The 57671-nt window shown below is 41.7% G+C and carries 50 protein-coding genes and 1 tRNA gene (1 of these 51 cut by a window edge); 25 read left to right on the top strand and 26 right to left on the bottom strand.

From position 1 onward, the window contains the following. From VSQ32_17315 to VSQ32_17255, 13 genes are all read right to left on the bottom strand, one after another. Positions 1 to 611, bottom strand: the 5' portion of a protein-coding gene (locus VSQ32_17315) for a hypothetical protein (protein MEH2944562.1). 58 nt of this gene lie to the left of the window's left edge; only the first 611 of its 669 coding nucleotides appear in the window; the start codon lies at positions 609 to 611; its stop codon lies off the left edge, out of view. Next, positions 608 to 2176: a hypothetical protein gene (locus VSQ32_17310; protein MEH2944561.1), complete on the bottom strand. Its 1569-nt coding sequence runs from the start codon at positions 2174 to 2176 to the stop codon at positions 608 to 610. The genes VSQ32_17315 and VSQ32_17310 overlap by 4 nt, the downstream gene beginning before the upstream one ends. Continuing rightward, positions 2173 to 2811, bottom strand: coding sequence for an ATP-binding cassette domain-containing protein (locus tag VSQ32_17305; protein MEH2944560.1), 639 nt, complete (start codon positions 2809 to 2811; stop codon positions 2173 to 2175). Before VSQ32_17305 ends, VSQ32_17310 begins: the two co-directional genes overlap by 4 nt. Positions 2812 to 2888: 77 nt before the next feature. Continuing rightward, positions 2889 to 3605: a hypothetical protein gene (locus VSQ32_17300; GenBank protein ID MEH2944559.1), complete on the bottom strand. Its 717-nt coding sequence runs from the start codon at positions 3603 to 3605 to the stop codon at positions 2889 to 2891. A gap of 3 nt (positions 3606 to 3608) precedes the next feature. Beyond that, positions 3609 to 4502: a hypothetical protein gene (locus VSQ32_17295; protein ID MEH2944558.1), complete on the bottom strand. Its 894-nt coding sequence runs from the start codon at positions 4500 to 4502 to the stop codon at positions 3609 to 3611. Between the two features lie 30 nt (positions 4503 to 4532). After that, complete coding sequence (locus VSQ32_17290; protein ID MEH2944557.1) at positions 4533 to 6131, bottom strand: DUF6034 family protein; 1599 nt, start codon at positions 6129 to 6131, stop codon at positions 4533 to 4535. Between the two features lie 35 nt (positions 6132 to 6166). Further along, a complete protein-coding gene (locus VSQ32_17285) occupies positions 6167 to 7657 on the bottom strand; it encodes a DUF6034 family protein (GenBank protein ID MEH2944556.1) in 1491 nt (496 codons plus the stop codon). A gap of 224 nt (positions 7658 to 7881) precedes the next feature. After that, positions 7882 to 8094 carry a hypothetical protein gene (locus VSQ32_17280; GenBank protein ID MEH2944555.1) on the bottom strand — a complete coding sequence of 71 codons (213 nt, stop codon included), beginning with the start codon at positions 8092 to 8094 and terminating at the stop codon, positions 7882 to 7884. 154 nt (positions 8095 to 8248) lie between these two features. Next, positions 8249 to 9502, bottom strand: a complete 1254-nt coding sequence (locus VSQ32_17275; GenBank protein ID MEH2944554.1) for a HAMP domain-containing sensor histidine kinase — start codon at positions 9500 to 9502, stop codon at positions 8249 to 8251. Then, complete coding sequence (locus tag VSQ32_17270; protein ID MEH2944553.1) at positions 9502 to 10167, bottom strand: response regulator transcription factor; 666 nt, start codon at positions 10165 to 10167, stop codon at positions 9502 to 9504. The genes VSQ32_17275 and VSQ32_17270 overlap by 1 nt, the downstream gene beginning before the upstream one ends. A gap of 16 nt (positions 10168 to 10183) precedes the next feature. After that, the gene (locus VSQ32_17265) at positions 10184 to 10990 is read right to left on the bottom strand and encodes a putative ABC transporter permease (protein ID MEH2944552.1); all 807 of its coding nucleotides are present in this window, start codon (positions 10988 to 10990) and stop codon (positions 10184 to 10186) included. Between the two features lie 22 nt (positions 10991 to 11012). Beyond that, entirely contained in the window at positions 11013 to 12143 is a 1131-nt protein-coding gene (locus VSQ32_17260) for a toxic anion resistance protein (protein MEH2944551.1), read from the bottom strand. A gap of 80 nt (positions 12144 to 12223) precedes the next feature. Next, on the bottom strand, positions 12224 to 13426 hold the full coding sequence (locus tag VSQ32_17255) for a 5-bromo-4-chloroindolyl phosphate hydrolysis family protein (GenBank protein ID MEH2944550.1): 1203 nt from the start codon (positions 13424 to 13426) through the stop codon (positions 12224 to 12226). 142 nt (positions 13427 to 13568) lie between these two features. Here VSQ32_17255 and VSQ32_17250 point away from each other — a divergent pair, with 142 nt between their 5' ends. Beyond that, positions 13569 to 15269 carry an ABC-ATPase domain-containing protein gene (locus VSQ32_17250; protein ID MEH2944549.1) on the top strand — a complete coding sequence of 567 codons (1701 nt, stop codon included), beginning with the start codon at positions 13569 to 13571 and terminating at the stop codon, positions 15267 to 15269. A gap of 120 nt (positions 15270 to 15389) precedes the next feature. Here VSQ32_17250 and VSQ32_17245 read toward each other — a convergent pair whose 3' ends face one another. The 3 genes from VSQ32_17245 to VSQ32_17235 form a co-directional block, all read right to left on the bottom strand. Further along, the gene (locus VSQ32_17245) at positions 15390 to 17411 is read right to left on the bottom strand and encodes a methyl-accepting chemotaxis protein (protein ID MEH2944548.1); all 2022 of its coding nucleotides are present in this window, start codon (positions 17409 to 17411) and stop codon (positions 15390 to 15392) included. A 79-nt stretch (positions 17412 to 17490) separates the two neighbouring features. Next, entirely contained in the window at positions 17491 to 18264 is a 774-nt protein-coding gene (gene srtB / locus VSQ32_17240) for a class B sortase (GenBank protein MEH2944547.1), read from the bottom strand. Further along, positions 18228 to 22862 (bottom strand): InlB B-repeat-containing protein, encoded by a 4635-nt coding sequence (locus tag VSQ32_17235; GenBank protein MEH2944546.1) that lies wholly within the window; start codon positions 22860 to 22862, stop codon positions 18228 to 18230. Before VSQ32_17235 ends, srtB begins: the two co-directional genes overlap by 37 nt. 406 nt (positions 22863 to 23268) lie before the next feature. On the opposite strand from VSQ32_17235, the gene VSQ32_17230 reads away from it, so the two are divergent. After that, positions 23269 to 23481: a hypothetical protein gene (locus VSQ32_17230; GenBank protein MEH2944545.1), complete on the top strand. Its 213-nt coding sequence runs from the start codon at positions 23269 to 23271 to the stop codon at positions 23479 to 23481. After that, on the top strand, positions 23468 to 23890 hold the full coding sequence (locus VSQ32_17225) for a PIN domain-containing protein (protein MEH2944544.1): 423 nt from the start codon (positions 23468 to 23470) through the stop codon (positions 23888 to 23890). The genes VSQ32_17230 and VSQ32_17225 overlap by 14 nt, the downstream gene beginning before the upstream one ends. Before the next feature lie 101 nt (positions 23891 to 23991). On the opposite strand, the gene VSQ32_17220 is transcribed toward VSQ32_17225, so the two are convergent. After that, entirely contained in the window at positions 23992 to 28557 is a 4566-nt protein-coding gene (locus tag VSQ32_17220) for an InlB B-repeat-containing protein (GenBank protein ID MEH2944543.1), read from the bottom strand. A 132-nt stretch (positions 28558 to 28689) separates the two neighbouring features. Further along, positions 28690 to 28842, bottom strand: a complete 153-nt coding sequence (locus tag VSQ32_17215) for a hypothetical protein (GenBank protein ID MEH2944542.1) — start codon at positions 28840 to 28842, stop codon at positions 28690 to 28692. Positions 28843 to 28969: 127 nt separating this feature from the next. Between VSQ32_17215 and VSQ32_17210 the strand changes: the two genes are divergently transcribed. Both VSQ32_17210 and VSQ32_17205 read left to right on the top strand, forming a co-directional pair. Further along, positions 28970 to 29536 carry a Uma2 family endonuclease gene (locus VSQ32_17210; protein MEH2944541.1) on the top strand — a complete coding sequence of 189 codons (567 nt, stop codon included), beginning with the start codon at positions 28970 to 28972 and terminating at the stop codon, positions 29534 to 29536. Between the two features lie 26 nt (positions 29537 to 29562). Then, a complete protein-coding gene (locus VSQ32_17205) occupies positions 29563 to 30105 on the top strand; it encodes a Uma2 family endonuclease (GenBank protein ID MEH2944540.1) in 543 nt (180 codons plus the stop codon). Positions 30106 to 30120: 15 nt separating this feature from the next. Here the strand turns inward: VSQ32_17205 and VSQ32_17200 are convergent, their stop codons facing one another. The 7 genes from VSQ32_17200 to dnaA form a co-directional block, all read right to left on the bottom strand. After that, positions 30121 to 30675 (bottom strand): Uma2 family endonuclease, encoded by a 555-nt coding sequence (locus VSQ32_17200; protein MEH2944539.1) that lies wholly within the window; start codon positions 30673 to 30675, stop codon positions 30121 to 30123. A gap of 76 nt (positions 30676 to 30751) precedes the next feature. Beyond that, entirely contained in the window at positions 30752 to 33382 is a 2631-nt protein-coding gene (gyrA, locus tag VSQ32_17195) for a DNA gyrase subunit A (protein MEH2944538.1), read from the bottom strand. A gap of 35 nt (positions 33383 to 33417) precedes the next feature. After that, positions 33418 to 35352 carry a DNA topoisomerase (ATP-hydrolyzing) subunit B gene (gyrB, locus tag VSQ32_17190; GenBank protein ID MEH2944537.1) on the bottom strand — a complete coding sequence of 645 codons (1935 nt, stop codon included), beginning with the start codon at positions 35350 to 35352 and terminating at the stop codon, positions 33418 to 33420. 26 nt (positions 35353 to 35378) lie between these two features. Continuing rightward, positions 35379 to 36470, bottom strand: a complete 1092-nt coding sequence (gene recF, locus VSQ32_17185; GenBank protein ID MEH2944536.1) for a DNA replication/repair protein RecF — start codon at positions 36468 to 36470, stop codon at positions 35379 to 35381. Then, positions 36467 to 36676, bottom strand: coding sequence for an RNA-binding S4 domain-containing protein (locus VSQ32_17180; protein ID MEH2944535.1), 210 nt, complete (start codon positions 36674 to 36676; stop codon positions 36467 to 36469). The genes recF and VSQ32_17180 overlap by 4 nt, the downstream gene beginning before the upstream one ends. A 58-nt stretch (positions 36677 to 36734) precedes the next feature. After that, on the bottom strand, positions 36735 to 37847 hold the full coding sequence (gene dnaN, locus VSQ32_17175; GenBank protein ID MEH2944534.1) for a DNA polymerase III subunit beta: 1113 nt from the start codon (positions 37845 to 37847) through the stop codon (positions 36735 to 36737). Between the two features lie 304 nt (positions 37848 to 38151). Then, positions 38152 to 39501, bottom strand: a complete 1350-nt coding sequence (gene dnaA, locus VSQ32_17170; GenBank protein ID MEH2944533.1) for a chromosomal replication initiator protein DnaA — start codon at positions 39499 to 39501, stop codon at positions 38152 to 38154. A 608-nt stretch (positions 39502 to 40109) separates the two neighbouring features. On the opposite strand from dnaA, the gene rpmH reads away from it, so the two are divergent. The 8 genes from rpmH (at position 40110) to rsmG (ending at position 46976) form a co-directional block, all read left to right on the top strand. After that, on the top strand, positions 40110 to 40244 hold the full coding sequence (gene rpmH, locus VSQ32_17165) for a 50S ribosomal protein L34 (GenBank protein MEH2944532.1): 135 nt from the start codon (positions 40110 to 40112) through the stop codon (positions 40242 to 40244). 78 nt (positions 40245 to 40322) lie between these two features. Next, a complete protein-coding gene (gene rnpA / locus VSQ32_17160; GenBank protein MEH2944531.1) occupies positions 40323 to 40676 on the top strand; it encodes a ribonuclease P protein component in 354 nt (117 codons plus the stop codon). Next, positions 40673 to 40882 carry a membrane protein insertion efficiency factor YidD gene (yidD, locus tag VSQ32_17155; protein MEH2944530.1) on the top strand — a complete coding sequence of 70 codons (210 nt, stop codon included), beginning with the start codon at positions 40673 to 40675 and terminating at the stop codon, positions 40880 to 40882. The genes rnpA and yidD overlap by 4 nt, the downstream gene beginning before the upstream one ends. 18 nt (positions 40883 to 40900) lie before the next feature. After that, entirely contained in the window at positions 40901 to 42163 is a 1263-nt protein-coding gene (locus VSQ32_17150; protein MEH2944529.1) for a YidC/Oxa1 family membrane protein insertase, read from the top strand. A 20-nt stretch (positions 42164 to 42183) separates the two neighbouring features. After that, positions 42184 to 42819, top strand: a complete 636-nt coding sequence (gene jag, locus VSQ32_17145) for an RNA-binding cell elongation regulator Jag/EloR (GenBank protein ID MEH2944528.1) — start codon at positions 42184 to 42186, stop codon at positions 42817 to 42819. Positions 42820 to 42946: 127 nt separating this feature from the next. Further along, positions 42947 to 44338, top strand: coding sequence for a tRNA uridine-5-carboxymethylaminomethyl(34) synthesis GTPase MnmE (gene mnmE / locus VSQ32_17140; GenBank protein MEH2944527.1), 1392 nt, complete (start codon positions 42947 to 42949; stop codon positions 44336 to 44338). 24 nt (positions 44339 to 44362) lie between these two features. After that, positions 44363 to 46279, top strand: a complete 1917-nt coding sequence (mnmG, locus tag VSQ32_17135) for a tRNA uridine-5-carboxymethylaminomethyl(34) synthesis enzyme MnmG (protein ID MEH2944526.1) — start codon at positions 44363 to 44365, stop codon at positions 46277 to 46279. Further along, on the top strand, positions 46254 to 46976 hold the full coding sequence (gene rsmG, locus VSQ32_17130; GenBank protein MEH2944525.1) for a 16S rRNA (guanine(527)-N(7))-methyltransferase RsmG: 723 nt from the start codon (positions 46254 to 46256) through the stop codon (positions 46974 to 46976). Before mnmG ends, rsmG begins: the two co-directional genes overlap by 26 nt. Positions 46977 to 47023: 47 nt before the next feature. Here rsmG and VSQ32_17125 read toward each other — a convergent pair whose 3' ends face one another. Further along, entirely contained in the window at positions 47024 to 47980 is a 957-nt protein-coding gene (locus tag VSQ32_17125; protein ID MEH2944524.1) for an alpha/beta fold hydrolase, read from the bottom strand. Positions 47981 to 48373: 393 nt separating this feature from the next. On the opposite strand from VSQ32_17125, the gene VSQ32_17120 reads away from it, so the two are divergent. The 12 genes from VSQ32_17120 (at position 48374) to VSQ32_17065 (ending at position 57630) form a co-directional block, all read left to right on the top strand. Then, positions 48374 to 49387, top strand: coding sequence for an ATP-binding protein (locus VSQ32_17120; GenBank protein ID MEH2944523.1), 1014 nt, complete (start codon positions 48374 to 48376; stop codon positions 49385 to 49387). Between the two features lie 15 nt (positions 49388 to 49402). Then, entirely contained in the window at positions 49403 to 50047 is a 645-nt protein-coding gene (locus tag VSQ32_17115) for a response regulator transcription factor (GenBank protein MEH2944522.1), read from the top strand. A gap of 187 nt (positions 50048 to 50234) precedes the next feature. Then, positions 50235 to 51002: an AAA family ATPase gene (locus VSQ32_17110; protein ID MEH2944521.1), complete on the top strand. Its 768-nt coding sequence runs from the start codon at positions 50235 to 50237 to the stop codon at positions 51000 to 51002. Further along, positions 51003 to 51914, top strand: coding sequence for a ParB/RepB/Spo0J family partition protein (locus VSQ32_17105; GenBank protein MEH2944520.1), 912 nt, complete (start codon positions 51003 to 51005; stop codon positions 51912 to 51914). A gap of 82 nt (positions 51915 to 51996) precedes the next feature. Further along, positions 51997 to 52530 carry a DUF4446 family protein gene (locus VSQ32_17100; GenBank protein MEH2944519.1) on the top strand — a complete coding sequence of 178 codons (534 nt, stop codon included), beginning with the start codon at positions 51997 to 51999 and terminating at the stop codon, positions 52528 to 52530. 78 nt (positions 52531 to 52608) lie between these two features. Beyond that, positions 52609 to 53655 carry an HD domain-containing protein gene (locus VSQ32_17095; protein ID MEH2944518.1) on the top strand — a complete coding sequence of 349 codons (1047 nt, stop codon included), beginning with the start codon at positions 52609 to 52611 and terminating at the stop codon, positions 53653 to 53655. Positions 53656 to 53755: 100 nt separating this feature from the next. After that, the gene (locus tag VSQ32_17090; GenBank protein ID MEH2944517.1) at positions 53756 to 54634 is read left to right on the top strand and encodes a DUF3881 family protein; all 879 of its coding nucleotides are present in this window, start codon (positions 53756 to 53758) and stop codon (positions 54632 to 54634) included. A gap of 167 nt (positions 54635 to 54801) precedes the next feature. After that, positions 54802 to 54875, top strand: a tRNA-Arg gene (locus VSQ32_17085). A gap of 372 nt (positions 54876 to 55247) precedes the next feature. After that, positions 55248 to 55445, top strand: coding sequence for a hypothetical protein (locus tag VSQ32_17080; protein ID MEH2944516.1), 198 nt, complete (start codon positions 55248 to 55250; stop codon positions 55443 to 55445). Beyond that, positions 55435 to 55770 (top strand): hypothetical protein, encoded by a 336-nt coding sequence (locus tag VSQ32_17075; protein ID MEH2944515.1) that lies wholly within the window; start codon positions 55435 to 55437, stop codon positions 55768 to 55770. The genes VSQ32_17080 and VSQ32_17075 overlap by 11 nt, the downstream gene beginning before the upstream one ends. A gap of 143 nt (positions 55771 to 55913) precedes the next feature. Further along, positions 55914 to 56741 (top strand): AAA family ATPase, encoded by an 828-nt coding sequence (locus tag VSQ32_17070; protein MEH2944514.1) that lies wholly within the window; start codon positions 55914 to 55916, stop codon positions 56739 to 56741. Beyond that, positions 56695 to 57630: a ParB/RepB/Spo0J family partition protein gene (locus VSQ32_17065; GenBank protein ID MEH2944513.1), complete on the top strand. Its 936-nt coding sequence runs from the start codon at positions 56695 to 56697 to the stop codon at positions 57628 to 57630. The genes VSQ32_17070 and VSQ32_17065 overlap by 47 nt, the downstream gene beginning before the upstream one ends. Positions 57631 to 57671: the final 41 nt, after the last annotated feature.

Here is a 57671-nt window from a genome sequence, read left to right as displayed (position 1 = left end):
TTTTTCATATTCTGAAGCCCATAAACCTCCATATACCCTCCCGTCACCTGACAGGATTCCTTAAAAATTTCCTCCATCTGACCTCTATCCATGTAAATTTCGTTTCCCGGACTTTTCAGAATACCGGCAACATATCCCTTTCTTACATGACCTCCTTCATCCGTTATGGACAGAGAAAGACTCTGATACTCATCCGTCCAGCTTTTTATCTGTTTTTTATCAGGACTGTATCCGTGTTTGTCAGAAAACATCTGAAATGCATCTTCACCGAAAAACAGCGCCGCTGTATTTCCCAGAACAAGATTCCCCTCTGTTTCCTTAAAGTTCAGCGGATACTCTTCCAGACTGACTCCCACCAGGCTGGTTTCCAGGGTATATTCTTCCAGCCCCACTGTCACCATAGTGGAAGCAGATGGTTCAAACCTGCAGAGACCGGAAATATTCTGTAACTGTTCTGCAGTTTTCTCTGTCAGTTCCAGGTCAGACTGGATGTAAAAACCATAGATTTTCTGCTCTTTCTGATAATTTTTCCACAGATTTGAACAGAAAACCATCAGAAAAATAACTGCTGCACCGATAACAATATCTTTATACAGATTACGTCTTTTCATGATTTTTCCTTTCCTGACCAGGAATTTTTATGCATTTCGGAAACTCTCCAATAATGCTTCATCCGCAGATAAAGCCATATGATAATCAAAATCAGCACCAGAAAAATACCTGCCAGAATAGTTATCCACCACTGATTGGTTTTCGGAGCTTCCTTTTCCACTTTCAGTTTCACAACCTGCGGTTTTTTAATGGCGGTGTGAAGTTCCTGACTGGTTTCCACCGGTTCCCCCTGTTCATTTTCATAGGAAAACACCACTGTACCGGTGGTATCGCCATATTTTTTTCCACCTTCATCAATCACATTTCCCTCATTATCCATGGTCAGGTTGCCGGCAAATACGGAAATCTCTCCGTCTGCAGAAGAACCTGCCTCCATGGTTCCAAGAAACAGTTCCTTCTCCGGAAACAGCCCTTTGCCTTCCAGACGTATTCTGACATTATAAATGACCGCAAGGCCTGTGTTCTGAATCTGAAAAGTCAGCAAATCCGTATCTGCCTCATAAATACTGTCCGGAAAAGAAAGATTCGTAAGCTCCGCCTGAGGAATCTGCACCACAGACAGAGTCACTGTCTCCGTGGAAGTACAGGCAGTCCCCTGTTTATCCTCATAGTCAAACTGAAACTGTACTGCTACGGACTCTGCCGCCGCTTTTTTTCCCACAGTCACATGCTGAGACAAATCCATGGAACCTCCGGCCCCCGCCCGGTCAAAATACCAGGAAGTCTTTTCAAAAATAATATCTCTGTTTTCACAGGTCATGGTCACCTTTACATTTTCCATGGCATAACTTCGGCTGCAGTTTCTGGCAGAAAGGGACCAGAGTGCCTGTGTTCCGGCTTCCAGAGAAGCCGTCTGCAGACTGTTATCTGTTATCATAACTCTGGGCTGATGGATAATCTGTTCTCCGCTGCCTGAACCTCCTGCTGGCTGGCCTGATTCTTCTCCTGCATCCGGCAAAACAGAATCCGGCACCTGATTTTCCATGGTAAAATCTGAATTTTCCTCCGGCGGATTTTCTTCGGAAACTTTTGGGATTCCGTCTGTAATTTCCACATAAATGTTAAATTCCTGCTGCAGCCGTTCCTCTGACGTCTCAGCCTGCACCCACAGGCGCAGGGGATACTGACCGTTTACCCGGTCTTCCTTTAACTGAATTCTGCACCGGTACAGATAAATTCCATCTTCTGACTTCTTTACTTTTTTCTGATAGTTTTTATAGTAAAAAGGGCTGTTTTCCTCACGCTCAAAAGAAATACCCACAACGATTCTGTCCTGCTCCGTTTCCTGTTTCATCATAAAAGGAACCACCAGCGTCATGGTATTTTTCTCAACAGAAGGTTCATATCCTTTGGAAAAAGGAGCGTTCATACCCTCGTACTTTTTATTGGCGTCAATGGTGATAAATCCGCCTTTTTTCTGACTGTCATCCGAAATTATCAGACCCTCCGCCCTGACCGTGACAGACACAGCCAGAACAAAACACAGAATGATACTTATCAGAAAAAAACCCTGTACCCGATTTTTCCCACACAATTTTCTGCATCTCTTTTTTCTGCATCTCATACTTCCTGTATCCTCCCTCCGTCCATCTCATAAACTCTGTCGCATAAAATTCGGATATCTTCGCTGTTGTGACTGGCCAGAATAATGGTTTTTCCATTCTTTTTCAAATCCAGAAGAAGATTTCGAATATCTTCCACTCCATGTTTATCCAGTCCGTTAAAAGGCTCATCCAGAATCAGAAATTCCGGATCTTCCATAATTGCCTGGGCTATTCCGAGACGCTGGCGCATCCCCAGAGAATATTTTGCCACAGATTTTTTTAATCCTGGATCCAGTCCCGCTTTTCTTATGGTCTGGCGGATTTCCTCTGGGGAAATTTTTCCTTTAAGCCCGGCCAGAATTTCCAGATTCCGCATACCTGTCAGATTTGTCAGAAATCCAGGTGTTTCTATAATTACGCCGATACTTTCCGGAAAATCAATCTCTGTTCCGATGATTTTCCCCCCAACCCGTATAAATCCTGCTGTTACCGGAAGAAATCCACAGATACATTTCATCAGAACCGTTTTTCCGGAACCATTATTACCGGAAATTCCGTAGACTTTTCCCTGTTCCATACTGATATTAATGTCATTTAAAATCACGTCGTCCCCGAATTTTTTCGTCACATGACTGATTTCAATATAAACGTCCATGTTATTTTCTCCATAAATTCCTGTTTCAGGCCAGTACCCCCGTTGCTGCCATATCTGCACATCTCCTGGCTGTGGAACTAAATTTCCCGCAGCCTCCGATATAAAATCAGGCTGTGTATCAGCATTACTGCCAGAGAAATCACCAGGAAAAATATCCAGATTCCCATCTGGTCTGTTCCCCAGTCTTCCTGGCATACAACCCATTCTCCCGGATACCAGGCATACAGTTTCGGCAGATACCTTTCTTTTAATATAATCATCATATAATAAATGACGAAGGGCAGCCCGTAAGCCATATAATAATTCCGAAAAACCACTGCAAAAATACCGGAAAATTCTGCCAGGATTCCTCCTGTAAAGCTGATGCGCAGAAGAATTTCCAGAACACTGAGGATTTCTTTCCAGGAAATACTTCCTTTCAGTTCCAGAGGATAGAGAAAGAAAAAGCAGAGCAGAAATCCTCCGGTCCCCGCCAGAAAAAAGGGCAGAAATCCTCCGGCGTAAATCCTCCAGGTTTTTGTTCTGATATACTCCATCCGGCTGGTTCTGGTAAGATACAGTTTTAAAAATCCACTGGAGGATTCCCGCACATAGGCAGCTCCCGGCGAAAGCACTGCTGCAACAGGTATCAGAAACAACATGGTCTGAGCTTCCAGTGCAGTCTGATAAAATTCAAGAAAACTTCCCGGATTTAACGGAATTTTTGCCTGATAGAAAGGAAATCCCAGCGCCATGGCCAGAAAACTTACCAGCATGGCAGCCTGAAATCCTCTGTCCCGTAATAATTCTTTCATACGTCAATCTCCTGTAAAAGAACTAAAATTGTATTTTTTCAGTGTATAAAAGGAAAGAAAGGACAAAAACAGCAGCAGTACAAGAAATATCATACAGGACTGGCCAATAGACGGAAGCACATCATACCCAAAATCATGCATTCCGTAAGTGGCATGGTTCAGGGGGCTGACCCACCCGGTAATCCTCCGTACCAGAAACATTTCGTATTCTTCTTTGCGGAGTATTTTCGCCAGAATATCGGGATTCAGAAGGAACCCGAACAGACTGTAAAACAGCCCGGCGCCGATGGCAGCCTTTCTTCCTGATTTCATCTGAAAAAGCAGCATCAGAAAACTTAAAGTTAAGGCATAACAGATTAAGAGAACCATAATCTGAAAGCTGCAGGACACCGGAGTGGTACTTTCCATCACCTTTACTGTGGATGGAACGGATAAATCCCTCCCCATACCGGAATAGGCCAGAAGGGCCGCTGTCTTGCTCCAGATATTTCCAGGATAAGTTTTCTGCATACAGAGAATTCCGGTCACCAGAAGCACATATGTCATATACAGCACGGTTACCAAAAAAATATAAAAAAACTGTGCCAGCAGCCACCGGCTCTTTTTCATGCGAAGAAGCATATAAGGGGTAAAAGGACTTAATTTCGGCAAATCCAGAAACAGCAGAATCAGCAGCAGAGAACAGAGCAGAATGGAATCGGCGTCTCCAAAAGTCCAGATAAAAGGCTCCAGTGCCTGCATGGAGGAATCATAATAATCTGCCACCATCATGCCCCGGTCGCTCAGGAAAAAACAGAGAATAAAGGAAAACAGAAAGGTGATGATTACCCTCGGATTTTTAAAAAATCCAAGGAAATTCCATCTGACTGCCGCTGTTACCTGTCTTGCCCCTTCCATCTTCCTGTTCCCCTTTCTTCCTGTGATAAATCAGTATCCAAGCCCCCGGTCAATAATCGTTCCGTCCAGAGCGTTGATGGTCAGCATACTCTGTCTGGAATGTTCTCCCGTATTTATTTCCGTATGGTCTTCATACTCTGTCTGAGAACCTCCGAATACGTCCCACACCGGTACCATAATCCCTGTGGTACTTTCCACGGTGGGATCATAGATTCTGGTATAGCCCAGCTGAATTTTATTCACATGATATGTCATATTTTCTGCATACTGCAGAATGTCTGCATTGGATATTTCCATCATCTGCTCATATATCTGCATAACGCTGTCAAAATCCATCAGTTTTACATTTTCCGTCTCAATCCCTTCCACATGATAAGGATTGTAAATTTCCACTTTCTGAATACCGTCATCTCCCACAATCACTTCACATCGCTCATAGCTCCAGGGAACCAGCGTACTGTCCGCATCTTCCCAGGCTCCTCCATAAGAATCTGTAAAGGTTACAGGTATTCCATCCAGCACTCTGCCGAAATAAAAAACATATCCCGCATCCAGTAAAGTCTCTTCTGTAAGGTTATCGTATCCGCTTTTCAGAAGGGAATAGTCCCAGTCTGTGATTTCCCAGTCCCAGCCCAGTCTGTCTATTTTTTCTCTGGCTGTTTTTTCTGCATCTTCATAGGAAATATTCAACATGTTCTGAATGGTTTCTTCTGATATGGAAGGCTGTTTTCCCTCTTCTTTGGATATATATTCATTGTCCAATTCAATCCTTCCATCCCACCAGTTCTTCGGCACCCGGAAATCTGCCATATCTTCTCTGGTTTTCTGAATCAGCACCCGCACATCTGCAGTATATCCGTCGCTTCCGGAAATGGTATAAGTGTAAACCCCGTTGTCAGTCTCCACTGCACCGCTGAACCTGTTATCATCCACCCGCTTTGTGGCTTCCTCTCCATATCCTTCCACCCATTCCAGTCCAAAAGAAGGCGTTACTTCGATTTTTTCTATTTCATCCGGCGCAGTTTTCATATTTTCCTCATCGTATTCAATTACACTGTCAATATCAAAAATTTTGCTTCCGTCTTCATAGGTTCCCAGATTATAAGGGTCCAGATTTCCTTCTGCCTTAAACTTTTTCAGCATTGTAATATCCTGCTGATACTGTTCTTTGGTCCACTGAAAATAACCATACTCCTGATAAATCTTATCCCCTTCAAAAAATGCCTGAGTTATTTTATCAATCAGTTCCTGATTCATTTCCTGTGCTGTTACTTTATAAGTGTTCATATGATCGCCTTCCGGTACCAGAATTTCCGCATCCGTATCAATCACCAGATTTCCGTTCTGGTAGGAAGCCTTATTCTTATAGCGTTCCGGCGTCTCCAGCACTCTTTTTACATTTTCTTTCTTTTCTTCCGGATTTCCCTGTTTCTCCTCTGTTTCCTGTTTTTCTTCCGGATGTTCTTCATTACTTTCATACTTTTTGATATTGTCTGACTTTTTCTGCCGTACAATGGTGTCCTCTGGTGTCTCCTGACAGCCTGCCAGCAGACCCATGCAGAGTATGGATATAAAAACTGTCCCCCATCTCTTTCTGAAACCTGTTTTCCTTTGTTTTACCTCTCCCATTTTTTCTCCTTCCCGTTTCTTTATGAAATATATGTTCAGTAACCAAGCTCCCTGTCAATCACAGTTCCGTCCAGAGCATTGATGGTCATAAAACTCCGTTTGGAATGCTCTCCGGAATCTTTTCTGGAATATTCGTCCATTTCAGAATCAAATCCGCCGAAAAAATCCCAGACCGGTACCAGAATTCCTGCTGTATTATCTACTGTGGGATTATAAATTCTGGCGTAACCCAATTTAATTTTTCTGATATGGTAAGTCCTCTGTTTTTCAAAGGACGTCACATCCGCATTGGATACTTCCATCATCTGTTCATATATTTTTATAATGCTGTCGAAATCCATCAGTTTTACATTTTCTGTCTGTATTCCTTCCACTTCATAGGGGTTATATATTTCCACTTTCTGAATCCCGTCATCTCCCACAATTATCTCACATCGTTCATAACTCCAGGGAATCAGCGTACTGTCCATATCTTCTAACGCTCCGCCATAAGAATCTGTAAAAGTAACAGGAATTTCATCCACTACTCTGGTAAAATAAAAGATATATCCGCTGTCCATTATATTATCTTCAGACGTCATTTCTTCTCCATATTTAAACACTGCATAATCCCAGTCTGTCAGCTCCCAGTCCCAGTCAAGCTGACTTATTTTATCTTTTGCAGCTTTTTCTGCATCTTCATAGGAAATATTCAGAAATTTTTTTATGGTATCTTCCGATAAAGGTTCATATCCATCTCCCTCAGAATCCATCAGATATCTTGTCTCCTGCCATATGGAAAACATTCTTTCATCCGGTAAATCCTCTCTCTTTTTTTCAATATCAAACTTTAAATCTCTGGTATTGGTTCCACTTATGATATCATAACTGTAAATTCCATGATCTGTTTCCACCATACCCCGGAACTCTGTCTCATCCACTACTTTCTGTGCTTCTTCTCCTTTGCCATCTACCCATTCCATTCCAAAACATGGCTTAACTTCTTCTTTTATCACCTCATCTGGAGCTTCTGCCATAAATTCTTCCTCTCTGGCAATCACCTCATCAATGTTAAAATGTAATTCCCCGTTTTCATCTTTTCCGTATTCGTATGGATCTGTATTTCCTTCTGCCTTATACTGTTTCAGTCTTGTAATATCTGCCTGATACCAGTCTTTTGTCAGCACATTATAAGTATAGGAATGGTAAATCTTATCTCCTTTAAAAAAAATATCAGTCACTTTGTCAATCATTTCCTGATCTGCTTCCTGGGCAGAAACATTATAAGTATTTATAGAGGCCACTTCCGGCAGAATTACTTCTGCATCTGTGTCTATAACAAGGGCCCCGTTTTCATAGGAAGACAGATTTTTGTATGTTTCCGGCGCCTTAACCATATCATGAATGGAACCTTCAGAACTTTCATATTCTTTGATGTTATCTGAACCCTTCTGCTTTACAATAGAATTTTCCGGTGTTTCCTGACAGCCTGCCAGAATGCTGATACAAAGCAGAGCTGCAGGAACTGTTATATATTTTCTCTTCATAAGCTCCTCCTGTCATGTTGATAAATTAATGATAACAGCTTATGTTCCGGGAATATTCACTCATTTGTAAAGGATTTGTAAAGATTGCCTCAGAAGCCGATTGTACCACTGAATGCTTACAGTATTTCTTATCAGATAGAATAATAAATAAATCCGGCAGTTTTCTTTTTCTGCCGGATTTTTCCGTTTTTCCTGTTTTCCACAGATCCATATGAACTCCCTGGCTATTTCACTGTCTGTTTTTCTTTCTCATAATCAGACATTTCAATATTCAATGCACGACAGGCTTCTTCCTGCGATAAACCGAGAGTTCTCATTAAACTTGTAACACTTTCCCTCATCTGTTTTGCTTTCCCACGTTCTATTCCCTGTTTCATTCCACGCTCAATACCCTGTTCTATTCCTTCTTCCAGAATACTCATTCCAAGACCATCCATATGATACAACTCCTTATTCTGAGAAAAATCTATATTTTTTTGTATTGTGACCAGAAAATCTTTTTTCTGTGGATAAAAAATTGCACTTAAAAATTCCATCAAATCATCTTCTGTGGGACATTGAGGACTTCCCAGTCGAATAAAATTGTTTCATTCACGGATTCAGTATTACAGCAATCCTGGTCCCCTCCCCCACCTTACTCTCGATTTCCATATTTCCATGGTGTACTGCTGCAATCTGCTCACAGAGAGCGAGCCCAAGCCCCATATTTCCGCTTTTTCTGGAACGGGATTTATCCACACGATAGAAAGCCTTACGGACTTTATCCACTTCCTCTGCAGGAATTCCACATCCTTCGTCCCGAACCCACAGAGATTTGTCATCTGCACCCAGATAAATACGACTCCCCGGCGTTGAAGCCATGATACTGTTATTAATCAGATTTATCAGGAAACTGGTCATCAGATCTGAATCCAGTTTTTTGATTTTCCCCTGATAATTTCCTTCCCGCACAAGAATTATTCCTGTTTCCTGAAGCCTGTGCTTCATGCTTTCCTCCACTCCGTCAAACAGATCCTCTACTGAAATATCCTGCTGAGAAATCTTACACTCCGGTTCATATAATCTTGTCAGCTCCATCATTTTTTCTGAAAGACGGGACAGTCTCCCGCTTTCCTGATATATATAGTTAAGGGATTTTTTCTCCTGCTCCGGAGACAGATTTACATTCAGAAGAGTTTCTGAATAACCCCTGATGGCTGTCAGAGGGGTTTTTAATTCATGGGACATACTTCCAATCAACTGTCGCTGAACCTCATTAACTGCCTGAAGAGGCTTTGTAATTTTCTTAATAAGAAATACAAGAAGCAGCGCCATTCCAAAAGATGCTGTAAAAGAAATCACCAGTTCCTGAATCACCAGATTTCGGCTTTTTTCATAGAGATAGGTTATGTCAATCCCGTAGAAAAAAGTATATGTCTCCTGGCCGTTGAGACGATATCCTCCATTAAATTTCTCATATATAACAAGAATATGCCTGCCATTCATCCGTTCCTTCCTGAAATTATAAGAATACCCGTCTTTTTGCGCATTTGCCTGTTCCACATTGAACTCATAGGGACTGCTGTTATACAACTCCTGCTCTCCTTTGTATAATGCGGAATGTTCCGGCATATTTTCCCGAAAATGATAAACCATAACATAATCCGGTATCCCATTATTATACTTTGATATGAAAAGTTTTTTATTCAACTCCATAACAGCATTTTCAAAAATCCTGATTTCTTTCTCTTTCAGAAGGTCAATTTTTTCCTGCCGGCTGGTAAAAATCACATAAAATGAAAAAACCTGCGCCAACACAAACAACATGGTTGACGCAGTAAACGCAATTTTTTTTATCATATCCATCAGGGCACCTCCATCCGGTAACCTACTCTCGGCACCGTAATAATCACATCGGAAAAGTCCAGCTTCTTCCGGATATTTCCCACATGTACGTCCACGGTCCTGCTTTCTCCCTCAAAATCCACGCCCCATAGAATATTCAGAATCTGCTCTCTGGTAATCACCCGGTTTCTGTATTTCCAGAATACCAGCAGGCAGTCAAATTCCATGGGCTGCATGGAAACCTCCGCCCCGTTTTTGTGTACCGTTCTCTTTTTCTCATTAATGACGACGTCCCGGATATGAATTTCCTCTGCAGTTTCGCTTTTTCCGCAGCGCTTCAGGATATTATCCATACGAACCAGAAGCTCCAGCATTTCAAAGGGCTTTACAAGATAATCTTCCGCCCCGTTCCTCAAACCCTTCACCTTACTTGGCAAATCGCCTTTGGCAGTCAGATAAATCACCGGAATATCATGCTCTTTCAGTTCTTCCAGCAGTTCAAATCCGTCTTTTCCCGGCAACATAATATCCAGCAGCGCCAGTACATAATCGTCCTTCTCTTTCAGATGACGGCTGAATTCCATTCCGTCAAAAAAGGGAACAGGCTGATAGCCCGCAATTTCCAGATTCATGCAAATTAAATCGTTAATGGCTGTTTCGTCTTCAATTACCAGTACTTTTTTCATAAAATCACCAGTTCTGTTATAATTTTCTTTCATTCCGATAATTTTTCCACCGGGTCAGAACCTCCTGATAAGACCGGGACTTCATATGGGGAAAAGCCTTCATAAGGCGCTTCATACCGGAAGTTTTATAATTCATCAGTTTCTCATATTCCTGCTGAAGCCTGATTTGTTCTGCCTTTTTCTCAATATTTTCCTTTACTTCCCCGCTCTTTTCCATGGCCACGATTACGCCTTCATAAATATTCTCTCCAATTTCATCGGAAACAGTTTTTATTTTCGAGGAGGCTTCATCCAGGAGCTTCAGATGTCTGTTGAAGCTCAGAATAGTGCTGACTGTCAGAATCAGATCTGTCACAAAAACCAGAAGAAGCAGAACCAGTACTGCAAATCCTGGAATTTTGGGAATAAATCTTATAAATCTGAAAATATTAGGATGAATCACATCCATAATCAGGGTACAGCCCAGTCCCCACAGAATAGAGAATTTCAGACAGACATATCCGCAGATATTAAAGTTTTCTTCTGAGTAATCCCACCATTGATTATGAAATATTTTCTCCAGCAGAAATCCTGTAATAAATTCAATGGCAGACGTGAGAAAAAAGGAACCTGCAAACAGAAGCAGAAAACTTCCTTTCAGGGGCGTCAGCACAAAAACCACCAGCAATACGCCGCAGCCGTAAATGGGACATACCGGGCCGTTTAAAAATCCCCTGTTTACAAATTGTTTCAGCTCCAGCGCCGCATAGGCCACTTCCATACACCAGCCCAGAAATGCGTAGATTAAAAAAATCCAGGCTGCTTCATATAATGATACCGGCATAAATTAAATGCTCCTTTAATTTTTAAATCTCCAGAAGTTTTTTCTTCAGTTCACCTTCCAGACGGTTCATTTCCTGTTCTGCCTCCCGACGTTTTTCTTTTCCCTCTTTCTGAATGCGCATTACTTCATCCAGAGTGGAAATCAGAGATTCATTCGTCACCCGTAATGTTTCCATATCCACAATTCCGCGCTCGGATTCCCTGGCGGTCTCCACTGTGGCAACCTTTAACCGTTCCGCGTTCTTTTTCAGCAGCTCATTGGTCAAATCCGTCACTTCCCGCTGGGCCTGAGCCGCCTGAGTGGAATGTTCCACCCCCATGGCCAGAACCATCTGACTTTTCCACAGAGGAATGGTATTTACAATCGTGGACTGAATCTTTTCCACCATAATGGTGTCGTTATTCTGTACCAGGCGAATCTGGGGTGCGGTCTGAATGGAAATCATTCTGGTCAGCTCCAGATCGTGTATTTTCTTCTCAAACCGGGTACACAGAGCTTCCAGATCCTTTGCCTCCTGCGCATCCTCCGGCAACCCGGAGCGGTTTGCCTTATCAATCAAAGCAGACAGTTCTTCTCTGCGCACCTGTTCCAGCTTCTTCTTTCCGGCCAGAATATACATGGAAAGTTCTTTGAAATACACCTTATTCTGTTCATACATTTTGTCCAGAACAGCAGCGTCTTTCATTAATTGTACCTGATGGCCTTCCAGAATTTTGCAGATTTTATTAACATTTACCTCTGCCTTATCATATTTTGCTTTCAGAGCAGTTAATTTACTGGAAGATTTTTTGAAAATTCCCAGAAAACCTCTTTCTTCTTCCGCATCAAACCCTTTCAGTTCCGTTACCACACCGGTAAGCAAATCCCCGATTTCACCAAGATCTTTAGTCTGTACATTTTCCAGAGCCTTTTCTGAAAAATCCGCCATTTTCTTCTGAGTTCCAGCCCCATACTGGAGTACAATATTTGAGTTGTGCAAATCTATCTGGCTGGTAAACTGATCCACCATATGCCTTTCTTCTTCTGTCAGTATGCTGTCATCCCAGGCAGGTTCTACAGCCTGTTCTTCCTGTACTTCCACAATTTCTTCTTTTTCCGGAAACGGCTCCAAAGTCAGCACCGGCGCATCCGCAAATTCCAATCCTTCGCTCATGGTTCTCCTCCAATCCTGTTTCTGCTCGCATTTTCTTATATTACCGTATATTTTTCAAAAATTATATCCTGTTTTTATTTTTAAGTATGCTTTTTAAAATCATCTCTTGTCAGACCTTCCTGTGCCAGCATGGTATGAAGCACGGAAATGTCGGAAGACACATCCCAGGCCACATCCTCAAACAGGCTGTCCAGTAATTTTTCAAAAGCAATATTCAGAGTATCCAGTGTCTGCTCAATCTCTGTTTTGGAATTTCTGATATTTTCTCCCTGTACCGGCTGTTCTTCCAGTTGCTGATAAGCCTCCAGCAGCTTCACGGTAGTAGGCAGATAATACTCCATGAGCTTCTGAATATCATCCAGAGAATCGGGATCTTCCTTTACCCGGTCAAAAATCTTCTCTATCAGCATTTCCATATGAGAAATTTTACGGGAAATTTCCTCTCCGGGAATATTTCTGTTGCATTCCTGTATTTTCCGTATATATTCTTTTCCTTCGGAAATCACCTTCCGTACTTCCGGATTCAGAGAATCATCCCCGGCAGAGGAAGCCGGACGTTTTTCCGGTTCTGCCTGCTGCATACGCTGTTTCTGAATATTCTCGTATTCCTGGTAAGTATCATGGCTGACAATCAGACAGGTATTGTCATGGTCCAGATGTCCCTGCCGAAACCATCCCCTGTCAATCATTTTCTTTATATCTTTCAGAATAAAATGAGATGATTTTCCGCGTTTGTCCGCCAGTTCTCTGATATTACAATAGGTCCTTCCATGCAAATCCGCAATATATCCACGATATCGCTTTAAGGAAGAAAGGATACTGGTTCCTTTCCAGGCCATAATTCCGCTTCCCACCAGAAAGGGAACCAGTATGGAAAGGGCAATCCTGATGCCTATATTAAAACTCCCCAGAATCATACCAATCAGAATCAGGATAATCACAGCCGTCCCGATTCCGATACTGAAGATATAACCGCAGACGGTCAGAGCCATGCCTCCGGCCTTCAGAGATGTATTTCTTTTAAAAAGCTCCTGCTTCGTATTTTCTTCCGGCACTTTCAGATTTTCATATTTATTTTTCTGATTCCGATTTTCCGGAAAAGACTGGGACACCGCCTGATTCACTGCCTCTCCCGCTGTTTTCAATCCGTTCTGAATACTGTTTACCGCTTCATTCACCGTATTTGTAATGGTTCGGTTCAACTGATGAAAATCCTGGGAATTTACAGCATCTTCTACAATATTACGAATCTCTCTTCCAAATTTTTCCCATTCATTATCCATAGATTCCTCCAAAAGTGAAACTGACTTTTACACCTATCTTATTATGTACCATCATCTTTCCAAAATCAACACTTTAATTGCTATTGTATTATTTTTTGCAGAATGGTAGAATAAATTACCAAATCTGAAAGTGAGAAAACATATGAAAACATATCATGACTTAAGAGAGCTGTTAAACCGGATTGACCACAAAGGCTATCCGGCCTACAAAGATACCAGGGGCAGTTATCAGTTTGAATCTTATATCCTGTCCATCGACCATGTACAGGGAGACCCCTTTGCCGCGCCTTCCAGAGTAAGTATTCATGTACCTGGAAAAAACGCCGGTTTTCCGTCAGATTTATTCCAGGAAAAACACAAACGGATTGCTCTGCAGGATTATCTGATTCGAAAATTTGCAAAAGAAACAGAAACCTTTACTTTTAAGGCCAAAGGTTCCGGCAAAAGCGGCCTTATGTCTGTCAGCCGCTGCGGACAGGAAATTCTGGAACGGACTGCCTGTGAAATCCAGCCGAACGGAGGAGTAACTGTCCGGATGGAAATCGGATTTCCCGCCAACGGCAGAACTGTCAACAGCCGGGAATTAATTAAAATCCTGTTTGAATTTCTTCCGGAATGTGTGAAAAAATCACTGTTTTATCAGTCCCTGAATCAAAATTCTGTTCAGAAAAACGCAGAACTGGCAGAAGATCAGCAGTTTATCCGCCTGCAGCTTCCCAAACTGGGACTGGCTGCTTTTGTGGCCAATGAATCCATTCTGCCCAGAGAATCCGGCGTATCTGACCGTCCCATGAAACGGGCCGTTCCTTTCCGGTCACCCAAATCCATGGAAGTTACGCTGCAGCTTCCCAATTACGGAGCAATCACAGGCATGGGTATCCGTAAAGGCATTACTCTGGTGGTAGGCGGAGGATATCATGGAAAATCCACGCTGCTGAAAGCACTGGAACTGGGTGTATACAATCATATAGCCGGAGATGGCAGGGAATATGTGATTACTGATGATACTGCCGTGAAAATCCGGGCAGAAGACGGAAGAAGTATTAAACGGACAGATATTTCCATGTTTATCAACAATCTTCCCAACAAAAAAGATACTGTACACTTTTGTACGGAGGACGCCAGCGGAAGCACCTCCCAGGCAGCCAATGTGGTGGAAGCCATGGAAGCGGGAACAAAAACTCTGCTGATTGACGAGGATACCAGCGCAACTAATTTTATGATACGGGATGAACTGATGCAGCGGGTGGTAAACCGTGATTCCGAGCCCATCACTCCTTTTATCGACCGGGTGCGGGAACTTTCAGAACAGTACGGTATTTCCACCATACTGGTTGCCGGAAGCTCCGGTTCTTATTTCCATAAGGCGGACCAGATTATTCAGATGGACCATTATCTTCCAAAAGATATTACGGAATTTGCCAGAACGGAAGCGGAATCATTTCCCGTTCCCAATGAGCAGGCGCCTGCCTGTCCCCCGCCTTCTTTTCACAGAATTGTGGAACCAGACCAGAGTTTCCGCAAAAATGACAGAATTAAAATGAAAACTCAGGGAAAAGATTCCATTCTCATGAACCGGGATACCATAGATTTGAGGTATGTGGAACAACTGACGGATACGGAACAGCTTACGTCGCTGGGATATCTGGTAAAATATGCTCAGCTTCACCTGTTTGACGGAAAGAAAAGCCTCTCAGAAACAGTAGAAGAATTCTGTAAACTTCTGGATAAAAAAGGGCTGGCTGCTGTCTGTGAAGGAAGTTACGTACCCGGAGGTCTGGCCATGGTACGTAGACAGGAAATTTTTGCCTGTCTGAACCGATATCGTTCATTGAGAATATGAAACAGAAAACCGCCCCTGAATTTTTCCCGCCAAAATTCAGGGACGGCTTTCTTATGTATGATTACTTACAAAACGCAAAAACAAAGGTAAGCAATACCAAAAGGAAAAGACCAAAGTTCATCAAACCCGGAACCGCTTCATCTCATCCGCCAGTTTCTCCGCATTGACTGCCACACTCTGGGCAGACTGGGCCACATTTCCGCTGTTATCCGTCACATTGACAGCTTCAAGGGCCAGATTTTCCGATGTGGCCAGTATTTCTTCTGCACAGGCAGACTGCTGTTCTGTAATTGCAGCCACAGAAGACGCAACTTCATCTACTTTATCCACATTTTCAATAATTTTCTGAACTATCTCGTTGGCAACTCCCACCGTTTCATAAATCTTCTGGAATGTTCCTGAAGCATTCAGAATCAAATCGCTGCTGGCATTGATATTTCCTGTACTGATTTTTGTTTTTTCCACCGCATCTTCCACCAGACTGTTAATCTCAGATGTAATATCTGAAATATGATTTACAGAATTTGCACTGGTTTCCGCAAGGTTACGGATTTCCTCTGCCACTACTGCAAATCCTTTTCCTGCCTCTCCCGCTCTGGCTGCTTCAATCGCCGCATTCAGGGACAGCAGATTTGTCTGGGAAGCAATATCCCCGATAATATCCACAAATTTCCGGATTTCTTCTGTGGAACCTCCTACCTTTCCCACTGATTCTTCCAGTTGTCTGACAGAATACTGTATCACTTCCATGGCCTGTGTTACCTGCCCCATATCGTCCCTTCCCTTTTTGGATATACGGACAGTCTCTTCCATTTTCGTTCTGGCACTGGCTCCGTTTTCTCCGGTCTTTGACACCACTACTGCCAGAGAAGTTGCATTTTCTGCCACTTCTGTGACGGATTTTGCCAGTTCTTCTACGGTATTTTTCAGTTCCTGCATGGAATCAGACTGAGTAGCTGCCGAATCATAGAGGATTTCCGAAGCGGCACTGCTCATTTCCGCCTGTTCATTTAACTGTCCGGAAATACTGAAAATTTCCCCGATGGTTTTTCGCATGGCTTCTGTAAAATTCTTCATACCATGTCCCATTTTTGAAATCTCATCCTGTCCTTTTGATTCAATTTCCACCGTAAAATCTCCGTCTGTAATTTTACCGATATGTTCAGTCAGATTTCTAACAGGCAGAATGATTACATGCACGATTCGAATCACAACCAGAGTAATAATCAAAACTGTCAGAATCATAATTAAAATCATTCTTTCCTGAAGGCTGTACAAATCTCCTAAAATATCACTTTCTTTAATGGCGGATATTAAAATCCAGTCTGTTCCGCCCACAGGCTCCGCCACCACAAAGTAATTATCTTTATCCACTTTAATCCGTTCTGCATCCGGATGGTTGCCGTCTATTTTTTCCGCCACTTTTTTCAGAAAATCATTTGCCTGTTCTGTAATAACACTTCCAATCAAATCCTTATTCTGATGGGCAAGAATTACCTTGCTGTTCTTTTCCACCAGAAAAGAGGAACCTTTCCCCATCACTTTAATTTCTGAAATTATTTCTGAGACACTGTTGAGAAATACGTCTGCCGCCGCAACCGTTTTCACTCCTTCGGTTCCTGACAGAAGTGTGGTGACACTGACGATATATTCTCCGGTTTCTGCGTCGGGATAAGGTCTTCCATATGTAAATTCTTCGTGTTCCAGCCCTTCCCGATACCAGTCTCTTTCTGTTACCACAAAATCCTCTCCCGGTTCCCAGCCCGACAAATCCAGATAATTGCCCTGGTCATCTCCTATATATACACCTGTAGGAAAATTCTCATTCATTCCTACCAGAGACTGAAGGTACGCTTTCTTTGTTTCTTCGTCCATATTCATGGTATCCAGATTGTGATGAATCATGTTCAATGTGGAAAGAATTTCTGCAGACCAGGTTTCGATTTCTCCTGTTTCTGTCCTGGATTCTGCCGTAATCTGCTCTTTTGCCCTGTCGGTGATTATCTTTTTCGAAAAACTGTAAGAAAATATGATAATCAGAATAATTGCGAGAGTTACACATGGAATAATTGCAAGAAGCAGTTTTCCCTTTACTCCTCTGAAAGTCTTCACTCTTTCACTGTTTCTGCTGTTTTCACCCATCTTCTGTACCTTCCTTAATTTTTTGTTTCCACATTATATCATAAATTTAATTGCAAACAAATGAATAATTTTCAGGTCTTTATCTGATTTCACCAATTTTTTTCGCAATCACTACAAATCTTTCATCTTCTGCAGAACCAAAACAGGTAGACAAGGTAAGAAAGGTATCTCCAAATTCTGCTGTCACTCCGGTGTCATAAAGAGACAGTTTTTTAATATTTTCATAGAAATCCAGAAATTCCTGTTCAGTGTTTGCCTGATAAAATTCATAATACTTAAATTCACTTTCTTCCTGAATACGGGTAGAAAATACGGACAGGATTTCATATGTCCGTCCCTCGTACAGGGTGTCAAAGGAAATTCTGGCATGTTCCCGGTAAAAATCTTCACTGGCATATTCATCCAGGTTTCCAAACATGGAACCATCCCGCATATTATGACCGTAAATAATAAAATTTGTTCCTGGTGTATTCAAATCCGCCATATTTCTCACATACAGACAGCCATATTTATCTTTTTCCTTCTGAAAATTATGGTGGAGATAATATTCGTCATCTTCACACTGCATCACCGGATAATCAATATCTGTGCCATCAATGGCAAGCCATCCGGCCAAATCCTGATTTCTGCTTTTAAGCTCTTTAAATTTACTCTGTATTTCTCCTGAATTATTCTGGTATTTTTCTGTTTCCTGCTGTTCTTCCATTTCCAGCAAACTTCTTAATTCTTCCTGCTGTTTTTCATGACTGAAAGACAGATAGTATGCCTGCCCCACCGGGATCAGACATACTATCATAATCAGAAGAAGCAGTATTCTCAGAAACCGGAATTTCTTCCTGTTTTTTCCACGCATACTTCTCTCCATTCTACAGTTACACTCTTTCCGATACTGTGGTAATAAGCCAGGAACAGGAAAATGACTGCCACTCCAAGAAGCCTGCGGATTCTTCCTCCCTGTTTTGCCCATTCCACCAGACGGTAGATAATCTCCTCTTTCTCCTGCTCTGTGATTCCGTTCTCTCCTTCAAAGTACAGCAAAAGATACCCGAATCCTGCTATCATGGCCAGGGTGGCACAGATCTGTATCTGTGTGCTGTCCCCCGTTTTCGGTTCTCCTCCCGGGGGCCTTCCCGTTCTTCCGGCGCTGTCTGTTCCGGAGTCTCCCGGTTCTCCCGCAGGCGTGTCCTTTTTCCCGTTAATCTTAAGGGAAATCTCTGCTTTGCTTTTATTCCCCGCATGGTCCTCCGCTTCCACCTGAAGGCTATGTTTTCCTTCCCCGGAAATCTTTACGGTAAACTCACAGGTTTCTGTTATATCCTGATTGAATTTCCTGTCAGAAACCTCTGTTTTCCTGTCTTTGTCCACCTGGTAGCGGATACCCGATATTCCTCCCGCCACATGTTCTCCGTCGTCGTCTTTTACCTCTACCTTCACTTCCAGGGGCTTCCCGTCCATGCTCTCCTTCGTTCCGGAAAAGCTGATTTCCGGTGCATTGTCCTCAAGGATTATGCCTCCTTCTGCTGTCAGCACCTTCCCTGCCGACACATTCCCCGCATAATCCGTACAGGTCAGCAGGACTTTCCCCTTAAACTCCTCCTCTATCACAATCCTGGCTTCATAGCTCCCGCGTTCCGCCTCTGACTGTACTGCACGAATGACAGATGCGGAACTTCCATATGCTGTCATCTGTCCGGAAAGTCCGTTTTTCTCTGCAATATCTGCTGTCCCGTCACGTTCCGTTCCGTCTTCCGCCATCAGCAGGTATTCCGCTCTGGCAAGGCCGCTGCCTTCTTCTGTAACCGGAACTGTTATCTCAATGCCTTTTTTCTGTATGATCCAGTCCTGAAAGTTCTTATGGCCTGACCCAAAGGACGCCTCCCCCATTACCGGGGCCGCCTCATCCGCCCATCTGGCATACAGGGTGGTTTTTAAAGTTCCCGTATTGTTTTCCACCGGGCTTTCAAAATCCCACAGGCCTCCGTTCAGGCCGTCGTCATCCACGTACCAGCCCTTAAAGTTATATCCTGACTGGACAGGGTCGGATACCGGTTCCAGCAGCCCGCCGTAACGAACTTTCTGTGTATCGGGCCCGGTCCCGTACCCTCCGTTCAGGTTAAAGTCCACTTCATAGATGTTTCTGTCATAGTAGAGCTTTAACACAAGGCTTCCGTCACCTTCCACTTTTCCCTTCGGCTTCCCGGAAGGGTGGTTCAGGTTCACGGTGAATCCCGTATATTTCCTCTGTCTGGCTTCCACTTCCGTCCCGGTCACATTGGCCAGCAGCTTTGTGTCTGCGTCCATCCTGGTGTATTCCTCTCCTGTCAGGTTCTGGCAGTAGTATTCCACACGGTAATCCGCCACTTCAGGGTCTTCCTCCCAGACCGCATACAGGGTCAGGTTCTCCTGCGGCCTCAGCACGTCTCCCTTCCCGCAGCTTTCCCCTTTCCCGTCCGCCCTGGTATTCCAGCATACAAACCGGTATCCTCCACGGGTGGATACTGCTTCCGGGATAAACTCCGCTTCCTGATAAGTGACTTCCCCGTGGACGTTGGCATACCGGGATTTTGTCTCCGCCTCCGGCACATCCGTGCTCCCGTTCCCGTCATAGGTCAGGGTAATATCTTTCCTGTATACACCATACAGGGATATATGTTCTTTTATTTTAATGTCCGTATCTGCCCCCACGGTTCCCCTATATTCAGAATCTGAATAGCTCCAGCCCAGGGGCGTCCAGCCTGCCATTTCCTGCAGCTTCGGCGCATGGATGGTTCCTTCCTGCCCGGAACCGTCCACTTCCACTGTCCTGCTTTCCTTTCCCCCGCCGCTTCCGGAATAGAAGTCTGCAATCAGGGTTTCTGTCCCGCTGCCTTCTCTTTCATAACAGGCATATAAGGTTATGTTTTTCTCTGTCGTCAGAGGTTCCTTCTCCTGATAAAAGGTCCCTTTCCCGTCCGCCCGTGTATTCCATCCCAGGAACTTATATCCCTTCCGGACAGGCCCCGCCTTCACGGTAAAGGCCGCGCCTTTTACTTTTATTTCGTTATGTACGCTGGCATAGCAGGTTTTCTCTTCCGGCCCCGGCATTTCTTCCTTCCCGTCCGTCTCACAGGTCAGGGTAACTTTTTTCTGATACACCCCGTAAAATTCCGTCAGAGCTTCCGTCAGGATAATGGTATCCCCTGGGGCAATGCTGTTTTTCTCAAAATCATCCTGGTTCCGGTTCCAGCCCAGAATCATCCACCCGTCCCCCAGCGCTTCCGGCTCCGGGGCCGCAAGAGTTCTGTCCGCAGATTCCTGATCCGTATACCTCTTTGCCTCTCCGGAATAAAAGCGGGCAGTGAAAGTATCCTTTGCTTTTTCTTCAAAGATAGCGTACAGTGTGATATCTTCTTCTCCCACAGTGATTTCAGCCCCTGGTGCATAGGAGGTTCCTTTCCCGTCTGCCTGTGTATTCCACTCTTTGAAGGTCTGTCCTGTAATGCTCAGGCCTGTGGGTTCCTTTACGGTAATTATTGCACCGGTATGGTAATCTGTTTCATCGGTAACGGGCGTGCCCTGGGCCCCGTTGCTGTCGTAGAAGATGTTGTAAAGGCCGGGGTTGGTCAGGGTGATATATACATAATTATTTCTCAGTTCATTGTACCATTTTCTTTCTGTCTTCATATCATAGACATGAATATTTTCCACATCTTCCTTTTGTATCTGATATTCTCCTTCTCCTTTAAAAATAGCGCCTCTTTTTTCTGCATCACCCACAAAAACCTTAACAGGATGAAGCCATTTTTCTCTGCTGTATATAATGGAATTCAGATAATACGAATATACACTGTCCGTATAGGAAGTGGGGGAACTGTCAATTCCCTGAAATTCCACATCCCCTTCCAGATAAAATTTTCCTTTATTTCCGTCAGAGTAAATGGCTCCGCCTGCTTTTTCTGTAATATTATTATTAAAAATTCCTCCTGTTACTTCTAAATTGTTGTCAGAATAGATGGCTCCCCCTTCTTCTGCTGAATTATCGGTAAAGGCTCCTCCTGTTATGGCTGCTGCGGTACTGTCCGTATAAATGCAGCCTCCCTCTCTGGCTGTATTGTCAGAAAAATTTCCACCTGTTACCGTTAAATCTCCTTCTGTATAAATGCAGCCTCCCATGGTAAGTACATTCTCATTACTGCTTTCCGCTTTATTATCGGTAAAGGTTCCTCCATTTATTATTAAATTACTATATTTGATTGCATAAATACAGCCCCCATTTCCTTCTTCTGCTCTGTTACTTCTAAAAGTTCCCCCATTTATCGTTACTGTTCCTCTGTCACTATAGATACAACCTCCACGTTCCGTTGCTGTATTATTTTCATAAACTCCTCCATTTATAATTATACTGCCATTACGATTTCCAATTGCTCCGCCATAATAAGGTACTGAACAGTTTTTAATTGTCACATTATTCAAAACAGCCGAACCATCAATAACATAAACAGGAGAAATAATATAAGTACGTTCTGTATTTACTGTTACATTTTGAATCACACATTCTCCGTCCACTGTTAATTTTCCAGTAACCATAATAAAAGGACAGGCACCTGCTATTGATTTACCATCCATAATAATATTTCCATTTATAGTCAGATTATCATCTGAATCTACATTAAAATGGCCTATATGTTTTCCTTTTTCAATAGTCCCCTCTCCAACTATATTCACTGTTCCACTTATATTTACCTGTCCATTTATAGTCAACGTTGCATTATTTTCTAAAGTAACCGTACCGTTTTCCAGATTTCCTTCTTTCCACACTGTATCCTGTGTAATTGTCTTGCATTCTGGTTCTTCTCCCACTTCTTCCGTTTCTTCCCCTTCGGCAACCACGGCAATTCTTTCTTCCGGTATCTTATCCATCTGCAAATCCATATCTTCCGCAAAATCCCGGTCTGATTTGCTTCCTTCCATCAGAATTTCTTCCGGTTCCTGCACGGTCTGAACTGTTTCTTTTTCCGGAAACATATCACCGGCGTTCATCACTGTTACGCTTATTTCAGGAAGACCTGTCCCTTCTGCCAGTACGAAAGATTCCGGCAGCACAGGCGTAAAAACATAAGTACCTTCCGTATCTTTATCATATACCGGAGCGCTTTGCCATGTAATATGTTCTAACATCACCGGTTCTGATTCTGCAAATACACAGACTGCCCACAGGGTATCCGGAAGGCTCAGGCTCTCCTGGGCTGTTCCCGTATCTGTCGTCTGCTGCAGCACTTCTTCCGGCAATTCTGAAAAAGACATGATTTCCTGTACCATTTCTTCCGCCTGAACTTCAGAACCGTAAAATTCCACCGGAAGGGAAACCAGCAGCAGACACACAGATAACAGACATGACAGCAGTTTCTGCCGGACCGGGTGTCGTTTGGGCTTCAGGGATTTATCCGGGAAATCTTCCTTTGTCTTTTTCATCTCATAACACGCTCCTTTTCTCCATAATAAAAATGATTAACTTAATTATAACCGAAAAACAGGATATTTGCCAGAAATAAATACTATTTATTTTACAGGAGGTAACAGTTCAGCCACAGCCTGTATTATGGGTGAATCATGCTCGCATGAATGAGCGCAGAATACAGGCTGTGAGCGGAGCGCCCCTTAAGCCTCAGACAGGAGCTGCGACAGCAGCGGCGCCCGCCCGGCAGGCGGTCTGCGGCCTGTTTAAGGGGCGCGGGCTGAACTGTTACTGCAGGAGTGAAAAAAAAGAAAAACAGAAAAAATTTTTACTATTCACAGATATTATAGTATAAATACTTGAAATACAGAAAATTTTTATATATAATAAAAAAAAGTTTCCATACAGAACCGGGAGGTATATATGACCATATTAAGACAAACTGCAATAGCTGAACTGGAAAAGGTTCCTGAAGATAAATTAAACCTGATTCTTCAATTTATAACTACATTATCAAAAGAATCAGAAAATAAAAAAATGACATGTAATATAGAAAAATTTATCATGCCTCCTACTGAAAGAGGACAAAATGCAGACAGTTATATCAGGGAGTTAAGAGATAATGACAGATTTTAAAAGAATATTTATCGATACTTCACCTTTTATATACTACCTTGAAAACAACTATGTATATATGAAACCCATGAAAAAATTTTTTGAAACATGTCTTAACAATAATATTCAAATTGTTACATCGGCAATTACGATAGAAGAATATCTTGTTTATCCATACGCTATTGGTAAAATAGAATTAATTAATAATTTTAAACAATTTACAGAGTATATGAATATTGAAATCATTGATATAAATAGTGAAATAGCAGAATATGCAGCAAGAATCAGAAGCCGATTTAAGTATTTTAAAGCTATGGATTCTTTACAGATTGCAACTGCAGTAATCAGTAAATGCGATATATTTTTTACCAATGATAAACAGCTAAAACAGGAAAAAGAATTGCCATGCATGACTATGGATGATTTATAAATCTTCAGATATTCATCCGGAAAATTTTCCTTTTTCCTTAATAAAGTTGATAAAAAACGAATTCCCCGGCTGTACTGCAATACAGCCGGGGAATATATATTCTAACTTTCCTTCACATACACTTCTTTCCACTCCACAGTTACACTCTTTCCGATACTGTGGTAATAAGCCAGGAACAGGAAAATCACCGCCACTCCAAGAAGCCTGCGGATTCTTCCTCCCTGTTTCGCCCATTCCACCAGACGGTAGATTATCTCCTCTTTCTCCTGCTCCGTAATTCCGTTCTCTCCTTCAAAGTACAGCAAAAGATACCCGAATCCTGCTATCATGGCCAGGGTGGCGCAGATCTGTATCTGTGTGCTGTCCCCCGTTTTCGGTTCTCCTCCCAGGGGCCTTCCCGTTCTTCCGGCGCTGTCTGTTCCGGAGTCTCCCGGTGCTCCCGCAGGCGTGTCCTTTTTCCCGTTAATCTTAAGGGATATCTCTGCTTCGCTTTTATTCCCCGCATGGTCCTCCGCTTCCACCTGAAGGGTATGTTTTCCTTCCCCGGAAATCTTTACGGTAAATTCATAAGATTCCACAAATTCTTCCGTAAATTTTTCTTCCGGCAGATTAATTTTCTTCCCTTTATCTATCTGATAACAGATACCGGAAATTCCTCCCGTCACATTATCATCTATACTATCTTTCACCTGTACTTCTATGTTCAGGGGAGCTCCGTCCGCAGTTTCCTTTGTACCGGAAAAGCTGATTTCCGGCGCGTTATCTTCCAGTATGATTCCTCCGCCTTTCGCTGTCAGGGTTTTCTGTGAAGATATGTTTCCTGCATAATCCGTGCAGGTCAGCATAACTTTTCCTTTAAATTCTTCTTCTATTGCAATTCTGGCCTCATAACTGCCGCGTTCCGCCTCTGACTGTACTGTACGGAGAATGGAAGCGGAACTTCCGTATGCTGTCATCTGGCCGGAAAGTTCGCCCGTCTCTGTAATATCTGCCGCTCCGTCCTGCTCTGTCCCGTCTTCCGCCATCAGCAGGTATTCCGCTCTGGCAAGGCCGCTGCCTTCTTCTGTAACCGGGACTGTAATCACAAGGCTCTTTTTCTGAATCAGCCATTCCATCAGATTTTTGTGTGTTTTGCTAAAAGAGGCTTCTCCCATGGCGGGAGCTGTTTCATCCGCCCATTTTGCATACAGGGTGGTTTTTAAAGTTCCCGTATTATTTTCCACCGGACTTCCAAAATCCCACAGGCCTCCATCCAACCCTGCATTATCCATGTACCAGCCCTTGAAATTATATCCTGATTTAACAGGGTCGGATACCAGTTTCAACAGGCCTCCGTACCGGATTTTCTGTGTATCGGGCCCTGTTCCGTACCCTCCGTTCAGGTTAAAGTCCACTTCATAGATGTTTCTGTCATAGTAGAGCTTTAACACAAGGCTTCCGTCACCTTCCACTTTTCCCTTCGGCTTCCCGGAAGGGTGGCTGAGATTCAGGGTAAACCCGGTATATTTCTTCTGTCTGGCTTCCACTTCCGTCCCTGTCACATTGGCCAGCAGCTTTGTGTCTGCGTCCATCCTGGTGTATTCCTCTCCTGTCAGATTCTGGCAGTAGTATTCCACACGGTAATCTGCCACATCCGGCGTTTCCGAAACATCTTTCCAGATTGCATAAAGATTCGTATTCCCGTCCAGAATGCGGCTGGTTCCGGGCTGAAACATTTCTCCTGTTCCATCTGCCCTGGTATTCCAGCCCATGAACAGATATCCCTGACGGTCACTGATATCCCCAATGACAAATTCAAGCGCCTGATATGTGATTTCTTCATGAACATTTGCATAACATAATTTTTCTGCCGAATCAGGTGCAGTGCCTCCTCCGTTGGCGTCATAGGATAATTTCACATTTTTCTGATAAATACCATAATATGAGGTATGTTCCTGTTCCAGTGTCAGATTGGAATCAGGTTCAATATCTCCGGTAAATGAAAAAATATCTGCAGTCCATCCCACAGGACTCCAGCCATTCATATCCTGCAGAGCCGGAGTATTTATATTAACAGATAAAATATGTTCCTCCACGGTTTTCGGTATGGTTACTTTCTGACCTGCACCGCCGGAATAGAAATCTGCAAGAAACTGCTTCTTTCCATTTTCCAGAAAAATGGGATATAGTACGGTATCTTCCTCAAAAGTTTCCAGGCTTCCCGCTCCGTAACCGTTTCCTGACCTGTCCGGCTTCGTATTCCATTCTACAAAGGTATATCCTTCTTTCTTTACAGCCGGCTCCAGGGTAAACTGCGGATCCTGATATGTAATTTCACCGTGCACATTGGCATATCGTTTCCCCTTTTCTGATTTCAGCGTATTGCCTCCTTCTTCATCCTTATAGGAGACCGTAATATTTTTCTCATAAATACCATAATATTCCGTTTCTGCTTTTGTCAGGGTACACACAGCATTTTCATCAATAGTTTTATTATATAACTTTGTATCTTCACTCCAGCCCAGAACTGTCCATCCTGACATGGGTTTCAGGAACGGTGTGATAACAGTTCCGCCTTTGTCATATCCGCCCACTTCCACCTCAACTGTTTTTTTCTGGTCTGCACCGCCGGAATAGAAATCTGCAGTCAGGGTTTTATTTTCTCTTTCTTTGTACACAGCATACAGGTGGATGTTATCCTGAATATTTGTAATTGTTTCACCACCGTTATAACGAGGTTCTGAGCCATCTTCATGGGCAGACCAGTACAGAAAGTTATCTTTATCCGGAATTGGATAGTCATCCGGTGATTTAACGGTAACATCAGCTCCAGGGTCATATTCCTTATCATCTGTTATCAGTCCGTCCACACCGTAATAAAATACCATAAATTTATCCTCAGGTTTTTCATTTGTCAGATAAATCTGGTTTTTCTCCTCATTCAGCTTACTGTACCATGTTCCTCCGGCTGTATCCACAAACAATATTTTCTTCAAATCTCTTTTTGTAAGGGTATAATCACCCTTCCCATGTGCAATCACGTAATTGTTTTCAGCTTTCAGATAAACAGTTGCCGGATATGTCAGTTCTGAACTGACATACACCTTCTGAGGCGGATACAGATAAATTCCGTCTGTTCCGGAACCTTTCGTATCTCCTGTGAATTTCACATTACCGGATAAAGTGAGGCTGCTGTCGGACAAATAAGACCAGTTTCCCACTGCGCCGCTGCCTTTATATTCCTCTTTGCTGCATGTATTTCCGGAAAAAACTCCTCCATAAATGTTAGTATGGGAATCTACTCCACTGTGTTGAATACATCCTCCTTTACCGGCAGCGCTGTTTCCGGAAAAAGTTCCTCCATAAATATTTACTGTGGATTCATCATTATAAAGAAATCCGCCTCCTGTAGGAGAAGGAGGAAGATCTTTTTCAGAAGTTGCATGATTATTTTGAAATGTACCGCTGTAAATATTCAGGGTGCATCCCTCTACCGCAATGGCGCCGTTATATACTCCGTAACATCCTTCAATTACCGTATCTCTGATATTGATAACTTTATTATGATTGGTGGCACCATACATGGTGGAAATTGCAGCGCCGGTACCGTTTGAGGAACAGTCTGCAATGGTACTGTTATTGATATTCAGTTTACCTTCACACATATAAATGGTGCCGCTGCGGTCTTTACCGCTTACAGAACAGCCTGTTATGCTGGAACCATTAATTTCCACATCACTTTTATCAATATAAATTATACCGCTGTTCATATTAGATGCAGAACAATCTGTTATGCTGGAACCATTGAATTCTGCATAACTGCTTTCATTTAAACTGACCGGTTTTTCACAGTTTTTTATCGAAGTATGATCAGAAATTAATGTTCCTCCTGTCACATTCAGAAAACTTTTACTGAAATTCTGAATGGTACATCCATCCAGTATAACAGTCCCTTCTCTGACAGATACCATAACGTCCGCAGAATTTTCTATTCTCTGTTCCATGGTAATGTTCCGTATCGTCAGACTATGTGCAGCGCTCAATACATGAAAACTTCCCAGCCCCGACGTACCTCCGGTAACAATTGTTCCGCCGCCTTCTATTACCACATTCCCATTAATATTTACTTCTTCTGTCAGAGTCAGAGTTTTTCCCTCGTTTATGGTAATGGTGCCTTCACTTAAAGTACCTCCCGTCCATGTGGTGTCTTCACTGATTGTAATATCTGAGGAAGGTACGGAGGAATCACGGAATAATTCCGTATTTTCTCCCGCAATCATCCTGACGTCTTTCCGGTTTAACACATCCTCTCTCAATCCATCCTCTTTTAATTCATCCTTTGTTATATCATCCTTTCTTATCTCATCTTTGCTTCTTCCAACATCAGATATTTCACTGTCCGATATTTTCCCGGCCATATTTTCCGCTGTATTTTCATCTGCTGCACTTTTATCCTCTTTCTGCTCCTCCGGTAAATCAGCAGACTGTATCATATCAGGCTTTCGTACTGCTTCCTGAATTTCCGGAAGTTCCGCTTCTTCCGCCTGCACTTCAGAACCATAATATTCCACAGGCAGAGATACCAGCAGCAGACAGGCACAGAGCAGAACCGATAACAGCTTCTGCCGAACCGGATGTCGTTTGGATTGTAGTAATTTTTTCGAAAAAAATTCTTTTGTCCTTTTCATTTCATCATACACCCCACTTATGTTAATATTCTGAAATTCAGCCCTTTTCCAGGAAATTTGAATTGTCTGGCCTTCTATTTCCATGGAGTTCTGAATAGTTATGAAAATTATACCATACAGTCATTTTTTGCCTTATATACTTCCTTCCACTCCACATCCACACTCTTCCCAATGCTGTGGTAGTATGCAAGGAACAGGAAAAGAATCTTTTTCAGAAGCAAGCATATAATTCTGCAGCCTGGAAAATTCCTCTACCGATACTTTTATCATTTCTTTTTCCGGCATAAAATCACCGCCTTTGATATCTGTCTATTATCTGCCACATTACAATATGATTATAACAACTTTTCATGGATAATTCAAATTCATTATGGTAAACTGTTTATAATAAATCAAAAAGGAAGTGTTATCCATGCCGGCATTACAATCCAACCTTTCCACTGTTACGCTGGAAGAATATGAATCTCTTCCGGAAAATATACGGGCGGAAGTCTTCGACGGACAGATTTACTACATGGAAGGCCCCTCCCAGGAACATCAGGCAATTTCCACGGAACTGACAACCATACTGAATTCCTATATTAAAAGTAAAAAAAGCCCCTGCAGGGTATTTCATGCTCCATTTGACGTAAAACTGTCCGACAGTCCTCTCACCATTGTTCAGCCAGACCTTATGATTATATGTGATAAAAATAAGCTGGACGGAAAACGCTGCAATGGAGCCCCTGATTTTATCATTGAAATTGTTTCTCCCGGTAATCCGGCAGATGATTACATCCGTAAGCTGTATTATTACAAAAATGCCGGCGTCCGGGAATACTGGATTGCAGACCCGCGCCGCAAAACAGTAACCGTCAATTATTTTGAAGAAAACATACTCAATGTCCAGTATTCTTTTGATTCCACAATCAAAGTCAATATTTTTGATGATTTACTTATCAACTTCTCTGAAATTTCAGATTTGATGAATTTTTCATAAAAAGTGACAGGAAAGGAAGTGATTTTATGCCATTCCCTCAAAAACAGATCTATACATCCGAAGACTACTGGAACCTGCCGGAAGGACAGAAGGCAGAACTGATTGACGGGCAGCTTTTCGATATGGCCCCGCCTAACTTTATCCACCAGAAACTGGTAAGTGTACTCCATTATGCCATTTTTCATCACATTAAAACCAACAATGGCTCCTGTGAAGTGATTCCGGCCCCCTTTGCCGTAAACTTAAATTCAGATGACAAAACCTGGGTGGAACCGGATCTTTCTGTTATATGTGACAGGAATAAAATATCCAGCCGAGGCTGTGAAGGAGCCCCCGACTGGATTATTGAAATTGTATCACCAGGCAGTACCCGCACAGATTACCTGATAAAACTTTTCAAATACCGTACAGCAGGCGTCCGGGAATACTGGATTGTAAATCCTGTAAAACGTATGGTGCAGGTTTATTATTTTGGCTTAGAAGAAAATTCTGAACTGTTTTCTTTTGAAGACGAAATACCTGTGGGAATATTCCCAAATCTGAAGCTCAGAATATCGGATTTACTGTAAAATGCTGAACTGCTGCTAATCCATTCCTTCAAAAATCTCCCCAAGGGTCATTTTTATCTGAGGAAAGGCCTTCAGACAGATTTCCGTATCTCCGTTATAATCTTCCTCTTCTTTATCATTCTGGAGCATATAATTCTGCTCCAGAATATAGTTTCCTGATTCCAGATAATAGATTTCCACGGAACCCTGTGGAGATACTATCCAGTACTCCTCTACCCCCGCTTTTTCGTAAATGTCTTTTTTCTCTGTCCTGTCTCTTTTTGCTGTTGCATTACTTAAGGTTTCAGCAATAAATCGGGGAGTTCCGCTGTATGCACTGCCTTTTAAATTTTTTCGGTCGCAGACAATCATGATGTCCGGGCACACATAATCGTCGTTTTCTTCCGGATGATATTTAAAATCCAGATTTTCCATGGATGCAAAACACATGCTGTTTTTCAGACCGTTTCCTATGATTCTGTATATATTGCCATTCACAATACAATGTCTGTATCCGGGCGACGGCGACATGTCATAAATAACGCCGTTTATTTTTTCATCTTTTTTACGTTCGGATTCTGCCAGACCCATATTATCTTTCCTTTCCTGTTATATAATCACCAGGCAATTGCCTGTATATAATCATTCAGCCAGCGCAATATGTTCTCTATTCTTCCATATCTTCTTCCTTATCAGCCTCCGCCCGTTCCAGCAGTTCCTGCAACAGCTCTTCATCTGTCTCCGTATTTTCTGCCGGAGAAGTCATTTTCCGGGCAGCTTCCTCTGCTCTGGCAGCGCTGAGCTGTTCTTCTTCCTCTGTGAGAAGTTCGTCCGTTTCGGTATTTTCCATCAAAGACTGATCCTCCCGGACTTTTGCAATACTTGCAACGGTAATATCTTCCGACAGGTTCATCAGTTTCACACCGGAAGTTACACGGCCGAGAACAGAAATACCTTCCACCTTCATGCGAATAATAATGCCTTCTGTGGTAATCATCAGAATTTCATTTTCCTGGTTGACAGCCTTCACGCCTACGATATTTCCGGTTTTTTCCGTAATTTTATAACATTTTACTCCTTTGCCGCCCCGATTCTGAGGTGTAAATTCTTCCATTCTGGTGAGTTTTCCAAGACCTTTTTCCGAAGCAATCAGCAGGTACTCACCCTGAGTATTCATCTGCATACCCACCACTTCGTCCCGGTCGGACAGGTTCATGCCAATCACGCCCATGGAAGTCCTTCCGGTACTTCTCACATCCGTTTCATGGAACCGGATACACTGGCCGTATCTGGTAACCAGTATCATATCTTTGGTATTATCCGTCATTTTTACTTCAATCAGTTCATCTTCTTCCCGCAGATTAATAGCCGCAAGGCCTTTTTTACGCACATTGGCATAATCGGTAACAGGAGTTTTCTTCACAATTCCGTTTTTGGTGGCCATAAACAGAAAATGGTCGTTCTTATATTCCCGGATGGGAATAACCGCCGTAATCTTTTCTCCCGGCTGAAGCTGCAGAAGATTGATAATGGCCGTCCCCCTGGCTGTCCTTCCTGCCTCCGGTATCTCGTAAGCCTTCATGCGGTATACTTTTCCGGTATTGGTAAAAAACATCAGGTAATGGTGGGTGGTGGTCATCAGCAGTTCTTCTATGTAATCGTCTTCAATGGTCTCCATGCCCTTAATCCCTTTGCCGCCCCGGTTCTGGCTGCGGAAGTTATCCACGCTCATGCGCTTGATGTAACCAAGTTTCGTCATGGTAATCACCGTATTGGACACAGGAATCAAATCCTCCATGGAAATATCATACTCATCGAATCCAATGGACGTTCTTCTGTCATCACCGAATTTATCGGAAATGGCTGTAATTTCTTTCCGGATAACACCCAGGAGCTTTTTCTCGTCTGCAAGAATTGCTTTTAACTCCTGAATCAAATCCATTAACTGGTTATATTCTGCTTCCAGTTTGCCCCGTTCCAGACCGGTCAGAGCCCGCAGACGCATGTCTACGATTGCCTGAGCCTGCGCGTCGGAAAAAGCAAATCTCTCAATCAGCCGTGCTTTTGCAAGCTGTACATTTTCACTGTTACGAATAATACTGATAACTTCGTCTATATGATCCAGTGCAGTCAGCAGACCCTGTAAAATATGGGCCCGTTCTTCCGCTTTGTTCAGCTCATATCTGGTCCTTCTGGTCACTACCTCTTCCTGGTGTTTCAGATAGTAGCCCAGCATATCGCTTAAATTCAGAACTTTCGGCTGATTGTCCACCAGCGCAAGCATAATTACGCCAAAAGTATCCTGAAGCTGAGTATGCTTGTAAAGCTGATTTAACACTACATTTGGGTTCACATCCCGGCGCAGTTCAATGCAAATCCGCATACCTTCCCGGTTGGACTCATCCCGCAAATCTGTAATACCGTCCACTTTTTTATCACGGACCAGATCCGCAATTTTCTCAATCAGCCTGGCTTTATTTACCATATAGGGCAATTCCGTCACCACAATGCGGTTTTTACCGTTGGCCATGGCTTCAATATCGGAAACAGCCCGTACCTTTATCTTGCCCCGGCCGGTCCGGTAAGCCTGGTCTATACCGGAAGTTCCAAGGATCATACCGCCGGTAGGAAAATCCGGCCCTTTTACAATTTTCAGAATTTCTTCTATTTCCGTTTCCCGGTCTTCCTCAATCCGGTTGTCAATGATTTTAACCACCGCCCCAATCACTTCCCGCAGGTTGTGGGGAGGAATATTAGTGGCCATTCCCACTGCAATTCCCGTAGTTCCGTTTACTAACAGATTGGGATAACGGGAAGGAAGTACAAGGGGTTCCTTTTCTGTCTCATCAAAGTTCGGCCCGAAATCAACGGTATCTTTATTGATATCTGCCAGCATCTCCATGGAGATTTTACTTAAGCGGGCTTCCGTATAACGCATGGCAGCCGCCCCGTCTCCGTCTACAGAGCCGAAATTACCATGTCCGTCCACCAGCATATAGCGGGTAGACCATTCCTGGGCCATATTTACCAGTGCGCCGTAAATGGAGCTGTCGCCGTGGGGATGGTATTTACCCATGGTATCACCTACGATACGGGCACATTTCCGGTGAGGCTTGTCAGGGCCGTTATTCAGTTCAATCATGGAATACAGAATACGCCGCTGCACCGGTTTCAGTCCGTCTCTTACATCCGGAAGTGCACGGGATGCAATAACGCTCATGGCATAATCTATATAAGATTTTTCCATGGTTTTTTTCAGGTCAATCTCATCAATCCGGTCGAATATTTTATCATCCATCTGTTTTCCTCCATTATGCATCCACAACACATTCCCTATACATCCAGATTCTGTACATATTTTGCATTGGCCTCAATAAATTCACGTCTCGGCTCTACTTTATCCCCCATCAGGGTAGTAAAAGTCAGATCTATTTCCGAAGCGGTCTCGTCATTAATCATAACCCGCTCCAGAATTCTGGTCTCCGGGTCCATGGTTGTTTCCCAGAGCTGATCCGCATCCATCTCTCCCAGACCTTTGTATCGCTGAATCTTGTTATTTCCGTCTCTGCCGATTTCCTGTAAAATCTCATCCAGCTCCGCGTCGTCGTAGGCATACCAGATTTTTTTATTTTTTTCAACTTTAAATAAAGGCGGTTTTGCCAGATATACATAGCCCTGTCGTATTAATTCCGGCATAAAACGGTACATAAACGTAAGCATTAAGGTACTGATATGGGCGCCGTCCACATCCGCATCCGTCATAATAATAATTTTATGATATCTGAGCTTTTCAATATCAAAATCATCATGAATTCCCGTTCCAAAAGCCGTAATCATGGCTTTGATTTCCGCATTGCCGTAAATTTTATCCAGCCTTGCCTTTTCCACATTCAGAATCTTGCCCCGGAGAGGCAGAATGGCCTGTGTAGCACGGCTTCTGGCTGTTTTGGCGGAACCTCCTGCAGAATCTCCCTCCACAATAAAAATTTCACAGTTTCTGGGGTCTTTATCGGAACAGTCTGCCAGTTTTCCCGGCAGGGATGTATTTTCCAGCGCTGTTTTCCTTCTGGTCAGATCCCTGGCTTTCCGGGCGGCTTCCCTTGCCCGCTGCGCCAGCAGTGATTTTTCGCAGATAATTTTCGCCACCATGGGATTCTGCTCCAGAAAATAAGTGAGCTGTTCGCTGACCACTCCGTCTACGGCCCCGCGGGCTTCACTGTTTCCCAGCTTCTGTTTTGTCTGTCCCTCAAACTGAGGCTCCTGAATTTTAACGCTGATAATGGCTGTAAGACCTTCCCGGATATCATCACCGGAAAGGGCCGTTTCATTTTCTTTTAAAATCTTATTGGCCTTTGCATAAGAATTAAAGGTCTTTGTCAGTGCATTCCGAAAACCGGCCAGATGGGTACCTCCCTCCGGCGTTGTGATATTATTCACAAAGCTGTATGTGGCGTCGTTATAGGAATCGTTGTGCTGCATGGCAACTTCCACGTAGACGCCGTCCCGTTCTCCTTCACAGTAAATTACATTCTCATAAAGGGCTTCCTTGCTGTGGTTTAAGTAAGTGACAAATTCCTTAATCCCGCCTTCGTAATGGAATTCTTTTTCCTGTTCCTGACCTTCCCTCTCATCCGTCAGACGGATTCTGATTCCTTTCGTGAGAAATGCCATTTCACGCAGACGCTGCTTTAACGTATCGTAATCAAAAACCGTATCTTCGAAAATACTGCCGTCAGGAGAAAAGGTAACCTGTGTTCCGGTTTTTTCCAAATCACATTCTCCCACAACTTTCAGAGGATACATGCTCTTTCCCTTTTCATACCGCTGCCTGTAGATTTTACCTTCTGAAAAAATCTCCACCTCCAGCCAGTTGGACAGAGCGTTTACCACAGAAGCTCCCACTCCGTGCAGACCTCCGGATACCTTATATCCTCCTCCGCCGAATTTTCCTCCGGCATGAAGCACCGTAAATACAACTTCCACAGCAGGAAGCCCTGCTTTATGGTTGATGCCCACAGGAATTCCGCGGCCGTTGTCCGTCACCCGCACACAGTTATCTTTCAAAATCCTTACATCTATGGTATCACAATAGCCTGCCAGTGCTTCATCCACAGAATTGTCTACAATTTCATAAACGAGATGATGAAGCCCGCGCAGGGATGTACTTCCGATATACATTCCAGGTCTTTTGCGGACTGCTTCCAGCCCTTCCAGAATCTGAATCTGATCTGCTCCATATTCCGCATTGGTATTTGTACTTGTACTCATCCGATTCCTCCAATTTCTTCCAGTTTCTAAAAACTGTTTTCAGCTTTTACAGTCCCATTTACCACTTTAAAAACTTTATTGATTTCAAATCTGTTTTTCACAAACTCATCAAGCCCCGTACATGTAATAATTGTCTGAATATCATGAATACTGTTTAACAGAAAATTCTGCCGGCTGCTGTCCAGCTCCGACAGCACATCATCCAGAATCAGAACAGGTGTTTCTCCAATAGCTGATTTTACCAGTTCTATTTCCGAAAGTTTTAAAGAAAGTGCACAGCTCCGCTGCTGTCCCTGTGAACCAAATCTGCGGATGTCAATATCACGGATCAGAAAACACATATCATCTCTGTGAGGCCCCACAGAAGTCATGCCGAATTTCAAATCCCTTTCCCTGTTTTTCAGTAATTCCTCCTCAAAGTATTCTTCTTCCACGTCCGGTTCATAGTTCAGGATAAGTTCTTCCTTTTCACCGGAAATTTTCTTATGTATCTCATAAACAATTTCATTTAACCGCTTCACAAAAGCTGTTCGCGAAGCGATGATTTTCTTCCCGTAATCAACGAACTGCAAATCCCAGACCGGAAGGGTATCCTTAAGTTCCGGCCGGAAACTGATATCTTTTAAAAGTTTATTTCTCTGATTTAAAATTTTATTATAATTTGTAAGATGATACAGATAAATTCTGTCAAGCTGACATAATTCAAAATCCAGAAATCTTCTCCGCTCCGAAGGGCCATTTTTAATAATATTCAAATCCTCCGGAGAAAAAAACACCATATTCAGAATCCCGAATAATTCCGCCGCCTTCTTAATTGGTATCTTATTGATGGCAATCCCTTTGGAACGGTTCTTTTTGATATGCATGTCAATCTGATACTCTTTTTCTTTCCGTTCCACAACTGTGCGGATATGAGCCTCTTCCTCACCGAACTGTATCAGTTCCCGGTCTTTGCTCCCTTTATGGGACCTGCTGGTTCCGCTCACATAGACAGATTCCAGAATATTTGTTTTGCCCTGGGCGTTATCTCCATACAGGATATTGGTTCCTCTGTCAAATTCCATATACAAATCGCTGTAATTGCGAAAATGGCTTAAAGCAACAGACTTTAAAATCATGTTACGATTCTGATTGTCTCCCCTTCAAAGGAAACAATATCTCCGTCCACCAGTTTTTTTCCGCGCTGAACTTCCACTTCTCCGTTTACCGTCACAAGGCCGTCCTGTATGACCAGCTTGGCCACCACACCGGAATCCACCAGATTTGCCGCTTTCAGCGCCTGTCCCAACTTTATATAATCACCCTTTAACTTTATGACTTCCATGCATAATTCCTTTCTCTGTGCCCCGGACCTTCCGGTCAGCCGAAACATGATAAACGTTCTAACTGGTGGCCGCGTTGAAATTCACCGGAAGAATCAGATAAATAAAAGTCTCATTGTCATCCTTGATAAAACATGGAGCTTTTGGATTTACCATATACAGAGTAACTTCCTCCTCGTCAATGACACGCAGGGCGTCAATGAAAAATCTGGGATTAAATCCAATCAGGATGTCTTTTCCGCTTTTCTGAATATCAATATTCTCATTCATGGAACCGATAAAGGAATTAATTTTCAACTCCATAGTCTCATCGGTAACATTCATAATAATGGGCTTCTTATCTCCTTCTTTTACCAGAAGGGTGGCCCTGTCGATACAGTCCAGAAGCTCCCGCTTATTAATTTTTATTTTTGTCTCATAGTCAGAAGACAGCATCTGGTCTATCTTAAAATATTCCCCTTCAATCAGCCTGGACACCACAGTGGTATTGTCAAACTCAAAAACAATATGATTTTCCGTAAAGAAAATACTGACGAATTCATTAGCGTCTCCCGGAACAATTTTACTTACTTCCTGAAGTGTCTTACCAGGAACAATTACTTTACAGTCCGGATATGCTTCCTTCAATTCGATTCTGCGGATAGAAATGCGGTGGCCGTCCAGTGATACCACCTTTAACTGATTTTCTTTCATCTCAAACAGTTCTCCGGTCATCAGCTTATTATTGTCGCTGTCTGAAATGGAAAAAATAGTCTGGCGTATAACCTCTTTCAGGGTAAACTGGGAAAGCAGTACAGGCTGATTTCTTTCTATGTAAGGAAGATAGGAAAAATCTTCTCCTGATTTTCCGATAATATTAAACTTTGCCTTTTCACAGGTGATGACTGTTTTAAAAGAAGCGTCTGTTTCAATCGTCACATCACTGTCAGGAAGTTTCCGTACGATTTCCAGAAAGATTCTGGCGTCCAGTGCAATTACGCCGCGTTCTGCAATTTCCCCTTCTATTCTGGTCTCAATTCCCAGCTCCATATCATTTGCCGTCAATTTTATTTCATTGGTAGATGCGTCAATCAAAATGCATTCCAGAATCGCCATGGTGGTTCTGGAAGGAACGGCTTTTGATACGATATTTACGCCGTGTAAAAGATTTGTTCTGGAACATATAATTTTCATATTGTGTGTAACTCCTTCCTGAGCTTAAAGATAAATTTATAATAAGAGATTCGTCTTAATCGTCATAGGGCCTGTTTATAAGTGTATAATTATGTAAAGGCTGAATTTCAGGAGCCTGGCGCCGTTTTTCCGGATGGATAAGCCTGTGAATTTTACCTTGAAGAAACATGGACAGGCTGTGCATAAATTTCAGGGGAAAAATGAACCCCCTGAGACGAAAATCACGGCCGTGGATGAATCAGCAGCTTATCCAGTCCTTTCCACAGGCATTCGGATAACTTATCCACAAATGTGAAATCCGGGTTTAATTGGGATTAATCTTCTTCTTGATAGTCTCAATGGTCTGATGAAAATTCTCATCATTCTGATATTCTTCCGTAATTTTTTTAATGCCGTGAATAATCGTGGAATGATCTCTCCCTCCCAGCAGGGTGCCGATGGTTTCAAGCTGGGCCGCCGTCATGTTTTTGCACAGGTACATGGCAATCTGCCTGGGTTTGGCAATTTCATTGCTGCGGTTCTTGGAAATCATCTGGTCTGTGGATATATTAAAGTGTTCCGCTACAATTTCAATCACAAGCTGCGGCGTGATTTCCCTTGGCTTGTCCGGTGAAATGATATTCTGCAGCTCACGGACAGCCACTTCCATGGTAATATCCGTGTGCTCCAGATTGGAAAAAGCCAGCAGTTTGTTCAGAGCTCCTTCCAGTTCCCGGATGTTGGATTTAATGTTAATGGCAATATAATCAAGAATCTCATCATCCAGATGAAATCCGTCCAGTTCTTCTTTTCTTCTGAGAATGGCCATTCTCGTCTCATAGTCGGGATATCCGATATCGGCCAGCAGGCCCCATTCAAAACGGGAACGGATGCGTTCTTCCAGAGTTTCCATTTCCTTGGGCGGTTTGTCCGAGGAAAGGATAATCTGCTTGCCGGCAGAATGGAGTACATTAAAGGTATGGAAAAATTCTTCCTGTGTACTTTCCTTTCCGATGATGAACTGTACGTCGTCAATCATCAGTACATCTACGGTGCGGTATTTGTCCCGGAGCTTTGTCATGGCAGAGGCATTTCCGTTTCGGATAGAATCAATAACTTCATTGGTAAATTCTTCTGAAGTAACGTAAATAACCTTCTTTTCCGGTTTCTGCTGAAGGATAAAATGGCCGATGGACTGCATTAAATGGGTCTTGCCCAGTCCCGGACCTCCGTAAATATAAAGAGGATTGTATACTTCACCCGGAGATTCCGATACGGCAAGACTTGCAGCATGGGCAAATTTATTATTCTTACCAACTACGAAAGTTTCAAAAGTATAGTTGGGGTTCAGATTGCTTTTTTCCGTATCTGGAACAAATTCGGGATTTTTACTCTTAAAGGACCTGATGTTCTTCGTCTGTTCCTGCAGGATAAATTCAATTTCATAGTCAATGCCTGTAATCTCGGCGATGGCTACTTTGATGGGGAGTGTGTATTTTTTCGTGATGTAATTTAATCCCATCTGTTCTGACGGAACAAGAATATACAGTTTTGAGCCTTCAATACTGTATACACTTAAAGGTTTTAGCCAGGTGTTGAAAGAAATATCTGTAAGATCATGTTCTTCTTTTACCGTCCTGAGAATTTCTTCCCACTTTTCTAAAATAAGTTCCATATTGTTCTCCAAACTTCCTTTTTTTAAGTTCATAGTCTTCCACATTCTATAATACCGCAAATCGCCCGAATAATCAATTAAATTTTTTACAGGTACAGGGGATAGGGAAAGAAAAAACAGACCTTAATATCCCTTATGAGGGTCAGGAGCCTGGAAAAAGCAGCATGAGGTTATGCACAAATAAACCTGTAAACATATCTACATCCTGAAAATCCCTGTTTTATGGGAGGTTTAAACAGGAAAACATAAATATTCACAGATTTTCAAAAAGTTTTCCACAAGTTATCAACAAAATATGGATAACTTTTTGAAAAGTGGAAAATGTGGAAAACTTGTGGATAAGTTTATAATTTATAAATATCTTATTATTTTCTTCCTTATTATAATACTCCATGTGAATAACGTGGAAAGCGTAATATATTTTTCCGGAATATTCACATGGAAACTTGTGCCGGGAAAAAAACAGGTTACAACATATTGTATACAATATAGTTCTGTTGTTTTACTTTTCGTGCAAGATACGAAAAAATTGCAAAATAGCTTGACTTAAGGGGATTATTTGATATAATAAATCATAATGTTTATCGCATAGAGGAGGTGGATGACCCGTGAAAATGACATATCAGCCAAAAAAGAGATCAAGAGCAAAAGTTCATGGATTCAGAGCGAGAATGAGTAGCAAGGGTGGAAGAAGAGTTTTAGCTGCAAGAAGATTAAAAGGAAGAAAAAGATTATCAGCTTAGGCCACATCATTGTGGTCTTTCTTCTTACTGCTGTTTAGATTTGTACATTTATCCTATGAACCGGAGAATCAGCATATTATGGAATTTTCAGAATCATTGAAGAAGAACAGCTCCTTCCGTCAGGTATACGGGAATGGAAAATCTTATGCAAATCGTTTTTTTGTTATGTATGTTCTGAAAAATGATACGGAGAGAAACAGACTGGGAATTTCAGTCAGCAAAAAAGTAGGAAACAGCGTTGTAAGACATCATATTACAAGATTGGTACGGGAAGCATATCGCTTACAGGAAGAAAAATTCAGCTCAGGTTTGGACATTGTAGTCATAGCAAGAGGGGCATCCAGGAATGTAACTTATAAGGAAACAGAAAAAGCATTGCTTCATCTTGGAGGTCTTCATCATATTTTAAGAAAAGAAGATGAGATATTTTGAAAAGAATATTAATTGCCTTAATTAATTTGTATAGAAAATATTTGTCACCCCTGAAAAACACAAAATGCCCTTATTATCCTACCTGTTCCACTTACGGACTGGAAGCAATTCAGAAATATGGTGCGTGTAAAGGGTCGTTGTTAGCCGCATGGAGAATACTGCGATGCAATCCTTTTTCCAAAGGCGGTTATGACCCGGTTCCATAGCTTAGGAGGTTTGTTAGATTGACAGAAATAATACTGACTCAGTATCCCGGCAAAATACTGGGTCCCATTGCAAAATTAATTGGTTATATTATGGATGGCCTGTTTACTTTTTTAAACAGTGCTTTTGGTATTCAGAATATTGCGCTTTGCATTATTTTATTTACTTTGATTATTTATCTTCTGATGCTTCCCCTTACTTACAAGCAGCAGAAGTTTTCCAGGCTTTCTCAGGAAATGCAGCCTGAAATCAATGCTATCCGGGAAAAATATAAGAATAAAAAAGACCAGGTATCCATGCAGAGAATGAATGAGGAAACTCAGATGGTATACCAGAAATACGGTGTATCCACCATGGGAAGCTGCGTACAGCTTCTGATTAACTTCCCCATTATGCTGGCCATGTATCAGGTTATTCGTAATATTCCCGCATATGTAAGCAGTGTAAAGGCTGTGTATACTCCCCTGGTAGATAAAATTATGGGAGTGGACGGATATCAGGATACCATGACTGCTTTTCTGAAAGAAGCAGGAGTTGGAACGGTAAAATTAAATTTTGAAGATACCGCAGCCACTGCCAATTCCATTATTGACGTGCTTTACGCATTACCAGGACAGGGATGGGAGATTTTAAAGGATACTTTTTCCGGTCTGACAGATATTATCAGTTCCACAGAAGCTGCCGTTACTCATTTTAATGACTTTTTTGGAATTAATATTGCCAATTCTCCCATGAATCTTATTGGTACCGGATGGGGCGATAAAGATTTTCTCCTGATTATCGGAGCAATTTTAATTCCGCTTGCTTCCTATGGTTCTCAGGTGCTGAGTATTAAGCTGATGTCCAATACCAGCAACGCGGGCGGAGGAAACGACGCCATGGCAAAGCAGATGAAAACCATGAATACGGTTATGCCGCTGTTTTCGCTCTTTATGGTATTTTCACTTCCCGTAGGTCTTGGTATTTACTGGATTTCCGGCTCTGTAATCCGTTGCATTCAGCAGTTCTTTTTAAATAAATATATGAAGAATATGGATTTGGAAGTGATTATAGAGAAAAATAAAGAGAAGGTAAAAAAGAAAAAAGAAAAACAGGGTGTTTACGAGAATCAGATTGCAAATGCTGCCAGAATTAATACCAGAAAAATTGCAGAACCTGTCAGCACAGCGGAAAAAGAAGAAAAAATCCGCAGAACGGAGGAATATGCAAAAACAGCCCGGAAAGGCAGTCTGCTGGAAAAAGCCAATATGGTAAAAGAATTTAATGAGCGCAATAACAAGTGATGGAAACAGGGGGAATTTGAATGGATTTTATTGAAGTATCAGCAAAAACCGTAGATGACGCCATTACAGAGGGCCTTGTGAAACTCGGTACAACCAGTGATAAGGTTGAATATGAAGTAATTGAAAAAGGAAGTTCAGGTTTCCTTGGAATTGGCAGCAAGCCTGCAGTGGTTAAAATCCGTAAGAAGTCTGACACGGAAGATTACGTATATGATTTTCTCCACAGTGTATTTCTTGCCATGAATCTGGAAGTGGAAATTATCATTACGAAGAGTGAAGACGGCAAGAATGTGGACGTGGAGCTGAAAGGGGATGAGATGGGCGTTTTAATCGGAAAACGCGGACAAACCCTGGATTCTCTGCAGTATCTTACCAACCTTGCTGTTGGAAAGCAGGTCAGCGAGTATGTGAAAGTAAAGATTGATACGGAAGATTATCGGAAACGAAGAAGAGATACTCTGGAAAATCTGGCGAGAAATATTGCCTACAAGGTAAAAAGAACCAAACGTTCCGTCTCCCTGGAACCCATGAATCCCTTTGAACGGCGTGTGATTCATTCCGCATTACAGAATGACCGTTATGTAAATACCCACAGTGAAGGGGAAGAACCTTACAGACATGTGGTGGTTACTTTAAAAAGAAATAATAATCAGTAGTACAGGCAAAGGCTTTCTCAAAATGTGTTCAGATTGAGAGAGCCTTTATATTATATTGTATTATATAATTTTCTATTATATGATTTTGTGTTATATGGTTTTATATGAATGGAAATGAGGTGAAACTATGAGAGGAGATACCATCGCAGCCATTGCCACAGCCATAACAAATGCAGGAATTGGTATTGTCCGAATCAGCGGTGAGGAATCTTTTCAGATTATAGACAGAATTTATAAATCCGGGAATGGTAAAAAGAAATTGTCTCAGGCAGACAGCCATACGGTTCATTACGGTTATATTTATGATGGAGAAAAAATGGTGGATGAAGTAATGGTATTAATTTTGAAATCTCCCCATTCTTACACCATGGAAGATACCGTGGAAATTGACTGTCACGGGGGAACTCTTGTGATGAGGCGAATTCTGGAAACTGTGATAAAATACGGAGCGAGGCCTGCGGAACCAGGAGAATTTACAAAGCGGGCTTTTTTAAACGGCAGAATTGATTTGTCTCAGGCGGAATCTGTCATTGACGTTATCAATGCCCGGAATGATTTTGCTCTGGAGTCTTCCATGGGACAGCTTCGGGGCAGCCTGAAGGAAAAAATTCAGACTGTCCGTAAAAAAGTCCTTCATGAAATTGCTTTTATCGAGTCTGCACTGGACGATCCGGAACATATTTCCACAGACGGGTATGGAGAACAGTTATATAAAATAATTTCCGAATTACAGGAACAGCTGAGAAAATTACTTTCATCTTATGAAAACGGTGTTCTTCTGAAAGAAGGAATTAATACGGTAATTGCAGGAAAGCCCAATGCAGGAAAGTCATCCCTTATGAATGTTCTTCTGGAAAAAGACCGTGCCATTGTGACGGATATTGCGGGAACCACCCGTGATATACTGGAAGAACAAATTAATCTGGATGGGGTTATTTTAAATGTGATTGATACGGCCGGAATCCGTGAAACTCATGATGTGGTGGAAAAAATCGGTGTAGACAGAACAAAAGAATATTTATTAAGTGCAGATTTAATTATATATGTGGTGGATTCTTCCACTGATTTTGATGAAAACGACAGGAAAATACTGCCTTTTCTCAAGGAAAAGAAGGCAGTTATTCTCCTGAACAAGTCAGATTTGAATCAGAATACTTCTGAAGAGGATTTATATGGAATTTTAAAGTCTGAAAAATTAAATCATCCTGTAATTTCTATATCTGCAAAAGAAAGATTGGGGATTCAGGATTTGAAAGATAAAGTCAAAGAGATGTTTTTTACAGGAGATATTTCCTTTAATGATGAAATTTTCATCACAAATATACGGCAGAAATCTTCTCTGCAGTCTGCACTGGACAGTCTTTCCCTGGTGGAGAAAAGTATTGAGGAGGGAATGCCGGAGGATTTTTATTCCATAGATTTGATGAATGCTTATGAAGAACTGGGAGCTGTCACAGGAGAAACAGCAGGAGAAGATTTAATCAATGAGATTTTTTCCAGCTTCTGTATGGGAAAGTAAGTTAGATTTTGAAAGGAGAATTTTATGCCTTGTATTACGGAAGAATATGACGTTTGCGTGGTGGGGGCAGGACATGCAGGCTGTGAAGCAGCCCTTGCCTGTGCCAGACTGGGAATGGAGACGATTCTCTTTACTGTCAGTGTGGAAAGTATTGCACTTATGCCATGCAATCCCAATATCGGCGGCAGTTCCAAGGGTCATCTTGTCAGAGAGATTGACGCTCTGGGAGGCCAGATGGGTATTAATACGGATAAGACCTTTATTCAGTCCAAAATGCTGAATGTTTCCAAAGGGCCTGCCGTCCACTCTCTTCGTGCCCAGGCCGATAAAGCCAGATACAGCGCTCTTATGCGTGCCACACTGGAAAATACCGAACATCTGACCATCCGTCAGGCAGAAGTAACAGATTTGATTGTGGATGGGGGGACAGTGAAAGGTCTGAAAACTTTTTCCGGAGCAGTTTATCACAGTAAAGCTGTGGTGCTCTGTACCGGAACTTATCTGAAGGCCCGATGCCTTTACGGGGATGTGGTAAATTATACGGGCCCAAATGGTCTTCAGGCTGCAAATCATCTTTCGGAATCGCTGCGGGAAAATGGCATAGAACTGTTTCGCTTTAAAACGGGAACTCCCGCCAGAATTGATAAAAGGTCTGTGGATTTCAGCAAAATGCAGGAACAGAAAGGGGATGAGAGAGTAGTACCTTTTTCTTTTACCACCAGTTCGGAGGATGTGCAGATTGACCAGGTTTCCTGCTGGCTTACTTATACTAATGAAGGAACCCATGGAATTATCCGGGATAATCTGAGTCGTTCTCCTCTGTATTCCGGTATGATAGAAGGAACCGGGCCAAGATACTGTCCTTCCATTGAAGATAAAGTGGTGAAATTTGCAGATAAAGAGAGACATCAGGTTTTTATTGAACCGGAGGGCCTTTATACGAATGAAATGTACGTGGGAGGCATGTCCAGTTCACTGCCGGAGGATGTGCAGTATGAAATGTACCGTACGGTAGCCGGGCTGGAACATGTAAAAATTGTACGGAATGCCTATGCCATTGAATATGATTGTATCAATCCCAGACAGCTTTCTCCTTCTCTGGAATTTAAAAATATAAAAGGGCTTTTTTCAGGCGGCCAGTTTAACGGCAGTTCCGGATACGAGGAAGCTGCAGCCCAGGGGCTGGTAGCCGGAATTAATGGAGCCAGGTTCTGTATGGGTAAAGAATCTCTGATTCTGGATCGTGCTTCTTCCTATATTGGAGTGCTGATTGATGATCTTGTGACTAAAGATAACCGTGAACCTTACCGCATGATGACTTCACGGGCAGAATACCGTCTGCTTCTGCGTCAGGATAATGCAGATTTGCGTCTTACCCCCATTGGGTATCAGGTTGGGTTGATAAGTAAGGAGCGGTATGAACATGTGGTGGAAAAACAGCGTCTGATTGAGCAGGAAGTGGAAAGAGTACGGCATGTGAACCTGGGAGCTGGAGCAGAAGTGCAGAAATTTCTGGAAAAGCGGGGCAGTACACCTTTAAAGACAGGAGTTACCCTTGCGGAACTGATACGCCGTCCGGAACTTTCCTATGAAGACCTTGCGGAGCTTGACAGGGAACGACCCTCTCTGGCTGCGGATGTGGCAGAGCAGGTGAATATCAATATTAAATATGACGGTTATATCAGAAGGCAGATGAAGCAGGTAAAAGAGTTTAAAAAGCTGGAAAAAAGGAAACTTCCGGAAAACTTTGACTATAATCAGATTAAGAGCCTGAGAATTGAAGCAAAACAGAAGCTGAATCTTTACCAGCCGGTCAATGTGGGGCAGGCTTCCAGGATTTCCGGCGTATCTCCTGCAGATATATCCGTGTTGCTGGTTTATCTGGAGCAGATGTACCGCAGAAAGGAAGAAACAGATGACATATCAACTGGAAAAGTTTAAACTGGGTCTGGAAGAATTGAAAATTCCGTATTCAGATAAAAAAATAAATCAGTTTTTAATTTTTTATGAAATGCTGACAGAGAAAAACAAAGTGATGAATCTTACGGCCATTACAGAATTTGAGGATGTGGTGGAAAAACATTTTCTGGACTCATTGAGCCTTATAAAATGTGTGGATTTGAACGGAATCATGAAGGTACTGGATTTGGGAACAGGAGCAGGATTTCCCGGAATTCCTCTTAAAATTATGTTTCCGGAATTGGATATGGTACTGATGGATTCATTAAATAAGCGTGTACTCTTTTTACAGGAGGTAATATCAGAATTAAATTTATCTGGTGTTACTGCAATTCATGGGAGAGCAGAGGAAATGGCTGTGAAAAAGGAATACAGGGAACAGTTTGATTTGTGTGTTTCCAGAGCAGTAGCAAATCTTTCAGCTTTAAGTGAGTACTGTATACCTTTTGTGAAACCTGGAGGAACATTTATCTCCTATAAATCCGGAGAGATAGAAGGAGAAGTCAGACAGGCCGGAAAAGCCGTTGCTGTTCTGGGCGGAAAAATCGTAAATATAGAGAAATTTGTATTGCCGGAGACGGATGTTTCCAGATCTTTTGTTCAGATTGAAAAGATAAAACGGACGCCGAAATCCTATCCGAGAAAAGCGGGAACTCCTTCCAGAGCTCCCATTCAGTAATAAAAAGAAGCTGCTGAAAAAGAATTCACTTTTCCAGCAGCTTTTTTTTATTTCACAGGATTCAGATACAAATTTAAAATTTCCATCAGCTTTTCCGGAACTTCCAGCTGAGGCAGATATTTTGATTCCGATATATAAGAAACTTCAATGGAAGGATTGTAGGACACATAGGAATCTATGACAGGTTCGCTGTGTTCGTTTCCTCTGCTTCCAATCAGGAAAATACTGTTGTTTATTTTTTTCAGAGCGTGGACAATATTGATATTGGTATAGTCTGATTTAATACTGGACAGCAGATATTTTCCATAGCTGTTTGCGGTATGTGCGCTTTCATAATAAGTATCTGTCAGGCGGCTGGGAACCAGATGGCTTTTGTAATAATAGTCATGATAAAATGTTTTGTCAATATTTTTCTTTGAAAATGCAAGGTTGTAAATCATGGTACCAAAAACAGGAAGTTCGATTAAGAATTTCAAAGCATTTTTTCTTTTATTGGGTGTTTTGCTCAGTCCCACCAGGTTTGCGGGATTGATAATAATTATTCGCTTAAAGTGTTCCGGTTCCATATTGCAGGCCATGAGAACGAAAGAAACAGAATCTCCCGTTGCGATAATGTCCGGTTTGGAGCCAATTACATTTTTAATAAAATCGGTGATTAACTGGACAAAAAGATAGTTACTGTATGTCATGTTCGGTTTGTCGCTTCTGCCGCATCCCAGTAAATCCACACAGTAGACCGTATGATGTTTTGCCAGATGTTTTGAAATTTTATCCCATTCGCAGGAAGAGGATGCAGGATTCAGGTCATGAATCAGAAGTAAAGGACTTCCTTTTCCCTGTTTGGTATAAAAAATGTTTCCATATCTCCAGTTAAAAAAATTCCCTTTATCTGTCTTCAGTAAGTTGTTGGCTGTGGATGAAATACTGATTGCCTTATTGATACCATACATGCTGATACCTGTTATGGAACTCAAAAGTAAAAGATTACGAATCTGTTTTTTCATGATAGCCGCCTCCTTTATCTTCTTTCTGTTTTTCTTATATTATAGACGAAATGGTCTGGATATACAAGTAAAAACATGTTCTGAAAAAAGTTATTCGTAACAGTTCATCTCAGTATAATCAGGCTGTGGGAAAAAAGTATAAATAAATGACAAAAAATTCAAAATATATCTTTTCATATTTTTGAATTTGAGATAAAATAAATATGATTATTATTAATTTGATTTTAAGTTGTGTGACTATTCTGAATCTCTTATTTCCGCGAGCAATGAGGAAAATAGCCATGCTTGCATGAATATTTGACGAATGCTGCGAGGATCAAATACCCCGTTGCTTGCAGCGGAGTAATTGATTAAAAGTATCAGAGTACAAACATATGTTCTAAAGGCAAGAGTATGATAGTAGCATATTTGGAAAAAATGCATCATCAGATGTATGAGGAAAAATTAAATTTAGAAAGAGAGTACCATAAAAAAGATATTCTTATTAAAGATAATATGAAATTCATTCAGGCTTTGGAAAATACACTGGATGAAAATTTTGAATCTTTTTCACCAAGAGAAGTGGATCAGGAAAATCATTTAAAGATAGAGGCTTTACTGGAAGAACAGCAGAGATTAAAAGCAGAAGCAAATGAACTGAAAGAAAAAACAGAAGATTTGAATGTTTCTCTGGCAGAGCTGGAAATGGTATTGAAGGCTGCACGTGAGAATAAAAATTCTTATTCTGAGGAAGCAGAGCAGCAGGAAAAATATAAAGTTTATAAGCAGAAAATTTTAGAAATTCAGGAAACAGAACAACAGCATATTGCAAAAGATCTTCATGATACAGTACTTCAGAATCTTACAAATACGATTCATAAAATAGAAATCTGTTCCAGAATTATGGATGTAGATACAGTCCGTTGTCGTTTGGAATTTCAGGCAATTTTAAAAAGTGTGCGAGATATTATTCAGAATGTGAGGGGCGTAATTCATGAATTACATCCTGTATATATGGATGAAATTGGACTGGATGCTGCTATGGAAAAAGAAATCTCCAGACTTCGTAAAAGTGAAATTTTGAATGTTTCATATGAAACATTAGGTGAATCCATAGAGTTTTCTCCAATTGTGTCCCTGGGTATTTTGCGAATCGTGAGTGAAGCATGTAATAATATTTTAAAACATGCAAACGCAAAGCACGTATTCATACAGGTGAAATATCTGGAAGAAAAAATTGTGGTTGAGGTTGAGGACGATGGAGTTGGATTCATTATAAATGATATTCAAAATTTAGAAATGAGTGATGGTTCAGAATTTGGTATTTTCATGATGAGAGAGCGTGCATATCTCCTGTCGGGAAAATTGGAAATCATCTCTGAACCAGGAAAGGGGACAAAGGTTGTTGCCGAATTACCAATTAGATAAGGAGGAGGTGCAAATATGCCAGCAAAAATTGTGATTGTAGATGACCACTCTATTGTAAGAGAAGGATTGAAACAATTACTTGAATTGGATGGTGATGTGGAAGTAATTGGTGAAGCGAGTGATGGAATTGAATGTTTGAGTCTTCTGGAGAAGACAGTTCCTCAGGTATTGTTACTGGATATTAATATGCCAAAAATGAATGGATTGGAGGTTTTGGAAAAATTAAAAGAAAATAATGTCAATGTAAAAGTTGTAATATTGACAGTACATAATGAAATAGAATTTCTGTTAAAAGCAGTAGAAATAGGAATCGACGGTTATTTGTTGAAGGAGTCTGATTCCTCTGAATTAAAAAAGGCAATCTTTCATGTGATTGAAGGAGAAACCTATATACAGCCGAGTATGATACCTTTGCTGAATTCCAAAATGGTTGAACGAAATGTTGATAAAGAAAAAATTGCATTGTTGACCAGACGGGAGATGGAAGTGTTAAAATTATTATCGGTTGGTCTTTATAATAAAGAGATTGGTGAAAAATTAAGTATCAGTGAGCGCACTGTGAAAAATCACATTTCCAGTATTTTTAAAAAGATAGAAGTGACAGATAGAACACAGGCTGCAGTTTTTTCAATTAGAAATAAGTTGATAGATATTTTTTAGATAACATGTGTTATCGTAGTTCATCTGATAAATTGAAAGGAAGAGAATGTTTCACGTGAAACATTCTCCTCCTTTTTTATAAACTAAAAAAATGTTTCACGTGAAACATTTTTTGAACGAATTGCCTATAGTAATAGAAAGAAAAAGGTGCTATAATAAACATAACATAAGAGGAAAGGAAAATAATATGGGAAGAGTTATCGCAATAGCCAACCAGAAAGGCGGGGTAGGAAAAACTACTACAGCAATCAACTTATCATCCTGTCTTGTGGAAGAAGGTAAGAAAGTATTGACCATTGATATGGACCCCCAGGGAAATACAACCAGTGGCTTTGGCGTAGAAAAAGCAGAATTAAGTAATACAGTATATGAACTTATGCTGGGAGAGTGTACCATTCGTGAAAGTATGGTAAAGACAGAGATTGATAAACTTTTTCTAATCCCGTCCAATGTAAATCTTGCGGGAGCAGAAATTGAATTGCTGGGTATCAATGATAAGGAGTATATTTTAAAAAATGAAGTGGATTATATAAAAGATGATTATGATTTTATTATTATTGATTGTCCTCCTTCTCTGAATATGCTTACTATCAATGCCATGACTACCGCAGACACAATCCTGGTTCCAATTCAGTGTGAATATTATGCATTGGAAGGACTGAGCCAGTTAATTCATACGATTAATCTGGTACAGGAAAGATTAAATCCAAACCTTCAGATGGAAGGGGTAGTATTTACCATGTACGATGCCAGGACAAACCTGTCGTTGCAGGTTGTGGAAAATGTAAAAAATAATTTGAATACTACCATTTATAAGACTATTATTCCAAGAAATATTCGATTAGCAGAAGCACCCAGTCACGGTCTGCCGATTAACTTGTATGACGCCAAATCTGCCGGTGCGGAAAGCTATCGTCTCTTAGCAAAAGAAGTAATAGAAAGAGAGGAAATATAAATGGCGGCAGCAAAAAAGAGTGGATTGGGAAAAGGTCTGGACAGTCTTATTACAAACAAAGTCGGAACCGCAGCAACGACAGAAACAGTCAGAACTCCGGAACCGGATAAAGATGTAACATTTGTAAAGATAGCAAAAGTAGAGCCAAACCGGGAACAACCCAGAAAAAGTTTTGATGAAGACTCCCTGTTGGAACTTTCAGAGTCATTAAAACAGTATGGAATTTTACAGCCATTGCTGGTGCAGGATAAAAAAGATTATTTTGAAATTATTGCGGGAGAGAGAAGATGGAGAGCTGCAAAAATTGCAGGTTTGAAAGAGGTTCCGGTTATTATTAAAAATCTGACGGAACAGGAAATGGTGGAGATTTCTCTGATTGAAAATATTCAGAGAGAAAACCTGAATCCCATTGAAGAAGCTCTCGCCTATAAGAAATTATTAAATGAGTTTCATTTGAAACAGGACGAAGTAGCAGAACGGGTATCCAAATCCAGAACAGCAGTTACAAATTCCATGCGGCTGCTGAAGCTGGACGAGCGGGTACAGCAAATGGTAATTGATGATTTGATTTCGACGGGACATGCCAGAGCTCTTCTTGCAATTCCGGATAATGAGGATCAGTATAATCTTGCACAACAGATTTTTGATGAAAAATTAAGCGTGCGGGAAACAGAGAAACTTGTGAAAAAGTTTCAGAAACAGAAAACAGAACTTCCCAGAAAGCAGGAAGATGATAATATGTCTGTGTTCTATGAAGATATGGAGCAGAAGCTGAAAGCTATTATGGGAACAAAAGTGGCTATTCATTATAAGAATAAAGATAAGGGAAAGATAGAAATTGAATACTATTCCAACAACGAGCTGGAAAGAATACTGGAATTATTCCAGTCAATTCATCAGATAGATACATAAACATATGTTCTTAAAAAATATACATAAAGCCATATATTTATTGAATATCAGAATTCAGTAAGTATAAGGAATGGAGGAAACTATGCATTCAGATTTATTGGGATTATCCTTTACAGCAGATGACTTTTTGCTGACATTCGCAATAATGTCCGGGGTCATGTTAATCCTGTTTATATTATTGATTGTCAATATTGTTAAAACAGGAAGACTGAGAAAAAAATACGAAGCATTTATGATGGGAAAAAATGCGGAATCATTGGAAGATACTCTGGTGAAACGAATTCAGCAAGTGGACGAGCTTTTAACTTACGAGGCAGAAAACAGAGAGAACATTCAGAAGATTTTCGACAGCCTGAAATTTACGTTCCAGAAGGTTGGGATGGTAAAATATGATGCTTTTCATGAGATGGGCGGAAAATTAAGTTTTTCCCTGGCGTTGCTTGATCAGAAAAATGATGGATTTATCATCAATGCAATGCACAGCAGGGAAGGATGTTATACTTATATCAAAGAAATCGTTAATGGTAATTCCATTATTGTACTTGCGGACGAAGAAAAAGAGGCACTGGATATTGCAATGGGGTTAAAGAAATTAACTGCACCGGTAGAAGATTAGGGAGTATAGCTCTTTTCAGTCCGAACCGATGCCCTGGGTGGATAAAAACCCAGGGCGGAATTATATAAGAGGTACAATATGAGAGAATATCAGGTATCGGAATTAACAGGAAATGAAGTATTGGCAAAGAGTGTATGTCTGGAAAATGGAAAAGTACTGCTTGAAACAGGAACAGTTTTGAAAGCAGGTTACAAAGAATCTTTGGCTGCACTGAATATCCGGACAGTATTTATAAAAGATCCCTTTGAAAAATACGAGAAAGCAAATTTTTATTTTGATAAAAATATGTTCCTGAAGTTTGAAAACGACCTGAGAGAAATATTGTCTCATCATATTTACCGGAAGGGCAACAGTTTAAGAAAGCTGGAACGCCTTGGCAAAGACATAGTTACTGTGTTTGAAAAGACAAAAGAAAAGCGCGCTTTGGATGTGTGGAATCGTACGCCTGATTTATATGAACATACCATGTTTATTACCATTATGGTTATGATACTGGGAAAAGAATATGGTTTTTCCAGAAAAAGAATGGAAGATGCAGTTATGGGCTGCCTTCTTCATGACCTTGGATATCAGTATCTTAATGTGGATTATAAAAACTGTTCCGAACAGTTTATGAATCAGGAAGAAATTTATGAAATGAAAAAGCATACTGTCCTGGGATACACAGCTTTGCAGGGAGAAGAATGGATACCTGAGATTTCAAAAATCATGGTACTTTCTCATCATGAAAGACTGGATGGAAGCGGCTATCCTCTGAAGCAGAAAAGCAGTCAGAAAGAGTGTCGGATGATACAGATTTGCGATGCTTTTGACTGTGCAGTATCCGGAATAGAGAGCAGCAGGACATCTGTTTATCAGGCCTTCGAAATTATTTCGGATCATGAAAAATTTGAAAACCGCATGGAAAAGATACTGAAAAAGAAAATTGGCATTTATCCTGCCGGTACTTTTGTCAGAACTGAAAACGGGAAAAATGCTGTAGTAATTTCTCAGACAGAAAATTCTCAGGCGCCTGTGGTCTTATATACAGGTGAACTGGAGCAGAGTAAAATCGTAACAGAAAATCTAAACCGGAGAGAAGCACCTAAAATTATAACCATCAAAAATAATTCTTTCTATGAGTGAACAAAAAAATTGCAAAATATTATGTTATATTATATAATGAAAAAGAAGCGTTCAGATTCCTGAAAATCAATCTGTTTATCCCAGGAGGGAGGGGAAAAACTTGCATAGTTATTTGAGAAGTATCGGATTCAGAAATTTAAAAAATAAAAATGAACTTGATTTATTGATTAAGGATATTATAGATCATCCGGATTGTAAAGTAATAACAGAGGATGAAGAAGGAAATGTGTTTGCAGAATTAAAAAGGGAATTTGGAGAATTTACAGGAATTGCAGTTCGGGGATATTATACAGGGGAAGTATTTCATGCAGAATATTATTATCCTTATTTTGTAGGAAGCGGAATCAGTACGGAAGAAAGAGTGGAAATTGAGAAACGTTCTGACCGTGAGGCTTATGCAGGCGTCTGTGATGAAATGAGAATCGGTGTAACTTTGATTTTTTATCTGCAGAATGCAGTGGAATATCTTCAGGAATGCAGGACGAAAAATGGAAGAAAAATGCCTGTAAACACTACCATTTCGGCTTTGTCTACGGGTGGAAAAATCATCCTGCCTGTTTATAAGAATGAAAATCAGATTAAAAGCGGTGAAAAATATACCAATAACCGGAATCATCTGATGGCAGCCGCAAGGGAAGGGGACGAAGAAGCAATGGAGAGCCTGACCCTGGAAGATATTGATACTTATTCCATGATTTCAAGGCGGGTTATGACGGAAGATATTCTCTCCATTGTGGATACTTATTTTATGCCTTATGGAATTGAGAGCGACCAGTACAGTATTATGGGAGAAATCCTTGATTTCTATACAGCGGAAAATAAAGAGACAAAGGAAAAATCTTATGTCCTCACCCTGAACAGTAATCATCTGATATTTGACGTCTGCGTCAATCAGGAAGATTTACTGGGTGAACCTGCAGTAGGCCGAAGATTTAAAGGCACCATCTGGATGCAGGGAAAGATTCATTATCAGATGTAAAAAGTCATTGACAAAACAGATGGAAACTATTAAAATATAATAGATTCTGTAACTGTCGCTATAGCTCAGCTGGATAGAGCGACCGCCTCCTAAGAAAGTGTTATAACACTCGCCCAGGAGGACAAGGGAAAAGGTAACAAGTAAAACTAAATATAGATTTTGTAACTGTCGCTATAGCTCAGTTGGATAGAGCGACCGCCTCCTAAGCGGTAGGTCGGAGGTTCAAATCCTCTTAGCGACGCTGAAAACATCGCCGAAAACATTGATTTTTCAAGGTTTTCGGCGTTTCTCATTTTCCAAAAGAATTTGAACTCATAACAATGTGCGATTAGCAGAAGCGATTTTTGCTAATCAGATTTGACTAAAGAGAAATTGAACTGTTAATTATCGTCACCGATTAGCTTGCTAATGATTAGCAGGAAAATTGAGGTTTTTGCTAATCAAAATGCCTTTCCTGCTAATTGGAGCAAAAATCATGCTAAAAAGTCTGCTAATTGAAAAGGCAAAAGTTACTCGTTCAAAGAGCTTTTTTCTGGTGTTACATAATCCCCGTACATTTGAAGATACCGCTGTCTGCTTATATAATGAAAATAAAAAAAGGATGGTGATATATATGAGAGAAAAGAAGAATCATTTGTATGTGGATAGCAATGAGCGAAGCATTTTATTACATAGCCTTGTGGAGCTGAAAAATCAGCTTATACAGCAGGGCAGATATACAGATTGTGTTGATGAACTTATTTTCAAGGTTATCCATGCACCTATAAAAAAGTTAAGAGTAGGAATGGCAGGAGGAAGTGATGTGCGATAAGGAATTTAAAGAACTGATAAAAATAGCAGTAGAGAAACTGAAAGACGAATCTGTATTGAAACTGTTACAAGCCGATGCAAGTTATCAAAAGGATAGTAATAACGAGGGAAGTGCAGAGGATGCTTTTCATCAGCTTGATTTGACGGAGAAGCAGAGGGCGGTTTGCCAACATCTTTTAGATTGTAGGGATAAGCAGGATTTTGAATATGGCACTCATGCGTATATTGCAGGGCTGATGGATGCGTTTCATATTATGGCGGTATTGTTCCCAGAAAAATGGGATACAGAGAGAATAAGAGAAGCCTTATCACGACAGTGCAGATAAGACAGATAATAAAAGCAGAATAAATTTTACATAGCCGATTGGTGTAGTTAAAAAACAGCCAGTCGGCTTTTTTTATTGCCATGAATCCTTTACATAGCCACTCTGACAAAGTGGCTAAATTTATGCGAAAGGAGGACGCACCTATGTCAAATTGCAAAGTAATCGCTCTGACGAACCAGAAAGGCGGTGTCGGAAAGACCACCACGGCGGTAAATTTGGGTGTTAGTCTGGCACAGCAGGGTAAAAAAGTCCTGATGATTGATGCCGATGCACAGGAAAATTTAACTATGTCGCTCGGTTACAGCCGACCAGACGATTTACCCAATACACTCTCAACCATTATGCAGGATATTATTGATGATAAATCCGTCGATGTTTCCAAAAGCATCCTGCACCATGACGAGGGCGTTGACCTGCTCCCGTCCAACATTGAACTGTCGGGACTGGAAGTAAGGCTCATCAATGCCATAAGCCGTGAAAGCGTGCTGAAAACCTGCATCAATGAAGTAAAAAAGAATTACGATACTGTCCTTATTGACTGTATGCCGAGTTTGGGTATGCTGACAATCAATGCTCTTGCGGCGGCTGACAGCGTGGTTATCCCGACACAGCCCCACTATCTTTCTGCCAAAGGCTTAGAGCTGTTGCTTCGCTCCGTTTCTAAGGTCAAACGGCAAATCAATCCCCATCTGCGGATTGACGGTATCTTAATGACGATGGTAATGCCACGCACAAATATTTCTAAGGAAATCACCGCTACGGTGAAAAGTGCATATGGGCAGAGAATCAAGGTGTTTGATACCCAGATACCCCATTCCATCCGTGCAGTAGAAGCCACCGCAGAGGGAAAAAGCATTTTTGCCTACGACAAAGGCGGCAAGGTAGCCGCATCTTATGAGCAATTCGGAAAGGAGGTGGCAGAGATTGGCGAGAAACAAAAGAACAGAAATCGAGCTGACCGCATACGATGACCTCTTTGAAACGGACGAGAGCCGAGCAGAAGCGAATCTAAGCAAGATAAGGGAGATACCCATTTCCGAAATTGATGAGTTCCCAGACCACCCATTCAAGGTTTTGATGAATGAGGATATGGAACAGCTTGTGGAAAGTGTCAGTCGGAGCGGCGTAATGACCCCTGCGACAGTTCGGCAAAAAGAGGACGGACGGTACGAGCTTATCAGCGGTCACAGGCGGAAAAAGGCTTGTGAACTTGCAGGGCTTGAAACGCTAAAATGTGAGGTTAAGGAGCTGGCCCATGATGAAGCGATTATTGCCATGGTTGAAAGTAATCTCCAACACTCTGTTATCTTGCCAAGTGAGAAAGCCTTTGCGTATAAGATGCGGTTAGAAGCCATGAAGCGGCAGGGAGAAAGGAGTGATTTGACTTCGTCCCCATTGGGGACAAAGTTACGAAGCGATGCCGAGCTTGCTGAAAAGGTTGGAGAAAGCCGTAATCAAATTCAGAGGTATATTCGTTTGACCGAGCTTGTACCCGAAATTCTGCAAATGGTAGATGAACGCCAGATTGCTTTCCGTCCTGCGGTGGAAATCTCCTATCTTTCCGAGGAACAGCAGTACACCCTGCTTGAAGCGATGGGCTACAACGATGCCACTCCCTCACTTGCACAGGCTATCAAGATGAAAAAGTTTATGCAGGAGGGAAAACTCACGGACGAGGTTATCCAGTCCATCATGCAGGAGGATAAGCCAAACCAGAAAGAGAAGCCTGCCTTTAAGGACGAGCGGATAACCAAGCTCATACCGAAATCCATCCCCAAAGGGCAGGAAACGGATTTTGTCGTAAAGGCGTTGGAGTTTTATAACCGATACTTGCAGCGGAACAAAGCCCACGAGAGGTAGAACAGGAAAAATGGGGATTTTGGCACGGGACGCCGAGGGAG

Source organism: Lachnospiraceae bacterium JLR.KK002 (genome assembly GCA_036941025.1).
GTDB lineage: Bacteria > Bacillota > Clostridia > Lachnospirales > Lachnospiraceae > Petralouisia.
Note: the sequence above shows the minus strand (reverse complement) of the source record. Positions and strands in the feature narration are given on the sequence as shown.

Coding starts and splice junctions, on each gene's coding strand:
- VSQ32_17230 (MEH2944545.1), top strand. CDS start 23,269: ATGACCATATTAAGACAAACTGCAATAGCTGAACTGGAAAAGGTTCCT.
- VSQ32_17180 (MEH2944535.1), bottom strand. CDS start 36,676: ATGGAAGTCATAAAGTTAAAGGGTGATTATATAAAGTTGGGACAGGCG.
- recF (MEH2944536.1), bottom strand. CDS start 36,470: ATGATTTTAAAGTCTGTTGCTTTAAGCCATTTTCGCAATTACAGCGAT.
- VSQ32_17310 (MEH2944561.1), bottom strand. CDS start 2,176: ATGAGATGCAGAAAAAAGAGATGCAGAAAATTGTGTGGGAAAAATCGG.
- VSQ32_17275 (MEH2944554.1), bottom strand. CDS start 9,502: ATGGATATGATAAAAAAAATTGCGTTTACTGCGTCAACCATGTTGTTT.
- VSQ32_17225 (MEH2944544.1), top strand. CDS start 23,468: ATGACAGATTTTAAAAGAATATTTATCGATACTTCACCTTTTATATAC.
- VSQ32_17255 (MEH2944550.1), bottom strand. CDS start 13,426: ATGGATAATGAATGGGAAAAATTTGGAAGAGAGATTCGTAATATTGTA.
- VSQ32_17295 (MEH2944558.1), bottom strand. CDS start 4,502: ATGGAAGGGGCAAGACAGGTAACAGCGGCAGTCAGATGGAATTTCCTT.
- mnmG (MEH2944526.1), top strand. CDS start 44,363: ATGCCTTGTATTACGGAAGAATATGACGTTTGCGTGGTGGGGGCAGGA.
- VSQ32_17075 (MEH2944515.1), top strand. CDS start 55,435: ATGTGCGATAAGGAATTTAAAGAACTGATAAAAATAGCAGTAGAGAAA.
- jag (MEH2944528.1), top strand. CDS start 42,184: ATGGATTTTATTGAAGTATCAGCAAAAACCGTAGATGACGCCATTACA.
- VSQ32_17265 (MEH2944552.1), bottom strand. CDS start 10,990: ATGCCGGTATCATTATATGAAGCAGCCTGGATTTTTTTAATCTACGCA.
- VSQ32_17105 (MEH2944520.1), top strand. CDS start 51,003: ATGGCGGCAGCAAAAAAGAGTGGATTGGGAAAAGGTCTGGACAGTCTT.
- VSQ32_17125 (MEH2944524.1), bottom strand. CDS start 47,980: ATGAAAAAACAGATTCGTAATCTTTTACTTTTGAGTTCCATAACAGGT.
- VSQ32_17110 (MEH2944521.1), top strand. CDS start 50,235: ATGGGAAGAGTTATCGCAATAGCCAACCAGAAAGGCGGGGTAGGAAAA.
- mnmE (MEH2944527.1), top strand. CDS start 42,947: ATGAGAGGAGATACCATCGCAGCCATTGCCACAGCCATAACAAATGCA.
- VSQ32_17245 (MEH2944548.1), bottom strand. CDS start 17,411: ATGGGTGAAAACAGCAGAAACAGTGAAAGAGTGAAGACTTTCAGAGGA.
- rnpA (MEH2944531.1), top strand. CDS start 40,323: ATGGAATTTTCAGAATCATTGAAGAAGAACAGCTCCTTCCGTCAGGTA.
- VSQ32_17250 (MEH2944549.1), top strand. CDS start 13,569: ATGAAAACATATCATGACTTAAGAGAGCTGTTAAACCGGATTGACCAC.
- VSQ32_17200 (MEH2944539.1), bottom strand. CDS start 30,675: ATGGGTCTGGCAGAATCCGAACGTAAAAAAGATGAAAAAATAAACGGC.
- VSQ32_17070 (MEH2944514.1), top strand. CDS start 55,914: ATGTCAAATTGCAAAGTAATCGCTCTGACGAACCAGAAAGGCGGTGTC.
- gyrA (MEH2944538.1), bottom strand. CDS start 33,382: ATGGATGATAAAATATTCGACCGGATTGATGAGATTGACCTGAAAAAA.
- VSQ32_17290 (MEH2944557.1), bottom strand. CDS start 6,131: ATGGGAGAGGTAAAACAAAGGAAAACAGGTTTCAGAAAGAGATGGGGG.
- VSQ32_17260 (MEH2944551.1), bottom strand. CDS start 12,143: ATGAGCGAAGGATTGGAATTTGCGGATGCGCCGGTGCTGACTTTGGAG.
- rsmG (MEH2944525.1), top strand. CDS start 46,254: ATGACATATCAACTGGAAAAGTTTAAACTGGGTCTGGAAGAATTGAAA.
- VSQ32_17300 (MEH2944559.1), bottom strand. CDS start 3,605: ATGAAAGAATTATTACGGGACAGAGGATTTCAGGCTGCCATGCTGGTA.
- VSQ32_17220 (MEH2944543.1), bottom strand. CDS start 28,557: ATGAAAAGGACAAAAGAATTTTTTTCGAAAAAATTACTACAATCCAAA.
- VSQ32_17270 (MEH2944553.1), bottom strand. CDS start 10,167: ATGAAAAAAGTACTGGTAATTGAAGACGAAACAGCCATTAACGATTTA.
- VSQ32_17305 (MEH2944560.1), bottom strand. CDS start 2,811: ATGGACGTTTATATTGAAATCAGTCATGTGACGAAAAAATTCGGGGAC.
- dnaA (MEH2944533.1), bottom strand. CDS start 39,501: ATGGAACTTATTTTAGAAAAGTGGGAAGAAATTCTCAGGACGGTAAAA.
- VSQ32_17080 (MEH2944516.1), top strand. CDS start 55,248: ATGAGAGAAAAGAAGAATCATTTGTATGTGGATAGCAATGAGCGAAGC.
- VSQ32_17210 (MEH2944541.1), top strand. CDS start 28,970: ATGCCGGCATTACAATCCAACCTTTCCACTGTTACGCTGGAAGAATAT.
- srtB (MEH2944547.1), bottom strand. CDS start 18,264: ATGCGTGGAAAAAACAGGAAGAAATTCCGGTTTCTGAGAATACTGCTT.
- gyrB (MEH2944537.1), bottom strand. CDS start 35,352: ATGAGTACAAGTACAAATACCAATGCGGAATATGGAGCAGATCAGATT.
- VSQ32_17115 (MEH2944522.1), top strand. CDS start 49,403: ATGCCAGCAAAAATTGTGATTGTAGATGACCACTCTATTGTAAGAGAA.
- VSQ32_17280 (MEH2944555.1), bottom strand. CDS start 8,094: ATGGATGGTCTTGGAATGAGTATTCTGGAAGAAGGAATAGAACAGGGT.
- VSQ32_17235 (MEH2944546.1), bottom strand. CDS start 22,862: ATGAAAAAGACAAAGGAAGATTTCCCGGATAAATCCCTGAAGCCCAAA.
- VSQ32_17205 (MEH2944540.1), top strand. CDS start 29,563: ATGCCATTCCCTCAAAAACAGATCTATACATCCGAAGACTACTGGAAC.
- VSQ32_17120 (MEH2944523.1), top strand. CDS start 48,374: ATGATAGTAGCATATTTGGAAAAAATGCATCATCAGATGTATGAGGAA.
- VSQ32_17215 (MEH2944542.1), bottom strand. CDS start 28,842: ATGCCGGAAAAAGAAATGATAAAAGTATCGGTAGAGGAATTTTCCAGG.
- dnaN (MEH2944534.1), bottom strand. CDS start 37,847: ATGAAAATTATATGTTCCAGAACAAATCTTTTACACGGCGTAAATATC.
- VSQ32_17095 (MEH2944518.1), top strand. CDS start 52,609: ATGAGAGAATATCAGGTATCGGAATTAACAGGAAATGAAGTATTGGCA.
- VSQ32_17285 (MEH2944556.1), bottom strand. CDS start 7,657: ATGAAGAGAAAATATATAACAGTTCCTGCAGCTCTGCTTTGTATCAGC.
- VSQ32_17100 (MEH2944519.1), top strand. CDS start 51,997: ATGCATTCAGATTTATTGGGATTATCCTTTACAGCAGATGACTTTTTG.